The sequence below is a fragment of the Nocardioides ochotonae genome, from assembly GCF_011420305.2.
Classification (GTDB): Bacteria; Actinomycetota; Actinomycetes; order Propionibacteriales; family Nocardioidaceae; genus Nocardioides; species Nocardioides ochotonae.
This window is the reverse complement of record NZ_CP061769.1, coordinates 4,136,515-4,191,897: the sequence shown is the minus strand read 5'-3', so window position 1 is coordinate 4,191,897 and position 55,383 is coordinate 4,136,515. Positions and strand designations below refer to the sequence as shown.

General features: G+C 74.1%; 54 protein-coding genes and 1 riboswitch (2 of these 55 cut by a window edge). Of the genes, 32 read left to right on the top strand and 22 right to left on the bottom strand.

The features are described 5' to 3' along the window. Positions 1-175, top strand: the final stretch of a protein-coding gene (gene hrpB, locus HBO46_RS20125) for an ATP-dependent helicase HrpB (protein ID WP_166135023.1). The gene continues 2,366 nt to the left of window position 1, outside the view; 175 of the gene's 2,541 nt are visible here — the last part of the coding sequence; its start codon lies off the left edge, out of view; its stop codon occupies positions 173-175. Beyond that, on the top strand, positions 172-783 hold the full coding sequence (locus tag HBO46_RS20120) for a hypothetical protein (RefSeq protein WP_166135021.1): 612 nt from the start codon (positions 172-174) through the stop codon (positions 781-783). Before hrpB ends, HBO46_RS20120 begins: the two co-directional genes overlap by 4 nt. A gap of 107 nt (positions 784-890) precedes the next feature. Here HBO46_RS20120 and HBO46_RS20115 read toward each other — a convergent pair whose 3' ends face one another. The 5 genes from HBO46_RS20115 to HBO46_RS20095 form a co-directional block, all read right to left on the bottom strand. Continuing rightward, positions 891-1,205, bottom strand: a complete 315-nt coding sequence (locus HBO46_RS20115) for a DMT family transporter (protein WP_166135018.1) — start codon at positions 1,203-1,205, stop codon at positions 891-893. A 10-nt stretch (positions 1,206-1,215) separates the two neighbouring features. Further along, positions 1,216-1,281: riboswitch (guanidine-III (ykkC-III) riboswitch) on the bottom strand. A gap of 7 nt (positions 1,282-1,288) precedes the next feature. Beyond that, positions 1,289-2,248, bottom strand: coding sequence for an LLM class flavin-dependent oxidoreductase (locus tag HBO46_RS20110; RefSeq protein ID WP_166135015.1), 960 nt, complete (start codon positions 2,246-2,248; stop codon positions 1,289-1,291). Positions 2,249-2,308: 60 nt separating this feature from the next. Then, complete coding sequence (locus tag HBO46_RS20105; RefSeq protein ID WP_166135012.1) at positions 2,309-3,247, bottom strand: GNAT family N-acetyltransferase; 939 nt, start codon at positions 3,245-3,247, stop codon at positions 2,309-2,311. A gap of 75 nt (positions 3,248-3,322) precedes the next feature. Then, positions 3,323-3,931 (bottom strand): YceI family protein, encoded by a 609-nt coding sequence (locus HBO46_RS20100; protein WP_166135009.1) that lies wholly within the window; start codon positions 3,929-3,931, stop codon positions 3,323-3,325. A gap of 154 nt (positions 3,932-4,085) precedes the next feature. Further along, the gene (locus HBO46_RS20095; protein ID WP_166135006.1) at positions 4,086-4,247 is read right to left on the bottom strand and encodes a hypothetical protein; all 162 of its coding nucleotides are present in this window, start codon (positions 4,245-4,247) and stop codon (positions 4,086-4,088) included. Between the two features lie 163 nt (positions 4,248-4,410). On the opposite strand from HBO46_RS20095, the gene HBO46_RS20090 reads away from it, so the two are divergent. The 3 genes from HBO46_RS20090 to HBO46_RS20080 all read left to right on the top strand — a co-directional run bounded on the left by HBO46_RS20090 (position 4,411) and on the right by HBO46_RS20080 (position 8,419). Continuing rightward, positions 4,411-4,674, top strand: a complete 264-nt coding sequence (locus HBO46_RS20090; RefSeq protein WP_166135003.1) for a hypothetical protein — start codon at positions 4,411-4,413, stop codon at positions 4,672-4,674. 45 nt (positions 4,675-4,719) lie between these two features. Continuing rightward, positions 4,720-6,561, top strand: coding sequence for a glutamine--fructose-6-phosphate transaminase (isomerizing) (gene glmS, locus HBO46_RS20085; RefSeq protein WP_166135000.1), 1,842 nt, complete (start codon positions 4,720-4,722; stop codon positions 6,559-6,561). A 112-nt stretch (positions 6,562-6,673) separates the two neighbouring features. Then, entirely contained in the window at positions 6,674-8,419 is a 1,746-nt protein-coding gene (locus HBO46_RS20080) for a DEAD/DEAH box helicase (RefSeq protein WP_166134997.1), read from the top strand. Positions 8,420-8,485: 66 nt separating this feature from the next. On the opposite strand, the gene HBO46_RS20075 is transcribed toward HBO46_RS20080, so the two are convergent. Further along, complete coding sequence (locus tag HBO46_RS20075) at positions 8,486-8,911, bottom strand: DoxX family protein (protein WP_166134995.1); 426 nt, start codon at positions 8,909-8,911, stop codon at positions 8,486-8,488. A 185-nt stretch (positions 8,912-9,096) separates the two neighbouring features. Here HBO46_RS20075 and HBO46_RS20070 point away from each other — a divergent pair, with 185 nt between their 5' ends. The 3 genes from HBO46_RS20070 to HBO46_RS20060 all read left to right on the top strand — a co-directional run bounded on the left by HBO46_RS20070 (position 9,097) and on the right by HBO46_RS20060 (position 13,543). Further along, entirely contained in the window at positions 9,097-9,933 is an 837-nt protein-coding gene (locus HBO46_RS20070; protein ID WP_207949845.1) for an SGNH/GDSL hydrolase family protein, read from the top strand. A gap of 14 nt (positions 9,934-9,947) precedes the next feature. Continuing rightward, positions 9,948-11,870 carry a penicillin-binding transpeptidase domain-containing protein gene (locus tag HBO46_RS20065; RefSeq protein WP_224769273.1) on the top strand — a complete coding sequence of 641 codons (1,923 nt, stop codon included), beginning with the start codon at positions 9,948-9,950 and terminating at the stop codon, positions 11,868-11,870. A gap of 215 nt (positions 11,871-12,085) precedes the next feature. Further along, positions 12,086-13,543, top strand: coding sequence for an NAD-dependent succinate-semialdehyde dehydrogenase (locus tag HBO46_RS20060; RefSeq protein ID WP_166134991.1), 1,458 nt, complete (start codon positions 12,086-12,088; stop codon positions 13,541-13,543). Positions 13,544-13,627: 84 nt separating this feature from the next. Here the strand turns inward: HBO46_RS20060 and HBO46_RS20055 are convergent, their stop codons facing one another. Together HBO46_RS20055 and HBO46_RS20050 are read right to left on the bottom strand one after the other, a co-directional pair. Further along, positions 13,628-15,166, bottom strand: coding sequence for a flotillin family protein (locus HBO46_RS20055; RefSeq protein WP_224769272.1), 1,539 nt, complete (start codon positions 15,164-15,166; stop codon positions 13,628-13,630). A 44-nt stretch (positions 15,167-15,210) separates the two neighbouring features. Beyond that, positions 15,211-15,732, bottom strand: coding sequence for an NfeD family protein (locus HBO46_RS20050; protein ID WP_166134984.1), 522 nt, complete (start codon positions 15,730-15,732; stop codon positions 15,211-15,213). A gap of 90 nt (positions 15,733-15,822) precedes the next feature. On the opposite strand from HBO46_RS20050, the gene HBO46_RS20045 reads away from it, so the two are divergent. After that, a complete protein-coding gene (locus tag HBO46_RS20045; protein ID WP_166134982.1) occupies positions 15,823-16,812 on the top strand; it encodes a DUF2332 domain-containing protein in 990 nt (329 codons plus the stop codon). A gap of 105 nt (positions 16,813-16,917) precedes the next feature. Here HBO46_RS20045 and HBO46_RS20040 read toward each other — a convergent pair whose 3' ends face one another. The 4 genes from HBO46_RS20040 to HBO46_RS20025 all read right to left on the bottom strand — a co-directional run bounded on the left by HBO46_RS20040 (position 16,918) and on the right by HBO46_RS20025 (position 20,448). After that, positions 16,918-17,958 (bottom strand): helix-turn-helix transcriptional regulator, encoded by a 1,041-nt coding sequence (locus HBO46_RS20040; protein ID WP_166134979.1) that lies wholly within the window; start codon positions 17,956-17,958, stop codon positions 16,918-16,920. Positions 17,959-18,066: 108 nt separating this feature from the next. Then, positions 18,067-18,699: a maleylpyruvate isomerase N-terminal domain-containing protein gene (locus HBO46_RS20035; RefSeq protein WP_166134976.1), complete on the bottom strand. Its 633-nt coding sequence runs from the start codon at positions 18,697-18,699 to the stop codon at positions 18,067-18,069. Next, a complete protein-coding gene (locus tag HBO46_RS20030) occupies positions 18,696-19,718 on the bottom strand; it encodes a sigma-70 family RNA polymerase sigma factor (protein WP_166134974.1) in 1,023 nt (340 codons plus the stop codon). Before HBO46_RS20030 ends, HBO46_RS20035 begins: the two co-directional genes overlap by 4 nt. A gap of 82 nt (positions 19,719-19,800) precedes the next feature. Then, complete coding sequence (locus tag HBO46_RS20025; RefSeq protein ID WP_166134972.1) at positions 19,801-20,448, bottom strand: pirin family protein; 648 nt, start codon at positions 20,446-20,448, stop codon at positions 19,801-19,803. Between the two features lie 72 nt (positions 20,449-20,520). Here HBO46_RS20025 and HBO46_RS20020 point away from each other — a divergent pair, with 72 nt between their 5' ends. Continuing rightward, positions 20,521-21,873 (top strand): GH1 family beta-glucosidase, encoded by a 1,353-nt coding sequence (locus HBO46_RS20020; protein WP_224769270.1) that lies wholly within the window; start codon positions 20,521-20,523, stop codon positions 21,871-21,873. 240 nt (positions 21,874-22,113) lie between these two features. Continuing rightward, entirely contained in the window at positions 22,114-22,716 is a 603-nt protein-coding gene (locus tag HBO46_RS20015; protein ID WP_166134967.1) for a dienelactone hydrolase family protein, read from the top strand. Here the strand turns inward: HBO46_RS20015 and HBO46_RS20010 are convergent. The 6 genes from HBO46_RS20010 to HBO46_RS19985 are packed head-to-tail and all read right to left on the bottom strand — an operon-like array spanning position 22,713 to position 28,500. Further along, positions 22,713-23,375 (bottom strand): response regulator, encoded by a 663-nt coding sequence (locus HBO46_RS20010; RefSeq protein ID WP_224769269.1) that lies wholly within the window; start codon positions 23,373-23,375, stop codon positions 22,713-22,715. The two genes, HBO46_RS20015 and HBO46_RS20010, sit on opposite strands and share 4 nt — an antisense overlap. Continuing rightward, positions 23,372-24,700 carry a sensor histidine kinase gene (locus HBO46_RS20005; protein WP_166134962.1) on the bottom strand — a complete coding sequence of 443 codons (1,329 nt, stop codon included), beginning with the start codon at positions 24,698-24,700 and terminating at the stop codon, positions 23,372-23,374. Before HBO46_RS20005 ends, HBO46_RS20010 begins: the two co-directional genes overlap by 4 nt. Continuing rightward, a complete protein-coding gene (locus HBO46_RS20000; RefSeq protein WP_166134960.1) occupies positions 24,697-25,695 on the bottom strand; it encodes an acyltransferase family protein in 999 nt (332 codons plus the stop codon). Before HBO46_RS20000 ends, HBO46_RS20005 begins: the two co-directional genes overlap by 4 nt. Continuing rightward, positions 25,692-26,693 carry a D-alanine--D-alanine ligase family protein gene (locus HBO46_RS19995; RefSeq protein ID WP_166134957.1) on the bottom strand — a complete coding sequence of 334 codons (1,002 nt, stop codon included), beginning with the start codon at positions 26,691-26,693 and terminating at the stop codon, positions 25,692-25,694. Before HBO46_RS19995 ends, HBO46_RS20000 begins: the two co-directional genes overlap by 4 nt. Then, a complete protein-coding gene (alr, locus tag HBO46_RS19990; protein WP_166134954.1) occupies positions 26,690-27,862 on the bottom strand; it encodes an alanine racemase in 1,173 nt (390 codons plus the stop codon). Before alr ends, HBO46_RS19995 begins: the two co-directional genes overlap by 4 nt. Further along, a complete protein-coding gene (locus HBO46_RS19985) occupies positions 27,859-28,500 on the bottom strand; it encodes a M15 family metallopeptidase (RefSeq protein WP_166134951.1) in 642 nt (213 codons plus the stop codon). The genes alr and HBO46_RS19985 overlap by 4 nt, the downstream gene beginning before the upstream one ends. Positions 28,501-28,628: 128 nt before the next feature. Here HBO46_RS19985 and HBO46_RS19980 point away from each other — a divergent pair, with 128 nt between their 5' ends. Further along, positions 28,629-29,948 (top strand): UDP-N-acetylmuramoyl-tripeptide--D-alanyl-D-alanine ligase, encoded by a 1,320-nt coding sequence (locus tag HBO46_RS19980; protein ID WP_166134948.1) that lies wholly within the window; start codon positions 28,629-28,631, stop codon positions 29,946-29,948. Positions 29,949-30,040: 92 nt separating this feature from the next. On the opposite strand, the gene HBO46_RS19975 is transcribed toward HBO46_RS19980, so the two are convergent. After that, positions 30,041-32,071, bottom strand: coding sequence for an NADPH-dependent 2,4-dienoyl-CoA reductase (locus HBO46_RS19975; protein ID WP_166134945.1), 2,031 nt, complete (start codon positions 32,069-32,071; stop codon positions 30,041-30,043). After that, entirely contained in the window at positions 32,068-32,598 is a 531-nt protein-coding gene (locus tag HBO46_RS19970) for a PadR family transcriptional regulator (RefSeq protein WP_166134942.1), read from the bottom strand. The genes HBO46_RS19975 and HBO46_RS19970 overlap by 4 nt, the downstream gene beginning before the upstream one ends. Before the next feature lie 124 nt (positions 32,599-32,722). Between HBO46_RS19970 and HBO46_RS19965 the strand changes: the two genes are divergently transcribed. From HBO46_RS19965 to HBO46_RS19920, 10 genes are all read left to right on the top strand, one after another. Beyond that, the gene (locus tag HBO46_RS19965; RefSeq protein WP_166134939.1) at positions 32,723-33,610 is read left to right on the top strand and encodes an ABC transporter substrate-binding protein; all 888 of its coding nucleotides are present in this window, start codon (positions 32,723-32,725) and stop codon (positions 33,608-33,610) included. 47 nt (positions 33,611-33,657) lie between these two features. After that, positions 33,658-34,509, top strand: a complete 852-nt coding sequence (locus HBO46_RS19960; RefSeq protein ID WP_166134936.1) for an amino acid ABC transporter permease — start codon at positions 33,658-33,660, stop codon at positions 34,507-34,509. Continuing rightward, positions 34,506-35,246, top strand: coding sequence for an amino acid ABC transporter ATP-binding protein (locus HBO46_RS19955; RefSeq protein ID WP_166134933.1), 741 nt, complete (start codon positions 34,506-34,508; stop codon positions 35,244-35,246). The genes HBO46_RS19960 and HBO46_RS19955 overlap by 4 nt, the downstream gene beginning before the upstream one ends. Before the next feature lie 60 nt (positions 35,247-35,306). Further along, entirely contained in the window at positions 35,307-36,464 is a 1,158-nt protein-coding gene (locus HBO46_RS19950; RefSeq protein WP_166134930.1) for a CaiB/BaiF CoA transferase family protein, read from the top strand. Between the two features lie 52 nt (positions 36,465-36,516). Further along, positions 36,517-37,260: a glutamine amidotransferase gene (locus tag HBO46_RS19945; protein ID WP_166134927.1), complete on the top strand. Its 744-nt coding sequence runs from the start codon at positions 36,517-36,519 to the stop codon at positions 37,258-37,260. A gap of 101 nt (positions 37,261-37,361) precedes the next feature. Further along, positions 37,362-37,793 (top strand): pyridoxamine 5'-phosphate oxidase family protein, encoded by a 432-nt coding sequence (locus HBO46_RS19940; RefSeq protein ID WP_166134924.1) that lies wholly within the window; start codon positions 37,362-37,364, stop codon positions 37,791-37,793. Between the two features lie 41 nt (positions 37,794-37,834). Next, the gene (locus tag HBO46_RS19935) at positions 37,835-39,298 is read left to right on the top strand and encodes a flavin-containing monooxygenase (RefSeq protein WP_166134921.1); all 1,464 of its coding nucleotides are present in this window, start codon (positions 37,835-37,837) and stop codon (positions 39,296-39,298) included. A 40-nt stretch (positions 39,299-39,338) separates the two neighbouring features. Next, positions 39,339-39,530 carry a CsbD family protein gene (locus tag HBO46_RS19930; protein WP_153325443.1) on the top strand — a complete coding sequence of 64 codons (192 nt, stop codon included), beginning with the start codon at positions 39,339-39,341 and terminating at the stop codon, positions 39,528-39,530. A 328-nt stretch (positions 39,531-39,858) separates the two neighbouring features. Then, positions 39,859-41,292, top strand: a complete 1,434-nt coding sequence (locus HBO46_RS19925) for a DEAD/DEAH box helicase (protein ID WP_224769268.1) — start codon at positions 39,859-39,861, stop codon at positions 41,290-41,292. Positions 41,293-41,303: 11 nt separating this feature from the next. Next, on the top strand, positions 41,304-42,002 hold the full coding sequence (locus HBO46_RS19920; protein ID WP_166134915.1) for a type II CAAX endopeptidase family protein: 699 nt from the start codon (positions 41,304-41,306) through the stop codon (positions 42,000-42,002). Positions 42,003-42,005: 3 nt separating this feature from the next. Here HBO46_RS19920 and HBO46_RS19915 read toward each other — a convergent pair whose 3' ends face one another. Together HBO46_RS19915 and HBO46_RS19910 are read right to left on the bottom strand one after the other, a co-directional pair. After that, positions 42,006-42,896 (bottom strand): NAD(P)H-binding protein, encoded by an 891-nt coding sequence (locus tag HBO46_RS19915; RefSeq protein WP_166134912.1) that lies wholly within the window; start codon positions 42,894-42,896, stop codon positions 42,006-42,008. Between the two features lie 39 nt (positions 42,897-42,935). Further along, a complete protein-coding gene (locus HBO46_RS19910; RefSeq protein ID WP_166134909.1) occupies positions 42,936-43,715 on the bottom strand; it encodes a MerR family transcriptional regulator in 780 nt (259 codons plus the stop codon). 179 nt (positions 43,716-43,894) lie between these two features. Here HBO46_RS19910 and HBO46_RS19905 point away from each other — a divergent pair, with 179 nt between their 5' ends. From HBO46_RS19905 to HBO46_RS19860, 10 genes are all read left to right on the top strand, one after another. Further along, complete coding sequence (locus HBO46_RS19905) at positions 43,895-45,106, top strand: acetyl-CoA C-acetyltransferase (RefSeq protein ID WP_166134906.1); 1,212 nt, start codon at positions 43,895-43,897, stop codon at positions 45,104-45,106. A 33-nt stretch (positions 45,107-45,139) separates the two neighbouring features. Continuing rightward, positions 45,140-47,347: a 3-hydroxyacyl-CoA dehydrogenase NAD-binding domain-containing protein gene (locus HBO46_RS19900; RefSeq protein WP_166134904.1), complete on the top strand. Its 2,208-nt coding sequence runs from the start codon at positions 45,140-45,142 to the stop codon at positions 47,345-47,347. A 184-nt stretch (positions 47,348-47,531) separates the two neighbouring features. Beyond that, on the top strand, positions 47,532-48,221 hold the full coding sequence (locus HBO46_RS19895) for a histidine phosphatase family protein (RefSeq protein WP_166134900.1): 690 nt from the start codon (positions 47,532-47,534) through the stop codon (positions 48,219-48,221). Positions 48,222-48,397: 176 nt separating this feature from the next. Next, positions 48,398-48,988 (top strand): PadR family transcriptional regulator, encoded by a 591-nt coding sequence (locus tag HBO46_RS19890; protein WP_166134898.1) that lies wholly within the window; start codon positions 48,398-48,400, stop codon positions 48,986-48,988. Continuing rightward, positions 48,985-49,140 (top strand): hypothetical protein, encoded by a 156-nt coding sequence (locus tag HBO46_RS19885; protein WP_153325434.1) that lies wholly within the window; start codon positions 48,985-48,987, stop codon positions 49,138-49,140. The genes HBO46_RS19890 and HBO46_RS19885 overlap by 4 nt, the downstream gene beginning before the upstream one ends. Then, positions 49,137-49,856, top strand: coding sequence for an ABC transporter ATP-binding protein (locus HBO46_RS19880; RefSeq protein ID WP_166134895.1), 720 nt, complete (start codon positions 49,137-49,139; stop codon positions 49,854-49,856). Before HBO46_RS19885 ends, HBO46_RS19880 begins: the two co-directional genes overlap by 4 nt. After that, the gene (locus tag HBO46_RS19875) at positions 49,856-52,528 is read left to right on the top strand and encodes an FtsX-like permease family protein (protein ID WP_166134892.1); all 2,673 of its coding nucleotides are present in this window, start codon (positions 49,856-49,858) and stop codon (positions 52,526-52,528) included. The genes HBO46_RS19880 and HBO46_RS19875 overlap by 1 nt, the downstream gene beginning before the upstream one ends. Positions 52,529-52,581: 53 nt before the next feature. Continuing rightward, positions 52,582-53,223, top strand: a complete 642-nt coding sequence (locus tag HBO46_RS19870) for a TetR/AcrR family transcriptional regulator (protein WP_224769267.1) — start codon at positions 52,582-52,584, stop codon at positions 53,221-53,223. After that, complete coding sequence (locus HBO46_RS19865) at positions 53,220-54,047, top strand: TIGR03084 family metal-binding protein (RefSeq protein ID WP_166134889.1); 828 nt, start codon at positions 53,220-53,222, stop codon at positions 54,045-54,047. The genes HBO46_RS19870 and HBO46_RS19865 overlap by 4 nt, the downstream gene beginning before the upstream one ends. After that, positions 54,040-55,383, top strand: the 5' portion of a protein-coding gene (locus tag HBO46_RS19860) for an acyclic terpene utilization AtuA family protein (RefSeq protein WP_166134886.1). The gene runs 423 nt beyond the window's last position; only the first 1,344 of its 1,767 coding nucleotides appear in the window; the start codon lies at positions 54,040-54,042; its stop codon lies beyond the right edge, outside the window. Before HBO46_RS19865 ends, HBO46_RS19860 begins: the two co-directional genes overlap by 8 nt.

The window sequence follows — 55,383 nt, the reverse complement described above, 5'->3', positions numbered from 1 at the left end:
GTCCCCGGCCCGGCGCCCGGTCGCGGTGACCGCCGACCTGACGTCGTTCTGGGCCCAGGCCTACCCGCAGGTGCGCGGCGAGCTGCGCGGTCGCTACCCCAAGCACTCCTGGCCCGAGGACCCGCTCACCGCGCAGCCGACCGCGCGCACGGCGCGACGGGGGCAGCCCCGATGAGCCGCCGGCGCTTCGTCGGCCGGATCGCCGGGGTCGGCACCACCGGCGGCACCCGGATCGTCGTCGGGCACTGGCACGACACCCCGATGGGGGCGTTCTCGGACGCGATGGTCGAGACCGCCACCGGCCACCGGGTGCTGCTCGCGCCGCGCCCGGAGGTGGCGGACTTCATCGCGGCGACGTACTCCTTCGACGAGGTGCGGGTCGAGGCGTTCACGGTCGAGGTCACCGGGGCTGGGACCGGGTCGCGGTGGCAGGTGCGCTCGCCGAGCCTCGAGCTCGACCTCGCCGTCGGCGGGCCGACGCTGCTGGGCCGGCTGCTGGCGCTGGTGCCGCGGCGGCTGGCCACCGCCCCGGCGTGGTGCGCGCTGACCGACCCGGTGGCCCGGGTGCTGCTGCGCGGCGTACGCACCCGCGGCAGCGCCGGCGGCGGACGCCGGGAGTACTACGGCGCCACCGGGGTGCGCCGGATCCTCTCCGCGAGCGGGACCTGGCAGGGCGCGGACCTCGGCGCCCTCGCCCCGGTCGACCCGTCGCCGCGCTTCGGCTTCTCCTCCACGCCCCGGCGCCCGGCGGTGACCGACGTGGTCACCACCGTCCTCGGCTGAGCGCGCTCCGCCCGGGTCGCCCGGGCCGGGTGGCCGGGGGCGGTGTTCTTCCCAGCAATCGCGCAGTTACGCGCAACCCCCGGGACGCCCCCCCCCCCCGGCGCCACTCAGCTCACGACCTTCAGCCCGATCACGCAGCCCACGATCCCGGCGAGGAGCAGGACCTTGATCACCGAGGCCTCCTCGGCGCCGGTGGCCATCGACCACGCGACGGTGAGGGTGGCGCCGATGCCGACCCAGACGGCGTACGCCGTGCCGGTGGGGATGGTGCGCATCGCCCAGGCGAGCCCGGCCATGCTGGCGGTGACGGCGACGGCGAAGACGGCGGTCGGCGCCACGCGGGTGAACCCCTCGCTGCGGCCGAGGGCGAGCGCCCACACGGCCTCGAGGCCACCGGAGAGGACGAGCACGAGCCAGGACATGAGAGACCTCCATGGCCCGTCTTGTCGCTGGCCGGGTACGGGTCCCCTCGTCCGGGAGCCGCGCCCGCGGCTCGGCGCCGATGCTACCCGCGCACCGCCGGCAGCACCGTCTCGCAGATCAGGCGCAGGCTGGTCCAGGACGGCTCGGCCGGCAGCCCGCCGCACGCGGGGTGGCTGGTCACCAGCCGCACCTCGCGCGCCCGCACCCGCTCGACGAGGTCCTCGGGGGTGAGCACCAGGTAGACCCCCGCGGCGCGCATCTCCTCCACCGTCCGCGAGGCGTCCAGCACGTGCGAGGCAGCCGCGCCGTGCCATTCCTGGTACGACGTGGCGTCGGCGAGCAGGTGGTGGCCCCAGCGCTCCCAGAACTCCTCGGGGTCCGGGGCGCAGAAGACGTTCGCCGGTCCGCTGCGGGGCGTGGTGAGCACCATCCCGGGCTCGCGGCCGGCCTCCCGGCAGGCGGTCTCGTAGGTCTCGCGCAGCGCGGGGTCGGCGTGCTGGGGCTGGAAGTGCAGGCCGAGCCGGGCCGCGCGCCGCGCCGCGACCGGGGTGCCGCCGCCGTAGAACAGCACCGGGTGCGGGTCGGAGAACGGGCCTGGGGTGGTCACGCCCTCGCGCCACAGCCGCAGCAGCTCGACGAGGCGGGCCTCCAGGTCGGGCCCGCGGGTGGCCCAGTCGCGCCCGTGCGCGGCGTACTCGACCTCGCGGTAGCCCAGCCCGACGGTGTAGCTGACCCGCCCGCCGCTGAGGTGGTCCAGCACCGCGAGGTCCTCGGCAAGGCGCACCGGCTCGTAGAGGTTGACCAGCAGCGCGGTGACCGAGATCGGCAGCCGCCGGGTGACCGCCGCGAACGCGCTGGCGAGCAGCAGCGGGCTCGGCAGGTAGCCGTCCTCGGCGACGTGGTGCTCGGAGACCATCAGCGCGTCCAGGCCGTGGGCGTCGGCGTACGCCGCCTGCTCGACCGCGCGGGTGTAGAGCTCGTGACGCTCGGCGGGTGTGGCGCCGGGGGCGCGCAGGTCGTAGCGGGCGACGAAGCTGGCCATCGCCCCACCCAAGCAGACCGGGCCTCGCGAAGCGGGAGGTTCGCCAGGCTCAGCTCGACCTCAGAGCCCGATCGCGCGGTGCAGCCAGGTGGAAGTGACCACCATGCCGACCCGCTCGTAGAGCCCGAGCGCGCCGGTGCGGGAGTCGGTGGCCAGCTCCGAGCGGGTCGCGCCGTGCGCCCGGGCCTCGGCGAACGCGTCGACCAGCAGCGCCTGGGCGAGCCCCCGGCCGCGCTGGTCGCGACGGGTGGCGAGCCGGTCGATGTAGCCGCAGTCGCCGGCGAGCAGGACCACGGCGCAGCCCAGCAGCCGGTCCTCGGCGTCCACGACGACCCGCAGGTGCCACGGCGCGAAGCCCGGTCGCTCGGTGACCCGTGCGGTCCAGTCCGCGAAGGACTCCCGCTCCCGCGCGGCCCACTCCAGGAAGGCGTCCTCCAGCAGCGTCCAGCAGGCGCGCCGCTCGTCCTCGCGGGCGCTCCGCACCCGGTGGCCCGGCGGCAGCGGTCGCTCCGGCACCCGGGCCCCGGGCGGCAGCTGGAGCACCCAGCTGGTCCAGCGCACGCCGTAGCCCAGCGAGGCGAGCAGCCGGTCCCCGGGCGAGCCCTCGGGCACCGGCATGCCGACACGGCGAGCGCCCTGGGCGCGGGCGAGGTCCTGCATGCGGTGCGCCAGCCAGGTGCCGATGCCGCGGCCGCGGTGGTCGGGGTGGACCGCCGCGTCGCCGCGCTCGCCGTCGGCCTCGGCGTACCCCACCATCCGCTCGCCGTCGAGCACGGCGACCGAGGACGCCGCGAGGTCGTGCGAGGGCCGCTGCCAGTCGGCGACCAGGTCGGCCTCCTCGATCACGACCTCGCCCACGTCGGCCAGCTCCTGGGCGGCCATCAGCTCGAAGACCGCACGCGAGTCGGCCATGGTGAGCGGGCGACTGGTCAGCGGGACGGGCAACGGAGCGGACGGGCTGCCGCCGTCGGCCGGGCCCGGGACGGTGGTCGCGCTCATGGGACCGAGTGCAGCAGGAAATCGCCGACGGGGCCTCCGGTTTTCCGTGGAGGCCCCGTCGGGAGGAGTGCTGGGTCAGGCGTTCTTGATCGCCGAGATGTCGAACTCGAGCTTGATCTTCTCCGAGACCAGCAGGCCGCCGGTCTCGAGCGCGGCGTTCCAGGTCAGACCCCAGTCCTTGCGGTTGATGGCGGTCGCGCCCTCGAAGCCGGCACGGAGGTTGCCGAACGGGTCCTGTGCGGAGCCGGTCTCGTCGAAGGCGATGGTCAGGGACTTCGTGGTGCCGGCGATGCTCAGGTCGCCGGTGATCGCCCAGGTGTCCTCGTCGACCTTCTCCACCGCGGTGGAGACGAAGGTGATCTCGGGGTTGGCCTCGGCGTCGAAGAAGTCCGCGGAGACCAGGTGACCGTCGCGGTCGGCGCTGCCGGTGTCGATCGAGGCGGTCTTGATGGTCAGGCTCACCGAGGACGCGGCCGGGTTGGCGGCGTCGATGGTCGCGGTGCCGGCGAAGTCGCGGAAGGAGCCGCGCACGGTGGTCACCATGGCGTGGCGCGCGCTGAAGCCGATGCGGCTGTGGCTCGGGTCGATCGTGTAGGAGCCGGTGAGGTCGTCGACCGCGGTGGTCGGGGCGTCGAAGACGTCGGTGTCGATCTCGGTGGCGGGCTTGCGGCTGAAGATGCTCATGGTGGCTGCTTTCGGAGGTGGTGAGTTGAACTTTCAATCACCGTAACGCACCACGCCGCGATTCATTCCCGAGACCTCGATCCGATCCCGGTGCAGCATGCGACAGGGCCGCGACCCCTGGGGTCGCGGCCCTGTCGGCAGGTGGAGCCAGGTCTCAGGCGGCCAGGTCTGCGGCGGCCTGGGCGGCCGGCGAGGAGCTGTGGGCGGCGGGCGTCCAGCGGGCCTCGAGGCGAGCCCGGCCGTCGCGGTCCACCACGCTCACCCAGCGCATCATCGGCTGGTCGGGCGTGCTTGCGGTGCGTCGTGTGTCGGGCATCTGACACCTCCTGTTCATCTTCTGTTCACCTAGGTTACCCGATCGCGCCGCCCAGGATCGGACCAGGCACAGAAAGCGCGCCACGCGTTGGTTCCGTGTGATTTCTGCCCGATCTCGGGCAAAAATCTTGTCGAAACGGCCGTTGCGGTGCATCGTGGAGGTCGTGCCGGTTGATGTCGCCCTCGTGGCCCACATTGCGAGGACGACCGGTCTGAGCACCGCCGAGGCGCGCCGGGTCGTCGAGGACGTCGTGTCCTACTACGCCGAGCCCGTCGAGGAGCTGGTACGCCGCCGGCACGCCGAGCTGCGCGCCGCAGGCGCCCGCAACGAGCAGATCTTCGCGACGCTCGCCGCCGAGCTGGAGGCTCGCGTCGTCGCCGCGCCCGCGCTCACCGAGCGCCAGCTGCGCCGGATCGTCTACGGCTGAGCCCCCGTCCCCCATTCGTTCGTCCGTTCAGAAAGGCACGTCCCCATGTGCGGAATCGTCGGTTCCATCGGCACCCAGCAGGCGGCCCCGCTGCTGCTCGAGGGCCTGGCCAGACTCGAGCACCGGGGCTACGACTCCGCCGGGGTCGCGGTCCTGCCCCCGACCGCCGGCAGCAGCCCGCGCATCGTCAAGCGCGCCGGGCGGGTCCGCGATCTCGCCGACGCGCTGCCGAAGCGCTTCGCCGGCAAGGTCGGGATCGGCCACACCCGCTGGGCCACCCACGGTCCCGCCACCGACGCCAACGCCCACCCCCACACCGACGAGACCGGCAAGGTCGCGGTGGTGCACAACGGGATCATCGACAACGCCGCCGGGCTGCGCGCCGGCCTGGTCGACGCCGGCGTCGAGTTCACCTCCGACACCGACACCGAGGTGCTGGCCCACCTCATCGGCCGCTCCGGGGCCGACACCCTCGAGGCCAAGGTCGCCGAGGCGCTGTCGGCGGTCGAGGGCACCTACGGCATCGCGGTCCTGCACGCCGACTTCCCCGACCGGATCGTGGTGGCCCGCAACGGCAGCCCGCTGATCATCGGTGTGGGCGACAAGGAGATGCACGTCGCCTCCGACCTCGCGGCGCTGGTGCGGTACACGACCACCGTGGCCCACCTCGAGGAGGGCGAGATGGCCACGCTGACCGCCGGCGGGTTCGCGACGTACCGCCAGGACCTCACCGCCACCGCCACCCGACCCACCCACCTCGACATCGACGCCGACGCCTTCGATGCCGGCGACTGCGACTCCTACATGCTCAAGGAGATCCTCGAGCAGCCGGCCGCCTGTGAGCGGATGCTGAGCGGACGTCTCGACGACCGGTTCGGCACCGCCCACCTCGGCGGGCTCGGGCTGGACGCCCGCGAGATCCGCGCCGTACGCCGGGTCAAGCTGCTCGGCTGCGGGTCGGCGCACTACGTCGGCCAGATGGGCGCCACCCTGATCGAGGAGCTGGCCCGGATCCCGGCCGACGCCGAGGCCGCCAGCGAGTTCCGCTACCGCAATCCCGTCATCGAGCCCGACACCCTCTACGTCGCGATCAGCCAGTCCGGGGAGACCGTGGACACCCTGCTGGCGGTGCAGGAGGTACGCCGCAAGGGCGGTCGCGTGGTCGGGCTGGTCAACGTGGTCGGCAGCGCGATCGCGCGGGAGTGCGACGGCGGCATCTACCTGCACGCCGGGCCCGAGGTGGCGGTCGCCTCGACCAAGGCGCTCACCACGATGTTCCTGGGCTGCGCGCTCCTGGCGCTCCAGCTCGGTCGGGTGCGCGACCTGTCGGTCGCCGACGGTCGCCGATTGATCACCGCGCTGCAGGCGCTGCCCGCCCAGATCCAGCAGGTGCTCGACCAGGAGAAGGAGCTGATCCCGCTCGCGCAGAGGCTGGCCGAGGCCGAGAGCCTCTTCTTCGTGGGACGGGTGCGCGGCTATCCGGTCGCGCGCGAGGGCGCGCAGAAGTTCAAGGAGATCAGCTACCGCCACGCGGAGGCCTACCAGACCTCCGAGCTCAAGCACGGCCCGCTCGCGCTGATCTCGCCCGCGGTGCCGACCATCGCGATCGTGCCCCACGACGAGCTGGTCGACCGCAACGTCGGCGCCCTGCACGAGATCGCCGCCCGCGGCGGCCCGCTGGTCGTCCTCACCCACCCCGGGGTCGACCTCGGGGGACTGGAGGCCGAGGCCGACGTCGCGCGCATTGACGTGCCCCGCACCGAGCGCGAGCTGGACCCGGCGCTGCTCACCATCCCGCTCCAGCTGCTGGCCTACCACGCGGCGACGCACCTGGGCCTCGACGTCGACAAGCCCCGCAACCTGGCCAAGTCGGTCACGGTGGAGTGACGGTCCGGCCACGGTCCGTCCGGCATCGGCGAGCCGTCTTCCGCGTCAGCGTGACGAATCACTCCACACCCCGGAATCGGACCTGGGTGGCGCGGCCCACTACCGTGGACGGGTGAGCACCGAAGAAACCGTGTCAGAGACCCCGACCTTCGCAGAGCTCGGCCTCGACGACGCCGTTCTCAAGGCGCTGCGTGATGTCGGCTACGAAACCCCCTCAGCGATCCAGGCCCAGACGATCCCGCCGCTCCTCGCCGGGCGCGACGTCGTCGGCCTGGCCCAGACCGGCACCGGCAAGACCGCCGCGTTCGCGCTGCCGATCCTGTCCCGCCTGGACATCAAGCAGAAGACGCCGCAGGCGCTCGTGCTGGCCCCGACCCGTGAGCTCGCGCTCCAGGTCTGCGAGGCCTTCGAGCGCTACGCCGCCCACCTCAAGGGCGTCCACGTGCTGCCCGTGTACGGCGGCCAGGGCTACGGCGTCCAGCTCTCCGCGCTGCGTCGCGGGGTGCACATCGTCGTCGGCACGCCGGGTCGCATCATGGACCACCTCGACAAGGGCACCCTCGACCTCTCCGAGCTGCGCTTCCTCGTCCTCGACGAGGCCGACGAGATGCTCAACATGGGCTTCGCCGAGGACGTCGAGACGATCCTCGCCGGCACCCCTGCGGACAAGAACGTCGCGCTGTTCTCCGCGACGATGCCCGCGCAGATCCGCCGGATCTCCAAGAAGTACCTGAACGACCCGCAGGAGATCACCGTCAAGGCCAAGACGGGGACCGCCTCCAACATCACCCAGCGCTACCTGACGGTGAGCTACCCGCAGAAGGTCGACGCCCTCACGCGCATCCTCGAGGTCGAGAACTTCGAGGGCATGATCGTCTTCGTCCGCACCAAGAACGAGACCGAGACGCTCGCCGAGAAGCTGCGCGCCCGCGGCTTCAGCGCCGCCGCGATCAACGGTGACGTCAACCAGGCGGTGCGTGAGCGCACGGTCAACCAGCTCAAGTCGGGCAAGCTCGACATCCTGGTCGCCACCGACGTCGCCGCCCGTGGTCTCGACGTCGACCGGATCAGCCACGTCGTCAACTACGACATCCCCACCGACACCGAGTCCTACGTGCACCGCATCGGCCGCACCGGCCGTGCGGGTCGCACCGGCGACGCCATCTCCTTCATCACCCCGCGCGAGCGCTACCTGCTCAAGCACATCGAGAAGGCCACCCGCCAGCCGCTCACCCAGATGCACCTGCCGAGCGCGGAGGACGTCAACAACACGCGTCTGTCCCGCTTCGACGACCAGATCACGGCCGCGCTGGCGCAGACCGAGCGGATCGACACGTTCCGCGACATCGTGGCCCACTACGTGCGCAACCACGACGTGCCGGAGGCCGACGTGGCCGCCGCGCTCGCCGTCGTCGCCCAGGGTGACGAGCCGCTGCTGCTCGACCCGGCCGCCGAGCGCCCGATCCGCGAGCCGCGCGGCGAGGAGCGCGAGCGTCCCGAGCGCTCCGCCACCCGCGGCCAGCGCAGCTCGCGGGGCAGCGACGTCCCGCTCGCGACGTACCGCATCAGCGTCGGCAAGCGCCACAAGGTCGAGCCGCGCCAGATCGTCGGCGCGATCGCCAACGAGGGCGGCCTGCGTCGTCAGGACTTCGGCAACATTGCGATCCGTCCGGACTTCTCGCTGGTCGAGCTGCCCGCCGACCTCCCCGACGAGGTCTTCGAGGCGCTGAGCAACACCCGGATCTCCGGCAAGCTCATCGAGCTGACCAAGGACAACGGGCCGCGTCGCAGCGCCTCGCCGCGTCGCGAGGACTCCTCCGACGCCGAGCGGTACCGCAAGCCGCGTCACAAGGGCTGAGCCCACCCGCGCCGCACCCAGCAGGGCCCACCGGATCTCCGGTGGGCCCTGTTGTGCGTCCGGCCCTCAGCCGCGCGGCCGGTCCCGCCACGCGGCGGTGGACCAGAGTGCCCAGACGACGAGGAGCGGCTGGAAGAAGAGCCTGACGAAGCGCTTGCGGTCGCTGTCCAGGCCGAAGGCGTCGGTCCCCTCGACGTACTGCGCGATGTTGCCCGGGAAGATCGCGATGAAGAACGCCGCGGCGAGCAGCCCGGTCGGGATCCGGCCCCGGGTCCAGGCGACCAGCGCGGCGCCGAGGCTGATCTCGGCGATGCCCGACACCAGGACGACGGGGTCGTCGCCGACGGGGAACCAGTCGGGCACCTGGGCGCTGAACTCCTCGCGGGCGAACGTCAGGTGGCTGACGCCGGCGAAGAGGAGGATCGCGCCGAGCAGGCGGCGGGCGACGGTGCGCGGCAGCGAGGTGGGCGGCGCGTCGGTGAGGGAGGCCATGGCCCAACCTAGGCAGAGGGTGCCAAACCGGGCTGGACCGCCGGCCGGGGCCACCTCTCCTCCACCGGGGGACCCGGGACACCCGTCTCCCCAGGCCCGGCGAAGGACCCTGCCCCGAGCCGGCGGCCGGTGGTGGTCTGGGGTGGCGGCCGCGCCAGCGGCCGCCCGAGCCCCCGGAGGTCGTCGTGCCCCGCTCTCCCGCCCTGGCCCTCGGCCTGCTGCTGGCCGTCCTGATGTCCGTCCTCGCCCTTCCCCTCGCGGCCGGCCCGCCGAGCGCCTCGGCGGAGCCGGCGGGTCGCGACGCACCGCCCGTGTACGTCGCGCTCGGCGACTCCTACTCCTCCGGCGTCGGCACCCGCGACTACCTCGCGGACGGGTCGGGCTGCCTGCGCTCGACGCGCGCCTATCCGCACCGCGTCGCGGTCGCGGAGGGCTGGCGGCTGCGCTTCGAGGCGTGCGCGGGTGCCACCGTGCGGCAGGTGCGCCGCCACCAGCTCGCGGCGCTCGTCGGGGCCGACTACGTGAGCGTGGGGGTGGGCGGCAACGACGCCCGGTTCACCTCGGTGCTCACCGAGTGCGCGCTGCCGCGGTGGGTGAGCGACTGCGGCCGGGCGGTCGACGGGGCCGACGCCGTGGTCCGCGACCGGCTGCCCCGCCGCCTCGCCCGGCTGATGCGCCGCATCGAGGCCCGCGCACCGGGCGCGGTGGTGGTCGTGGTCGGCTATCCGCGGCTCTTCATGGGCGAGGACTGCAACCTCGCCACCTGGTTCTCACCCGCCGAGCAGCGCCGTCTCGCCGACACCCAGCGCGCGCTCAACGCCGCGTTGCGCACCGCGGCGAGCGCCGAGGGCTTCGGGTTCGCCGATCCCAGCGCCGCCTTCACCGGGCACGCCGTGTGTGACGACGTCGAGTGGATCAACGGGCTGTCGCGGCCGCTGCGCGAGAGCTACCACCCCAACCGGGCCGGTCACCGCGCCGGCTACACGCCGCTGGTGGGCGCCCGCCTGCGGGCCGGCGGGTGATGGATGATCACTCCATGCCTCCCCTCCGGATCCCGGCACGTGCCGGTGCTGCCGCGCTCGCCCTGGCCCTCGCCGGCTCCCTCGCCGCCTGCACCGAGGACGGCGACGACGGCCCGGACCCGCGCCCGGCCGCGGAGGAGCTGGCGCAGGCGCTGGCGGACGGCGACCTCAAGGGGCTGGAGCTGGGCGGGCCGGGCGCCGCCGAGGCCGCCACGGCGTACCCCGAGATCGTCGCGCGGCTCGGCGAGGTCGAGCCCGAGGTCACCGTCGAGGACGTCCAGCGCGACACCGGCACCGACGGCGACCCGGGGGCGACCGCGACCCTCGCCTGGAGCTGGCCGCTGGCGCCGGAGCCGTGGAGCTACACCACCGAGGTCGCCCTGGAGCGCTCCGGTGAGGGCTGGCGGCCGCTCTGGGACTCGACGGTGGTCGAGGGCTCGCTCGAGGACGATGAGCTCCTCGACGCCACCACCGTCACGCCGGCGCGGGGGGACATCCTCGGCGCCCGCGGTCTCGCCCTGGTCACCGAGCGTCCGGTGCTGCGCCTCGGTGTGGACAGGTCCCGGGTCACCCGGGCGCAGGCGGTGGCCGCGGCACGCCGGCTCGCGGCGCTGGTCGGCATCGACGCCGCGGCGTACGCCCGGCAGGTGCGCTCGGCCGGCGAGCTGGCCTTCGTGGAGGCGATCACCCTGCGCCGTGACGAGGTGCCGCCGGCGGTGGCGCGCGCCTATCCCGACATCGAGGGGGTGCTGGGCGTCCAGGACGAGCTGGCGCTGGCGCCGAGCCGTGAGTTCGCGGCACCGATCCTCGGCACGGTGGGGCCGGTGACCGCGGAGATGGTCGAGGAAGACCCCGATCGCTACCGCGCCGGCGACGTGGCCGGGATCTCCGGGCTCCAGGCGCGCTACGACGAGCAGCTGCGCGGCACGCCGGGCGTGGTGGTCGCCGCGGTCTCCGACGACCCCTCCGGCGGGGACGACGAGCGCGAGCTCTTCCGGGTCGACGCGGTCGACGGCGAGGACCTCGCGCTCACCCTCGACCTCGAGCTGCAGGCGGCGGCCGAGGCGGCGCTGTCCGACATCGGCCCGGCCAGCGCGGTGGTGGCGCTGCGCCCCAGCGACGGCGCCGTCCTCGCCGCCGCCAACGGCCCGGGCACCGACGGCTACAACGTTGCGACCTACGGCCAGTACGCCCCGGGCTCCACCTTCAAGATCGCCAGCAGCCTGGCGCTGCTGCGCGCCGGTCTCCGCCCTGACTCCCCGGTCTCGTGCCCGCCGTCGACCACCGTGGACGGCAAGCGGTTCGGCAACTACTCCGGCTATCCCGACGCCGCTCTCGGCCGGATCACGCTGCGCGAGGCGGTCGCCCAGTCGTGCAACACCGCCTTCATCGAGGCCCGCGACCGGCTGGGTGAGGACGACCTCGCCGCCGCCGCGGCCTCGCTCGGCCTCGGGGTCGACCACGACCTCGGCTTCCCGGCGTACTTCGGCAGCGTGAAGCCGCCCGCCACCGAGACGGAGGCCGCCGCCGACCTGATCGGCCAGGGCACCGTGCTGGCCTCCCCGATGGCGATGGCGGCGGTCATCGGCTCGGTGCAGGCCGGGTCGACCGTGGTCCCGCGACTGGTCGAGCAGGTCGAGGTGGAGGCGCCGCAGGATATCGCCCCGCTCACCGGCGCCGAGGCCCGGCAGCTGCGGGCGATGCTGCGAGCGGTGGTGACCGAGGGCACCGGCCGGCTGCTGGGCGACCTGCCCGGCCCGCCCGTGATCGCCAAGACCGGCACCGCGGAGTACGGCGCGAGCGGCGCGGTGGACACCCACGCCTGGATGGTGGCGGCCCAGGGCGACCTCGCCGTCGCCGTCCTCGTCGAGCGTGGGGGCTCGGGCTCCGGCACCGCCGGACCGGTCCTGCGCCGCGTCCTCAGCGCCGCGCGCTGAGGGCCCGGGAGCCCGGGAAATAAGAGGACCCCTCACCGCATGGGGTCGGCGAGGGGTCCATGTCGAGTTCAGGGTGCTCCCTCCGAAATCGACACCCGAATGTTGGCACGGCCCGCTCGTCCGTGTCAGCGGATCCCACGAGATCCCCAGAGTTTTGGGGCGTCGGTCACATCGGCGCGCGGACCGGCGTGGGTGCGGGGTGGCAGGATCGCGACATGAGCGGACTCGACCTCCTCGGACCCGACCACCGCAACCTCTTCGTCGCCGGCGGGTGGCGACCGGCGACCGGTGATCGCCGCTTCGACGTCCTCGACCCCGCCGATGCCTCGGTGCTCACCGATGTGGCCGACGCCGACCCCGCCGACGCGGTGGCCGCGCTCGATGCGGCAGTCGCCGCCCAGCACGACTGGGCCCGCACCCCGCCGCGCGAGCGCGGGGAGATCCTGCGGCGCGCCTTCGAGCTGGTGGCCGCGCGCACCGACGACTTCGCCCACCTGATGAGCCTGGAGATGGGCAAGCCGCTCGCCGAGGCGCGCGGGGAGGTGGGCTACGGCAACGAGTTCCTGCGCTGGTTCTCCGAGGAGGCGGTCCGCATCCACGGACGCTGGATGCCCGCCCCGGCCGGCGGCAGCCGGCTGCTGACCATGAAGAAGCCGGTCGGCCCCTGCCTGTTCATCACGCCGTGGAACTTCCCGCTCGCGATGGGCACCCGCAAGATCGCCCCCGCCGTCGCCGCGGGCTGCACGATGGTCGTCAAGCCGGCCCAGCAGACCCCGCTGACGATGCTGGCCCTGGCCGCGGTGCTCGAGGAGGTCGGGCTGCCGGCGGGCGTGCTCAACGTCGTGACCACCACCCGCTCGCGCGAGGTCAGCGAGACCCTCCAGGACGACCCGCGGCTGCGCAAGGTGAGCTTCACCGGGTCCACGCCGGTCGGGCGCACGCTGGTGCGCCAGTCCGCCGACCACCTGCAGCGTCTGAGCATGGAGCTCGGCGGCAACGCCCCGTTCCTGGTCTTCGAGGACGCCGACCTCGACGCGGCCGTGGACGGGGCGATGGTGGCCAAGATGCGCAACATGGGCGAGGCCTGCACCGCCGCCAACCGGTTCCTCGTGCACTCCTCGGTGGCCGCCGAGTTCGGTCGCCGCCTCGGCGAGCGGATGGCCGCGTTGCGGGTCGGCCGCGGCCAGGACGACGGGGTCGAGGTGGGCCCGCTCATCGACGAGGCGGCGGTGGCCTCGGTCGCCGGCCTGGTGGACGCTGCGGTGGCAGACGGGGCCGAGGTCGCCGGCCGCGGGAGCGTGCCCGAGGGCGCCGGCTACTTCTACCCGCCGACCGTGCTCCTCGGCGTACCGCACGACGCGGCGCTGGCGCGCGAGGAGGTCTTCGGTCCGGTCGCGCCGATCAGCACCTTCGAGACCGAGGAGGAGGCGGTGCGCCGCGCCAACGACACCGAGTACGGCCTGGCCTCCTACGTCTACACCCGCGACCTGTCCCGCACGATCCGGATGGCCGAGGCGCTCGACTTCGGGATGGTCGGGGTCAACACCGGCCTGTTGTCCAACCCGGCTGCGCCCTTCGGTGGGGTGAAGGCGAGCGGGTTCGGGCGCGAGGGCGGGTTCGAGGGGATCGAGGAGTACCTCGAGACCACCTACGTCGCGCTGCCCGCCGACTGAACGCGAGGACGGGTGGGCGGCCGTCGGCCACCCACCCGTCCTGTCGTGCGTCGTGTCGTGCGCCCTGTCGTGCGTCGGGCGCGGTCAGTCGCGCGTGGCCAGCTGGTCCTCGCCGTTGACGCCGTTGCGCGGCGCGGGGGTCGCGGAGGGCACCGCGCCCTCGACGGCACGCTTGATCAGCGCCTCGAGGTCGAGCCCGGTCGTGGTCTTCAGCATCGACATCGTCTGCACGACGTTGTCGGTGACCTGGCGCGGGAGCGCGGCCGCGCCGTCGGTGGAGACCACCGTCAGCTGGTCGATCGCGCCGATCGGGGCGGCGACCTCGCGGGCCACCTGCGGCAGCACCTCGATGAGCATCTGCAGCACCGCGGCGTCGTTGTAGTGGGCGAACGCCTCGGCGCGCTTGTCCATCGCCTCCGCCTCGGCCTGGCCGATCGCCAGGGTCGCGGCGGCCTTGGCCTCGCCCTCGGCGCGCAGCGCGTCGGCCTCCGCCGTACGACGGGCCTTCTCGGCCTCGCCGCGCTTGGCGCCCTCGATCGCCTCGGCGTCGGCCAGTGCGGCCCGGCGCGAGCGCTCGGCCTCACCGGTCAGGCGCGCCTCCTCGGCCTTGGCCTGGGCGGCGGCGATCGAGGCGGCCTTGCGGGCCTCGGCGGCGGCGATCTCGGCGCTGCGCTGGGCCTCGGCCTCCTGCTCCACGCGGTAGCGCGCGGCGTCGGCGGGCTTGCGGACCTCGGTCTCGAGCTGGCGCTCGGTCAGCGCGGCCTGCTGGACGGCGACCTTCTCCTGCTCGGCGAAGATCGCCTGGTCCCGCTCGGCCTGGGCGAGCGGCCCGGCGGCCGCCGCGGTGGCGGAGGCGGCGTCGGTCTCGGCCTTGATCTCGGCCTGCTTCAGCGCCAGCGTGCGCTGGGAGATCGCGATCTCCTCCTCGGCCTTGATCCGCGCCTGCTCGGCGGCCTGGCGGGCGTTGGCCTCGGCGATCGCCGCGGTCTGGCCGATCCGGGCGGCCTCGGGGCGGCCGAGGTCGGCGAGGTAGCTGCCGTCGTCGGTGACGTCCTGGATCTGGAAGGTGTCGAGGATCAGGCCCTGGCCGGTGAGGGAGTTCTCCGACTCGTCGGCGACGCGCTGGGCGAAGGCGCCGCGGTCGCGGATGATCTGCTCGACGGTGAGACCGCCGACGATCGAGCGCAGCGCGCCGGCGAGCACCTCCTGGGTGAACGGCTCGATGTCGGCCTGCTGGGAGAGGAAGCGCTGGGCGGCGAGCCGGATCTGGTCGGCGTTGCCGCCGACCTTGACGATCGCGACGCCCTCGACGTTGAGCTTGATGCCCTGCCCGGAGACGGCGCCGCGGATCTGCACCGAGATGCGGCGGCTGGAGAGGTCGAGGGTGCCGAGCTTCTGCACGAACGGGATGACGAACGTGCCACCGCCGAGGATGACCTTCTGCCCGGAGAGGTCGGTGGTCAGCGCGCCGGTCTCGGGGTTGATCACCGCCTTGCCCTTGCGGCCGGTGACGATGAACGCCTCGTTGGGGCCGGCCACCTTGTAGCGGCTGGTGACCAGCAGGACGAGGAGGACGACGAGGGCGATCAGGCCAACGATGGGAACGAGTGCGGAGTCTGGCACGTGGGTCCTTTCCGAGGGAGGTGTCCCGCGGCGCGGGAGAGGGATCAGTCCGGGGGGTCGAGGGGCCACACGGGCGCGACCGTGACAGCGGTGGGGGACAGCACGCCGGTCACGTGGATGGCGGTGCCCGAGGGGATCTGCTCGGTGGCGCGCGCGTTGAGGCGCAGCACGTGGCCGCCGACCAGGACCCGCACGGTGCCGAGGCCGTCGGCGGGGATCTCGGTGGTGACGGTGCCGTCGCGGCCGATGGCGTCGTCGGTCTGCAGGGTGGCGTCGCTGCCGCCGCCGCGGACCAGGTTGGTCAGCCGGGCCGCGAACCAGGCGAAGAGCACGCCCGCGCCGACGCCCACCGGCACGGCGACGGCGAGCGGGCCGTCGGCGCCGTCGACCGCCGCGGTGCCGAAGCCGAAGGCGGAGATGAACGCGCCGATCACCGCCGTCGAGAACAGGTCGCCGCCGAGGCCGCCGAGGAGTCCGTCACCCACGCCGTCGAGGACGTCGCCGAAGAGCAGGGAGACTGCGAGCAGCGCCAGCCCGACGATCCCGATGATCAGGAACGGCGTCATCTCCTGCGTCTCCCCCCGTGGCCGTCAACCGAGACAGCCGGAAGCCAAACCCTAGCCTCATCGGCGGGCTCGGTGGGCCATGATGCGGCAATGGAGCCCTTCACCGACCCGGCCGAGCAGTACGCGCTCTTCGCCTCCGACGCCGGCGACTCACCCTGCTTCAGCGCGTGGGCGGCAGCGGTCGCCGAGGACCAGGAGGTGCTGGCCTGGCTGGGCACCCTGCCGGCGATCAAGCAGCAGCCCAACCTGGTCTTCGCCGCGGCCCGGTGGCACGGCGTACCCGCACCCGGGCCGTACGACGCGCTCCGCGCGGCGCTCCTCGGCGATGAGGGGACCATCCGGGCGACGATCCTCCGGCGCTCGACCCAGACCAACGAGGCCGGGCGGATGGCGACCCTGCTGCCCGCGATCGTCTCGCTCGGGCTGACCGCGCCGATCAGCCTGCTCGAGGTCGGTGCCAGCGCGGGGCTGTGCCTCTACCCCGACCGGTGGGGCTACGCCTGGGAGACCGACGCGGGGACCGTGCTGCTCGGCGAGGAGCCGCGGCTGTCCTGTGCGGTGCGCGCCGGCAACCCGCCGCTGCCGGACCGGTTGCCGCGCGTCGCCTGGCGCGGTGGGCTGGACCTCAACCCCGGTGACGTCACCGACGAGGACGCGATGGCGTGGTTGGAGAACCTGGTCTGGCCCGAGCAGGACGAGCGCCGCGAGCGGCTGCGCCAGGCCATCAAGATCGCCCGCGCCGAGCCGCCCCACCTGGTCCGCGGGGACCTGCTCACCGGCCTGCCGGAGCTGATCGAGGTCGCCGCCTCGCACGGTCCGGTGGTGGTCATCCACAGCGCGGTGATCGCCTACCTCGAGCCCGCCGACCGCGAGCGCTTCCACGACCTGATGACCGGGCTGGTGGCCGACGGCACCTGCCACTGGGTCAGCAACGAGGGCAAGCGGGTGCTGCCCCGCGTCACCGAGACCGGCCCGGCGGTGCCCGAGGACCACTCGACGTTCGTCACCGGCGTCGACGGCCGCGCGGTTGCCTGGACTCACGGCCACGGCAGCTCGATGCGCTGGGTCGCCGGCGGCTGACGCGTGCCCCGCCGGTCGCGCGGCGGGGGCCACGATTGGTCACGGACGACAGCGATCCGCCCCGGAAAGTTGTCGTTGGGGACCAAACGACAACACCCGGGCACCTCAGACGGCGAGCCCGAACGCCGCCGGCAGCCGGGTCCGGGAGCCGATCTCCAGCTTGCGGTACACCTGCGAGAGGTGCCGCTCGACCACCTTCACCGTGACCGTCATCCGGGCGGCGATCTCGCGGTTGGTGAGACCGTCGGCGGCCAGCCGGGCGATGCGCTGCTCGGTGTGGGTCAGCATCGCGAGCGCCTCGCGGTGGTGGCGGCGCGGGGCCTCGCCGGCGCGCTGCAGCAGGTCGCGCACCCGTGCCTGGAGGGGATGCAGCTCCTCGCGGCCGGCGTACTCCTCGATCTCGCGGAGCATCTGGACGGCCCGGCGGCCCTCGGGCGTCGGGGCGGCGTGCTGGAGCAGCAGCAGCGCGGCGAGGTCGGTGTCGATCTGGGCGGCCAGCCGCGGCGCGGAGTGCGCGCCGAGCAGGGCGCGGGCCTGGTGCAGCCGCTCGGTGCGGTCGTGTCCGGGCCCGACGACGGCCAGGGTCCGCAGCGCGTGGGCGCGGGCGGTGGCCGAGTCCGAGGCGGCGGCGACATCGGCCCACTCGGTGGCCAGCCGCAGGCCCTCACGGCCGCGGCCGAGGCGGACCAGGGCGAGGGCGGCGCTGCCGCGCCAGGGCAGCAGGTGTGGTCCCTGCGGGGTGGGCCGGGTGCCGGCGAGCAGCCGTCCGCTGCGGAGCTGGTGCGCGAGGGCGTCCTCGGTGTCGCCCAGTGCGGCGGCGAGCTCGCCGCGGCTGTGGTGTGCCACCGCGGCGACGGGGTCGTCGGCGGGGTCGCCAGTGGGGTCGTCGGCGGAGGAGTCCAGCTCGGCGTCCAGGTCGCGTCCGGCGCGCATCGCCACCGCGAGCTCGCCGCGGGCGAGGCGCGCCTCGATCGTGCAGGCGGTGGCCAGCACCCGGTCGGCCCGGCCGCGGGGGGCGGTCGGCGGCTGCTCGAGCAGGCGCAGCGACTCACCGACGCGCCCGGCGTAGAGGTGGCGCAGGGCCGCCGCCACGTCGGGGTCCACGGGGGCGGCCGCCGTGGAAGGCGAGCGCTCGGGTGTGGTCATGGGTGAAGGCTAGAGACCTCTCACCCCGAGGGGTGGCGATTTCGCCCCGATTGTCCTCCCGACGACATCCGGGACGGGCGCGGTAGCGGTGGTGGCGACCGCGCCGGGTCAGCGGCCCAGGTAGCCGAGCAGCCGCTCGGCGTACGTCGGGTCGTCCGGGACGTCGCGCGGGGCGGCGAACCGGGCGGGCCGGTCGTCGGGATGGACCACCTCGTGGGCGACGGCGAGCAGCCCGCGGGCGAGGTCCTCGGGCAGTGCCCGCACCCGGGGGGAACTGGTGGAGCCGACCGGCCAACCGGTCCCTGAATCAGTCCCTGCACCAGTCGCTGAGCCACGTGATGCGGCCAGGGTGACCGCCACGTCGTGGGTGTGCACCGCGACCTCGAGCGCCGCGGTCTTGAGCAGCAGCGCGGTGTCGAGCTCGGCGTCCCCCAGCCGGACCCGCGTCGGCAGCGCGGCGGGGGTGCAGACCCACGCGCCGAGCACGGCGGTGGCCTTGCGGCGCAGGTCGTCGACCCGCTGCGAGGACCCGGCGACCGGCTGGGTGGCCACGGATCCGGAGGCGGCCTCCTCGAAGGCGTCGAGACCGTCCTCGAGATGGGCGAGCAGCCGGTCCAGGTCCCAGCCCGCGCACGGCGTCCGGCGGGACAGGTCGGCCTCGGAGACCTCGGCGAGCACGCCGCAGGCGTAGGCGAGCGATCGCTCCAGCAGCTCGACGCCCGCGTCGAGCCCGGTCCTCACCGCACGACCACGCCGAGCGGGTGGTCCCGGGGGCGATAGTCGGCGGGCAGCCGGTCGGGAAGACCGAACTTGGCGAACAGCGAGACGTCGAAGAACGCCCGCACGTGGCGCACCCGGTCGTCCTCGAGCTCGAGGACCTGGAGCTGGAACGGCACGAAGCCGAGCTCGCCGGTGCGCATGTAGAGCCCGAAGGCCGGCTGGCCGTTGGCGGAGGTGCGCAGCATCGGCATGTCGTTGAGGCCACCGGGGCAGTTGCGGGCGATCAGCGAGCCGATGCTCTCCGGGCCGACGTACCAGTTGAGGAACGGCGGCATCTCCCAGACGGCCTCGCTGGTCAGCAGGGTGACGATGGTGTCGATGTCCTTGCGCCAGAACGCGTCGACGTAGCGGTCCAGCAGCTGGTGCTGGGCGGGGGTGAGGTCCTCGTGGACCGAGTCCTCGGTCAGGCCCCGGCTCTTGACCTGTGCGTGCGCGCGCTGGAGGGCGGAGTTCACCGCCGCCGTGGTGGTGTCGAGGGCGTCGGCCACCTCGGCCGCCGACCAGCGCAGCACGTCGCGCAGGATCAGTACGGCCCGCTGACGTGCGGGGAGGTGCTGGAGCGCGGCGACGAAGGCGAGCCGGATGGAGTCGCGCTCGGTGACCAGGACCGCGGCGTCCGGGACGGGCTGCAACCAGGCGACGTCGTGGTCCTGCTCGAGGGCGTCGCCGCCCATCTGGTCGGCGGTGCCGAGGGCGGCCGGCAGGGGGCGCCGCGGCCGGCCCTCGAGGTTGGTGAGGCAGACGTTGGTGGCGATGCGGTAGAGCCAGGTGCGCACCGAGGAGCGTCCCTGGAAGTCCGCGGACGCCTTCCAGGCGCGCAGGAAGGTCTCCTGGACCAGGTCCTCGGCCTCGTGGACCGAGCCGCTCATCCGGTAGCAGTGCGCCAGCAGCTCGCGCTGGTAGCGCTCGGTGAGAGCCTGGAAGTCGTCCAGCTCGGTCGTCTGCCGTTCGGTCACCTGCGTCGCCGTCCACTCGGTCATGGGTGATCCCTTCGTCCACCAGTGTGTCCCCGAGCACCGACCGGCGTCGACGGCAATAGTCATCGGTGGCCGGAAATCGCCGCTATTCGGCAGCAGCGACCGCGGTCGGCAGGGTCCAGACGAGGAGGTCGGTGGGCACCGCGGCGGTGACCTGGTGGGCGGACTCGTCGGTGAAGACGAAGGCGTCCCCGGCCGCGAGCGGCTGGGCCAGGGAGGAGCGCAGCAGCGCGCCGGTGGCGACGTACACGTGGGTGAGCGGACCGCCGGGGATGAGCAGCTTGTCGCCGGTGTCCAGCCGGGCGGCCGAGAACGTCGCACCGGCGACCTCCGCGACCTCGACCAGGGCGCCGGCGGCCGCGTCGAGGTCGACCGGCCGCACGTCGTACGACGGCTGCTCGGGGGCGTCCTCGGGCGCGGTCAGCCACACCTGCACGAAGCGGGTCTGCGCGGCGACGGCGATCTCGGCGTGCTCGACCCCGGACCCGGTGTGCAGGACCGCGACCGACCCGGGCTCCAGGACGACCGTGCCGGTGGCACCATCGGGTCCGACGGGGCCGGTGTGCTCGAGCGCGCCGGACACCACCCAGGTGACGATCTCGAGCCCGGAGTGGCGATGGGTCTCGAAGCCCTGTCCGCGGGCCAGCAGGTGGTCGTCGTGGCAGACCATCGGGCCCAGCCGCAACCGCTCAGGGTCGTAGTGCTCCCCGAAGGAGAAGGAATGATGGGTCACCCGACCTCGGTACCGCTCGGTGAATCGGGCCGAACTGCGGCGGATCTCAGTGGTCACAGCCATGATTGTGCCGTGCCCCCCGAGCGCTCGTTCCCCGTGCTGCCGCCTGGCTTCGAGTTCGGGGTCAGCACGTCGGCCTACCAGATCGAGGGCGCCGTCGACGAGGACGGGCGCGGCCCCAGCATCTGGGACACCTTCAGCCACACCCCCGGGCGGACCCTGGGCGGCGACACCGGCGATGTCGCCTGCGACCACTACCACCGCTGGCCAGAGGACCTCGGGCTGGTGGGCCGCCTGGGCGTTCAGGGCTACCGGATGTCGCTGGCCTGGCCGCGCATCCAGCCGACCGGTGCGGGCGCGCCCGACCAGCGCGCGCTCGACCACTACGACCGGGTCATCGACGGCATCCTGGCGGCCGGTGCGGACCCGATGGTCACGCTCTACCAGTGGGACCTCCCGCAGGCGCTCGAGGACGACGGCGGCTGGCTCAACCGGGTCACCGCCGACCGGTTCGCCGACTACGCCGCGATCGTCGCGGACCGCTACGCCGACCGGGTCGCCCACTGGGTGCCGGTCAACGAGCCCAACGTCGCGGCGTACACCGGCTACGGGATCGGGACCGCCGCACCCGGCCGCGAGCTGCTCTTCGACTCCGTGGCCGCGGCACACCACATGCTGCTCGGTCACGGGCGGGCGGCGGTGGCCCTGCGCGACGCCGGCGCCGCGAGCATCGGGTGCGCCAACAACCACGCGCCCATGTGGCCGGCCACCGACGACCCGGCCGACGTCGGCGCGGGCAAGCTCTTCGACGCGTTCTGGAACGGCCTGTTCCTCGAGCCGATGCTCCTGGGCCGCTACCCCGAGGACCTGCTGCCGCTGCTCGAGCCGGAGATCGTCGAGGGCGACCTGGCGATGATCCGCCAGCCGCTCGACTTCTACGGCGTGAACTACTACAGCCCGATGAAGGTCGCGGCCGCCGACGAGGACGCGACGCTGCCCTTCGAGCTGCGCCCGCTGCTGGGCTACCCCACCACCGACAGCGGCTGGACCGTCGTCCCCTCCGCGCTGCGAGAGTGGCTGATCACCGCGCGCGCCCGCTACCGCGCCGCGCTCCCGCCGATCGTGATCACCGAGGCCGGCTGCGCCTACGACGTGCGCCCCGGCCCCGACGGCGTCATCGACGACGCGGAGCGCATCGACTACCTCGACTCCCACCTGCGCGCCGTGGCCGACGCGGTCCAGCGCGGGGTGGACGTGCGCGGCTTCTACACCTGGTCGCTGCTCGACGGCTTCGAGTGGGGCCAGGGCTACTCGTTGCGCTACGGCCTGGTCGACGTCGACCACGAGACCCAGCAGCGCACCCCCAAGGCGTCCTTCGACTGGTACGCCGCGATGATCGCCGCCCAGAGCCGGTCGGTGGGCTGAGCCGGTCGGTGGGCTGAGCCGGTCGGGTCCGGCGGGGCCCTGGGGGGCGCACATAGCTGCGCAGTTGCTGGGATTGGTACCTGTTCTGGCGCTGGGGCGGTGCTTTTCCCAGCGATTGCGCAGTGGCGCGCACCCACGGCCACCGCGCGACCTGCCACCCCGCCACCGCCGCAGCACGGCCCCCCGGCCCCCGGCCGCCAGACCCTTGCGGTCGGCGGCGCGAGGTGTCATCGTCCGAAAATGGCCGACGTACTCCTGCTCCACCACGCCTGCGGGCGCACCTCCGGGATGCGCTCCCTCGCCGACCGCCTCGGCGCTGCGGGTCACACCGTCCACCTGCCCGATCTCTACGACGGGCGGGTCTTCGACGACCTCGACGCCGGCATCGACCATGCCCGGTCGCTGGGCTTCGACGTCCTGCTCGAGCGGGGTCGCGCCAGCGCGGAGGGGCTGCCCGACGACCTGGTGGTCGCCGGTGTGTCGCTCGGCGTGATGGCCGCCCAGGCGCTCGCCCAGGGCCGGCCCGGGGTCCGCGGCGCGCTGCTGCTGGAGGCCTGCCTGCCGGCCGAGGAGCTCGGTCCCTGGCCCGCCGGCGTACCGGTGCAGGTGCACGGGATGGCCGACGACCCGTTCTTCGCCGGCGACGGGGACCTGGCCGCCGCCCGCGAGCTGGTCGCGGCCAACCCGGACCTCGCCGAGGTGTTCGTCTACCCGGGCGAGCATCACCTCTTCACCGACCCCAGCCTCGCCTCGCACGACGAGGCCGCGACCTCGCTGATGCTCGAGCGGCTCCTGGCCTTCCTGGAGCGGGTCGACGAGGGTGAGCCCGCCAGCCGGTCCTAGACCAGCCCGTGGCGGTGCGCGAAGACCACGATCTGCACCCGGTCGCGCAGCGCGAGCTTGCGCAGGATCGCGCCCACATGGGTCTTCACCGTCGACTCGCTGGCGAAGACGTGGCCGGCGATCTCGGTGTTCGACAGCCCCCGCGCCACCGCGGTGAACACCTCGCGCTCCTTGTCGGTCAGCCCGAGGTACGCCGGGGGCGGGGGCGTCGCGCTGCGGAACTGCCCGTCCAGCAGCGTCGACAGGTCGGTCGGGGCGAGCACGGCGTTGCCGGCGTGCACGGTGCGGATCGCGTCGCCGAGCTGACGCGGGGTGGTGTCCTTGAGCAGGAACCCGCTCGCGCCGTGCCGGATCGCGGTGGCCGCGCGGTCGTCGAGGTTGAACGTCGTCAGCACCACCACCCGCACCGGGCGCGAACGCCGGGCCACCCGCTCGGGGGCGAAGATCTGCCGGGTCGCCTCGACGCCGTCCATCTCCGGCATCCGGATGTCCATCAGCACCACGTCCGGCGTCAGCTGCTCGACCAGCCGCACCGCCTCGACGCCGTCGGCGGCCTGCCCGACCACCTCCATGCCCTCCTGGGCGTCGACGATGACAGACACCCCGGCGCGGAACAGCTCCTGGTCGTCGACGAGCAGCACGCGGATCGGTGCGCTCACCGGCTCAGCCCCCGCGTCGGGACCCACGCGGTCGCGGTGAAGGTCGGCCCGTCGGCCTCCTCGCGGCGGCGTACGTCGAGGCGCCCGCCGACCGCCTCGAGCCGGCGGCGCATGCCCTCCAGGCCGTGGCCGGCGCCGGGGGCCGCGGGCGGGACGGGGTCGGGGTCGGGGTCGACCGCGCCGATCAGCCGGGTGAGGTCGTCGTCGGGCACGCCGGCGGCCACCGCGATGCTGTTGCGGACCTCCAGACGCAGCTCGCCGTCCCAGTGCCGCTCGACCAGCACCGGGGTGTCGCGGCGCCCGTGCCGGATCGCGTTGGTGAGCATCTCCTGCAGCACCCGGAAGGCGACCGTCTCCAGCTCCGGCGGCATCGGGCGCGGGGTCCCGACCTCGCTGGCGCGCACGTCGTGACCGGCCGCCCGCACCCCCTCGACCAGCTCGTCGAGCCCGCCGGGGGCGGCGACCGGGGCCTGGGTGCTGGTCAGCACCTGGCGCACGTCCTGCAGCGAGCTGCGGGCCGAGGTGGCGATCGTGGACATCGTCTTCTTCAGCGCGGTGGTGTCGGCGTCGGGGAGGTACTGCGCCGACTCGGCCTGCGCCAGGATCACCGCGAGGGAGTGGCCGACGACGTCGTGGACGTCGCGGGCCAGTCGGGTCTGCTCCTCGCGCAGCCGGGCGATCTCCTCGGCCTGCTCGCGCTCGCGCACCGCCATGGCCGCCTCGTCCTCGGCGACGACCTGGGAGGCCCGCGAGTCCCGGGCCCGGGCCAGGAAGCGCAGCGCCAGCCCGGCGAGCCACGGCACGGCCAGGATCGCGAGGGCCAGCAGCCCGATCGCCACCTGCCAGGTGGCGCCGAGCGAGTAGGCCAGCTCCAGCGGGTCCCGGTAGGCGCGCAGCACGGCGTGGATCGCCCCGGAGTCGGCGAACCACGCCGCCGCGAGCACGACCACCAGCCCGCCCGCGGGGATGCTCAGCGCGCTCGCCCACACCGTCGCCGGGCGGCCCCAGCGGGCGCAGCCGAACGCGACCAGCGCCACGCTGAGCTCGACCAGCAGCAGCCGGGTCTCGGTCATCACCTGGGCGGCGCCGAGGACCCAGACCAGCACCAGCGCGATCGCCGGCGCGTGCCGGCTCAGCCCGGCGGCGAGCGCGAAGCCGAGCACGAAGACGGTGAGCCCGCCACGGCTCTCGTCGGGGTAGAGCTCGGTGCCGAGCACCTCGAGCATGCCGACGAGCACCGCGAGCGCGCCGACGGCGAGGTCCGGCGCCCAGCGCCGCCAGTCGTCGAGCGGGTGCGGTCGAGCGGGAGCGGGCGTGCTGCTCACGCAGGCACCGCCACGGGCGCCGGACGGCGGCGCTGCAGCGGCCGCTCCACGGCGTACCAGCTCAGCGCGGCAGCGGCCACGGTCAGGACGGCCGCGACCACGCCGCCGAGCTCGAGGTGCGGGCGCAGCCACAGCGTGAGCGGGTAGCTCCACAGGTAGGCGCCGTAGGAGACGGTGCCCAGCCAGACCAGCGCCCGCAGCGGGCCGGTGACCGTCCGCCAGCTTCGCCAGGCGAGCAGCAGCACCGCGGTGAGCGCAGCGATGGCCGGACCTCCTGCCAGGTAGGTGAGCGCGTGACCGCGCAATGGAACCACGGTCAGCACCCCGAGCGCGGCCACGGCGATCCCGATGAGCAGCGGCGGTACGGCGACCCCCTGCGGCCGGTGCTCGAGCAGCACCCGGCTGGCGGCCCCGATCACGAAGCACAGCGCCCACGAGGTGGGCAGCGGGTAGGCCAGGTCCGGCGCCTCGGCGAGCCACACCGTGGTCGCGACGCAGGCCACCAGGCAGGCCGCCGCCGCGCCGACGAGCAGCAGCCGCACCCGCCCGCGTGCCACCGCCAGCGACAGCAGCGCCGGCCAGAGCAGGTAGAACTGCTCCTCGGTCGCGAGCGTCCACAGGTGGAAGGTCGCGCCGCCGGGCACCAGCCCGGGCAGGTTGCCGGTCCAGGTCAGCGCGACCAGCAGGGTGCGGCCCACGTCGTCGCGCTCCCCGACCGGGTCGAGGGTCAGCGTGACCAGCAGCCACACCGCGACCACCACGGCGAGCGCGGGGACCAGCCGCCGGGCCCGGCGCCGGTAGAACCGGCCCAGCGCGACCCGGCCGGTGCGCGCGGACTCCTCCAGCAGGAGCCCGGTGATCAGGTGGCCCGAGAGCGCGAAGAACATCACCACCCCGACCACCCCGGCGCCCGGGAACACCTCCGGCAGCGCGTGGCGCAGCACCACCAGGGCCACGGCGACGCCGCGCAGCAGGTCGAGGCCGTCGATCCTCATGCCACGGCTGCGGCGGGCGCCGGCCGCGCCGCGGCGTCGCGCACCAGCCGGTCGACCAGCGCGACGTAGTCGATCCCGGCCGCGGCGAACATCTGCGGCACCTGGGAGTGCTCGGTGAAGCCGGGCATCGTGTTGACCTCGTTGAGCACCGGCCCGGCCTCGGTGAGGAAGAAGTCGATGCGGGCGACCCCGCGGCAGCCGAGGGCGGTGAACATCGCGAGCGCGGCGGACTCCAGGGCCTTCTGCTCGGTGGCGCTCAGCGGGGCGGGCACGACGAAGTCCGCGCCGCCGCCGTACTTCGCCTCGAAGTCGAAGAGCCCGTCCACCCGGATCTCCAGCGCCGGGGAGACCAGCAGCTCGCCACCGGTGGCGAGCACCGCGACGTCGACCTCGCGCCCGACCGCGACGTCCTCGACGAGCACCCGGTCGTCGAGGGCGAACGCCGCGTCCAGCGCTGCCGCCAGCTCGGCCTGCTCGCGGACCAGGGACACGCCGTGGCTGGAGCCGGCCGCGACCGGCTTGACGACCACCGGGTGGTCCACGGCGTACGCCGGCGCGCTGGCGCGGGTCAGCAGGACGCCGGGCGCGGTCGCGAGGCCGAGCGCCTCGGCGACCAGCTTGGTGGCCCACTTGTCCATCGCGAGCGCGCCCGCGCCGACGCCGGACCCGACGTAGGGGACGCCGGCCAGGTCGAGGAGCGCGGCCAGGGTGCCGTCCTCGCCGCCGGGGCCGTGGACCACCGGTACGGCGACCGCGCAGGAGCGCAGCACGTGCACGGCGCCGGCCAGCCCGAGCGGCCGCTCGCCGGCGTCGCGCCACACGCCCTCGGGGTCGATGGTGAGGCGGACGACGTCGTGACCGCCCGCGGCGAGCGCGTCGGCGACCCCGGCCGCGGAGGCGAGGGAGACGTCGTGCTCGCAGCTGGTGCCGCCGCCGATCACGGCCACCCGGCCGATCGGCGTGCGGGTCAGGACGGGGGTGCGGGCTGCGGTGCTCATCGAACGCTCCTGAGGACGGTGGTGGCCACGACCCGGTCGAGTCGCGGCCCGAAGCCGGTGAGCACCTCGTGGGGGAGGGTCCCCGACCAGGCGGCCCACTCGGCCGGGGTGGGTTCCCCGGCGTCGCCGGGGCCGAGCACGGTGGAGGTGTCGCCAAGCTCGACGGCGTCGTCGCCGAGGTCGAGGACCACCTGGTCCATCGAGACCCGGCCGACGATCGCGCGCCGCTGCCCGCGCAGCAGCACAGAGGCGCGGCCGGAGGCGGTGCGCGGCAGCCCGTCGGCGTACCCGACCGGCAGCAGCGCGAGGGTGGTCGCGCGGGGCGTGGTCCAGGTGTGGCCGTAGCCGACCGCGGTGCCGGCGCGGACCCGGCGCACCTGCACGACCGGGGCGCTCAGGGTGACCGCGGGGCGCAGTGCGGTGGTGCCGCTGGGGTCGATGCCGACCAGGCCGGCGCCGACCCGGACCAGGGTGTGATGGCTCTGCGGGTCGGTCAGGGCGGCCGCGGTCGCGGCGAGGTGGCGCAGCGCGGGCCGCAGCCCGCACGCGCGGGCCACCTGCAGGCCCCAGGCGAACCGGGTGCGCCCGGCGGCGTTGGCCGGATGGCCCGGCTCGTCGGCGCGGGCGAGGTGACCCATCAGGCCGACCACGTGCACCTGCCCGGCGCGCTCGGCGGCGCGCGCGGCGCGGCACAGCGTGGCCCAGCCGGACGGCTCGGCGCCGTCACGGGCCAGCCCGGTGTCGAGGTGCAGGTGCACGCGGGCGGGGCGGCCCGGGGTCGCGGCGCGGGCGATCGCGGCGAGGTGGGCGGTGGAGGGTACGGCGAGGTCGAGGCCGGCCCCGATCGCGCCGGCGAAGTCGGCGTCGACGCCGTTGAGCCAGCTGAGCACCGGGGCGTCGAGGCCCGCCGCACGCAGCGCCAGGCCCTCGGCGACGGTGGTGACGCCGAGGGCGGTGGCGCCGTGGGCGAGCGCGGCGCGGGCCACGGTCGTGGCGCCCATGCCGAATCCGTCGGCCTTCACGACCGCCATCAGGGCGGTGCCGCCCGGGGTGCCTCGTGCCACCCGCCCGGCGAGCACGCGGGTGTTGGCGGCGATCGCCTCGGGGTCGATGAGCAGCCGCGGCGCGGTGGTCCGCGAGGTGGTGCGCGCCAGCGGCACCGCGCTCACGCCGCTGCCCCGGCGCCGGTGGTGCGCGCCCGCTCGAGGGGCCCGTACGTCGCGGCGGGCGCGCCCGTGCGCAGCGCCCAGTAGCGGTCGCCGTGGCTCCAGTGCCACCACTCGGTGGGGTAGTTCACCAGCCCGGCGCCGCCGAGCACCCGGGCCATCAGGTCCCGGTGGGCGCGGGCGTCCGCGCCGATCCCGGCCGCCGCGGTCCAGCAGCGCCCGTCGGACTGCTCGGGGGTCGCATCGACCGGCGTGCCCAGGTCGAGCTCGTCGCCGCAGGCGTCCACGAGGGTCAGGTCGACCGCCGCGCCCGCGACGTGCGGCGCGACCGCCACCGGGCTCACGAACCGGCTGGTCAGCCGCTCCACCTCGGGGGCGTCCGCGTCGGGGTGGGCCGCGCGGACCTCCCCGGCGTACCACTCGATGATGCGGCGCTGGTCGGCGACGCGGCGGTGCCCCTCGAGCACCCGCAGCCCGATGCCGGGCGGGAGCGCGTCGCGGGCGGCGGCGAGCCGGTCGGCCAGCCCGGAGCGGACCAGGGCCCGCGCCGGCCCGAAGGACGCGTCGAGGGCGACCAGCGGCTCGCCGCACTCGTGCACCGGCACGGCGGCGACCCGGGGGTCGGAGAGCAGGATCGTCATGGCTCCACCCTCGGCGCGGGGCCCCCGGCGGCGCCTCCACCGCAGGTGCCGGGGAGATGGCCGCAGGTACCGGCATCCTGGCCGCCAGGACGAGGCGCGCGGGGGCCCGCGCGCCCGAGGCTGGAGCCATGATCGCGATCTCCCTGGCCGACCTCGCCGCCGTCGTCGGCGGCACCGTGCACGGCGACCCCGCCACCGTGGTGGACGGCGCCGCCTACCTCGACTCCCGCCGTCCCGAGCCCGGCGGACTGTTCGTGGCGATCGCCGGGGAGCACGCCGACGGGCACGCGTACGCCGCCGGGGCGCACGCCGTGCTGGGCAGCCGGCCGACCGCCGCGCCGACGGTGGTGGTCCGGGATCCGCAGGTGGCGCTGGCCCGGCTGGCGCGGCACGTGGTGGACCGGGTCGCGCCGACGACGTTCGCGATCACCGGCTCGCACGGCAAGACCACCACCAAGGACCTGCTGGCGGCGGTGCTCGGCGCGGGCTCCGGGAGCTGCGTGGCCACCGCGGGCAACCTCAACAACGAGCTCGGGGTGCCGCTCACCTGCCTGCGGGTGGTGCCGGGCACCCGGGAGCTGGTGCTGGAGATGGGTGCGCGCGGGCTCGGCCACCTGGCCTGGCTGTGCGAGGTGGCGCCGCCGCAGGTCGCGGGGGTGCTGGCCGTCGGGTCGGCGCACGTGGGGGAGTTCGGGTCGCCCGCCCTGGTGGCGGCGGCGAAGGGGGAGCTCGTCGAGGCGCTGGCGCCGAGCGGCGTCGCGGTGCTGAACGCCGACGACCCGGCGGTGGCCGCGATGGCGGGGCGGACCACGGCCCGGGTGCTCACCTTCGGGACGGCCGGGGACGTCTCCTGGCGCTCGATCGCGCTGGACGGGCGGGGCCGGCCGTCGTTCGTGCTCACCCACGAGGGGCGGCAGGCGCCGGTGCGGCTCGCGCTGAGCGGACGGCACCAGGTCGCCAACGCGGCGGCTGCCGCGGCGATGGCGCTGGCCGCGGGGCACCCCCTCGACGAGGTGGCTACCGCGCTCTCGGCCGCGCGCCCCGCGGCGGCCTCGCGCAGCACGCTGGGTGAGCGCGCCGACGGCCTGCTGGTCCTCGACGACTCCTACAACGCGAACCCCGAGTCGGTGCGCGCCGCGCTGGCCACGCTGGTGGACCTGGGCCGCGGCCGTCCGGGTCGCACGGTGGCGGTGCTGGGGGAGATGCGCGAGCTGGGCGCCGCGTCCGCCGCCGCGCACGCCGCCGTCGGTGCGGTCGCGCGCGACGCCGGCGTCGACGTGCTCCTGGCGGTCGGCGAGGCGGCCTGGCCCACGGGCGGGGAGCCGGTGGCCGACCGCGACGCCGCCCTCGCCTGGCTGCGCGCACACGTCGGCCCCGGCGACACCGTGCTGGTCAAGGGCTCCCGCGCCGTGGGCATGGACGCCGTCGCGGCGGGGTTGCTGGGCTGACCCCGACGAGCTGTAACGCGGGGTTATCGTCGCTTCACACGCCTTGTGCGAGGGGTGCAGCGACGATAACCCCGCGTTACATGGGGTGGGGGCTACAGCCCCGCCGCCACCCGCGTGCCCTGCTCGATCGCCCGCTTGGCGTCCAGCTCGGCGGCGACGTCGGCGCCGCCGATCAGGTGGACGGTGACGCCCGCGGCCACCAGCTCGTCGTGCAGCCCGCGCACCGACTCCTGGCCGGTGCAGAGCACGACGTGGTCGACGGCGAGCACGTGTGCCTCGCCGTCGCGGGTGTAGTGCAGCCCCTCGTCGTCGACGCGGTCGTAGCTGACCCCGGTGACCCGCTCGACGCCGGACTGCTTGAGCACCGCGCGGTGCGCCCAGCCCGAGGTCTTGCCCAGCCCCGCGCCGATGGGCGTGGTCTTGCGCTGGAGGAGGGTGACCTCGCGCATCGGGGTGCGCGGCTTGGGCTCGGTCAGCCCGCCGCGGTGCAGCGAGGGGTCGCCGACACCCCAGTGCGCGCGCCAGTCGTCCTCGGTCTCGCGGGGGTCGTGGGTGAGCCAGTGGCTGACGTCGACGCCGATCCCGCCGGCCCCGACGACCGCCACCCGCCGGCCGGGCACCACGCGCCCGGACAGCACGTCGGCGTACGTCACGACGCTCGGGTGCTCGACGCCCTCGAGCTCCGGGACCCGCGGCTCGACGCCGGTCGCCACCACCACCTCGTCGTACGCCGGGGCGCCGGTGTGGTCGCGGGCGGTGAGGTCGGCCAGGGTCGCGGCGACGCCGAGGCGCACCTCGACGCCGAGCACCTCCAGGCGCCGGGTGAAGTAGCGCAGCGTCTCGGCGAACTCCTCCTTGCCGGGTACCGCCATCGCGAGGCGGAACTGCCCGCCGAGCTGCGTGGAGCGCTCGAAGAGGGTGACCGCCAGGCCGCGCTCGGCGGCGGACACCGCGGCGGCGAGCCCGGCCGGGCCGGCGCCGACGACCGCCACCCGGGCACGGCGCCGGGTCGGGGCGAGGACCAGCGTCGTCTCCCGCGCGGCCCGCGGGTTGACCAGGCAGGAGGCCCGGCGGTTCGCGAAGACGTGGTCCAGGCAGGCCTGGTTGCAGGCGATGCAGGTGTTGATCTCGTCGGCGCGACCGGCGGCGGCCTTGGCCACGAACTCCGGGTCGGCCAGCAGCGGGCGGGCCATCGAGACCAGGTCGGCCTCCCCGGCGGCCAGGATCTCCTCGGCGAGCTCGGGGGTGTTGATCCGGTTCGAGGCGCACACCGGGACCCCGACCTCGGCGCGCAGCCGGGCGGTGTGGGAGCGCCAGGCGCCCCGCGGGACCTGGGTGATGATCGTCGGCACGCGCGCCTCGTGCCAGCCGATGCCGGTGTTGAGGACCGTCACGCCGGCCTCCTCGAGCAGGTGCGCGAGCTCGACGACCTCCTCCCAGGTCTGCCCGTCCTCGACGAGGTCGAGCAGCGAGATCCGGTAGACGATCGGCAGGTCGGCGCCGACCAGCTCGCGGGTGCGCCGGACGACCTCGACCGGGAAGCGCATCCGCTTGGCCGCGGTGCCGCCCCACGCGTCGGTGCGGTCGTTGGTGCGTGGGGCGAGGAACTGGTTGATCAGGTAGCCCTCGGAGCCCATGATCTCGACCGCGTCGTACCCCGCCTTGACCGCGAGCGCGGCGGTGCGCGCGAACGCCGTGGCGGTGCGGTCCACGCCCCGGGTGGAGAGCGCGCGGGGGCGGAACGGCGTGATCGGCGAGCGCCGCGTCGAGGCCGAGACGCTGAACGGGTGGTAGCCGTAGCGCCCCGCGTGCAGCACCTGGAGCGCGATCGCGCCGCCGGCGTCGTGGACCGCGCCGGTGACCTCGCGGTGCCGCATCGCCTGGAGCCGGGTGGTCAGCTCGGAGGCCAGCGGCTTGAGCCAGCCGCGCTTGTCGGGGGCGTAGCCGCCGGTGACGATCAGCCCAGCGCCGCCGCGGGCGCGCTCGGAGAGGTACGCCGCCAGCGCGGGCAGGTCGCGGACCCGGTCCTCCAGCCCGGTGTGCATCGAGCCCATCACCACCCGGTTGCGCAGGGTGAGCGGGCCGAGCGTGAGCGGCGCGAGCAGGTGCGGGTAGTGGCTCATCGGTGGGCCTCCAGGTAGTCGGTCAGCCACGCCACCCAGAACTCCTCCAGCCGGATCCCGCCGCGCAGGACGAGGTGCTGGTCGAGCTCGAGGCCGGTGAGGGCGGACGGGTCGGGGTGGTCGCGCGCCTCGAGGAAGCGGTAGTGCTCCAGACGTGCGAGGTGGTCGGCGAGGGCGTCGCGCACCACGGCCAGCACGGCGTCGCGGTCGCCGAAGGAGGCGCCACGCATCTTCACGGCCAGGTCGCTGCGCGAGGGCTCGGTGACCGACGGCTCGCCCAGCCAGGCGGCCAGCGCCGCGCGGCCGGCCGGCGACACGGCGTACACCTTGGTGGTGGGCCGGTCGGTGTGGGTCACCTCGGTGGCGGTGAGCCAGTCCTGAGCCTCCATCCGGGCCAGGGTCCGGTAGATCTGCTGGTGCGTGGCGCTCCAGAAGAACCCCAGCGAGCGCTCGAAGCGCCGGGTCAGGTCCGCGCCGGAGGCGGGCTGCTCGCTCAGCGCGACGAGCAGCGCGTGGTCCAGGGCCATGACGCCACCCTGACCCACCTATGCAACAAGGTGCAATCCCCCGCCACGCGGTTCGTCGGTGACCTGGCTCACTCGTGCACGGTCGCGGCGGGTCGCGACCGTGCCGCGGCCTACGATTCGACCCATGCGTCTGCGTCGTAGCTCCCTGGCCGTCCCCGCCGTCCTCAGCCTCGCCCTCCTCGGTGCCTGCGCCCCCGAGGACGACGGTGCGAGCGACCCGGCGGGGACCTCCTCGCCGGGCGCCGCGGCGGCCGACCCCGCCGAGTGCGCCGAGGGCGCGACGTTCATCGAGGACGGCAAGCTCACCATCGGCACCGACTCCCCGGCGTACGAGCCGTGGTTCGTCGACAACGACGCGACCAACGGTGAGGGCTTCGAGTCCGCGGTGGCCTACGAGGTCGCCGAGCGCCTCGGCTTCGACGCCGACCAGGTCGAGTGGGTGCGGGTGCGGTTCAACGCCTCCTACGCGCCGGGGCGGAAGGGCTTCGACTTCGACATCAACCAGATCTCGATCACCCCCGCGCGCGCCGAGGTCGTGGACTTCTCCGACGGCTACTACTCCGCGGCGCAGGCCGTGATCGCGCTCGAGGGCACCGACGGCGCGAAGGCGACCAGCATCTCCGACCTCCAGGGCCTCAAGCTCGGCGCCCAGACCGGCACCACCTCGCTCACCGCCATCCGCGACGTCATCGAGCCCGGCGCCGAGCCGCTGGTCTTCGAGGACACCAACGCCGCCAAGCAGGCGCTGCTCAACGGCCAGGTCGACGCGATCCTGGCCGACCTGCCGACCGCGTTCTACATCTCCAACGTCGAGATCGAGGGCTCCGAGATCATCGGGCAGTTCCAGCCCGACACCGGTGACCAGGAGGAGTTCGGCATGCTCTTCGAGAAGGGCAGCGACCTGGTCCCGTGCGTCGACGCCGCGCTCGCCGAGATGCGCGAGGACGGCACGCTCGAGCAGATCGAGACCGAGTGGCTCTCCGACGTCGTGGGCGTGCCCGAGCTGTCCTGATCGAGACGGGTCCTCCGGCGCCGCCGCACCCGTGTTGACTGTGCCCCATGACTGACACCTGGGCGCCGAGCGAGCGCGAGCTCGAGCGGCGCCGGGTGCGTCGCGCCCGCCGCCGGTCCTCGGTGCTGGTGGCGACGGCCGCGACGGTCGTCGTCTTCGCGCTCCTCGCCGTCGCGATCACCAGCACCCCCGGCTGGGACCGGGTCCGTGAGACGTTCTTCGATCTCGGGCACGCCCGGGACGTGCTGCCCGAGATCTGGGCGGTGTTCTGGAAGAACGTGCTGATCTTCCTCGCCGCCGAGCCGTTCATCCTGCTGCTCGGCCTGGCGCTCGCGCTGATCCGGGTCTCGCGCTCCGCACTGCTCATGCCGCTGCGCATCGTCGCGGTGCTGTGGACCGACGTGCTGCGCGGCGTCCCCACGGTGCTGTTGATCCTGCTGTTCGGGTTCGGCGTCCCGGCGCTGCAGCTGGAGGGGCTGACCGACAGCGGGATGTTCTGGGCGGCCGTCGCGCTGGTGCTGTCCTACTCCGCCTATGTCGCCGAGGTCTTCCGCGCGGGCATCGACTCCATCCACCCCTCCCAGCTCAACAGCGCCTCGGCGCTCGGGCTGAGCCGCGGGCAGGCGCTGCGCTTCGTGGTGGTGCCGCAGGCGGTGCGCCGGGTGGTGCCGCCGCTGCTCAACGACTTCGTCTCGCTGCAGAAGGACACTGCCCTGGTGTCCCTCGTGGGGGCCTTCGACGCGGTGGCCGCCGCGCGCGACTACACGGCGTACAACTTCAACTACACGGCGTACGTCGTGGTCGCGCTGTTCTTCGTGGTGCTCACGGTGCCGCTGGCGCGGTTCACCGACTGGCTCCAGCGGCGCTGGGTCGAGAAGGAACGGGCGGGTGCCCTATGACCGGCCCGCTGCTGGAGGTCCGCGACCTGCGCAAGACCTACGGCGAACGCCTCGTGCTCGACGGCGTCTCGCTGACCGTGAACCCCCACGACGTGGTCTGCCTGATCGGCTCCTCCGGCTCGGGCAAGTCCACGCTGCTGCGCTGCATCGACCTGCTCGAGGACATCGACGACGGGGTGATCCGCTTCGAGGGCCGCGAGATCTCCGACCCCCGCGTCGACCCGCGCGAGGTGCGCCAGCGCATGGGAATGGTCTTCCAGGCCTACAACCTCTTCCCGCACCTCAGCGTCCTGGACAACTGCACGCTCGCGCCGCGCCGGGTGCACGGCGTCTCCCGGGCCGCGGCCGAGGAGCGGGCCCGCGACCTGCTGGGCCGCTTCGGGCTCGCGGCCGAGGCCGACAAGCACCCCGACCGGCTCTCCGGCGGCCAGCAGCAGCGCGCCGCCCTGGTCCGCGCGCTGTGCACCGGGCCGAGCCTGCTGCTGCTCGACGAGATCACCGCGGCCCTGGACCCCCAGCTGGTCGGCGAGGTCCTCGGCATCGTCCGCGCCGAGGCCGCCGCCGGCACCACGATGGTGATCGCCACCCACGAGATGGCCTTCGCCCGCGAGGTCGCCACCAGCGTCTGCTTCCTCGACGGCGGCCGGATCCTCGAGCAGGGCCCGCCCGAGGAGATCTTCCAGCGCCCCCGTGAGCCCCGCACGCAGGAGTTCCTGCGGCGGGTCCTGCCGGCCTGAGTCGGGCCCGCCCGCCCGACCCCCTCCCACTGTGACAGTGGTTCTGTCATGATCGGCGCCATGACGTACCAACTGGGGCAGGGCAGCGGACCGCTGCGCGGGGTGAAGGTCGTGGAGATCGCAGGGATCGGGCCCGGCCCGCACGCCTGCATGATCCTCGCCGACCTCGGCGCCGACGTGATCCGCATCGAGCGCCCGGGCGGTCAGGCGCTGGCCGGCGGGGCCGGCAACCTGCTCAACCGCGGGCGTCCCAGCGTCGCGCTCAACCTCAAGGACCCCGAGGCCACCAAGACCGTGCTGGAGCTGGTCGCCGACGCCGACGTGCTCGTCGAGGGCATGCGCCCCGGCGTGACCGAGCGGCTCGGGCTCGGTCCCGAGGACTGCCACGCGATCAACCCGCGCCTGGTCTACGGCCGGATGACCGGGTGGGGCCAGGACGGCCCGCTCGCCCAGGCCGCCGGGCACGACATGAACTACATCGCGATCACCGGCACCCTCTACGGCCTCGGCCAGGACAAGACCCGCCCGCACTTCCCGACCAACCTGGTCGGCGACTTCGGCGGCGGCTCGACGTACCTCGTGATCGGCATCCTCGCCGCGCTCCTCGAGGCGCGGCTCTCGGGGCGCGGCCAGGTCGTCGACGCCGCGATCGTCGACGGCACCGCCCACCTCAACGCGATGGGCGCGGCGTTCCTCGCGATGGGGACCTTCACCGAGGAGCGGGCGTCGAACCTGCTCGACGGCGGGATGCCCTTCTACGACATCTACGAGACCGCCGACGGGCGCCACATGTCGGTCGGGGCGCTGGAGCCGCAGTTCTTCGACGCGTTCGTGACCCTGCTCGGCATCAAGGACCGCGCCCCCGGGCAGTTCGAGCTCGAGCGCAGCGACGAGCTGCGCCGGCTGATCACCGAGGCGTTCGCCGCCCGCACGCAGGCGGAGTGGGTCGAGGTCTTCGAGGGCAGCGACGCCTGCGTCGCCGGCATCATCCCGATCAGCGAGGCGGTCGACCACCCCCACATGGCCGCCCGCGAGGTGTTCGTGGAGAAGGACGGCTTCGTCCAGCCGCAGCCCGCGCCGCGCTTCTCGCGCACCCGCGCGAGCATCGGCACGCCCCCGCCCGCCAGCGCCGGCGAGCAGACCCGCGAGGCGCTCACCGCGTGGGGGATCGCCGACGTCGACGGGCTCCTCGAGCGCGGCGTCGCGGTGCAGGCCTGAACCGCCGCCGGCCGGGGCACTGGGAGCGGATGGACACCGACGGAGCCGACAGATGAGGCCGTTCCTGTTCCTCGGCACCCGCCCCGAGGACGACGCCGCCGACTCCGAGTACGACGCGATCCTGCGCTGCACCGGCCTGGCCGAGCGCGACGTACGACGGGTGCGGCTGGACCGTGGACCGCTCGCGGACGCGGTCGGCCACGTCGACCTCGCGGACTGGTCGGGGATCGTGCTGGGCGGCGGGCCCTACACGGTGAGCGACCCGCCGCAGCTCAAGGGACCCGACCAGCTGCGCGCCGAGATCGAGCTGCGCGAGCTGGTCGAGCGGGTCGTGGCGGCGGACGTGCCGTTCCTCGGCGCCTGCTACGGCATCGGCACCCTCGGCGGCCTGCGCGGCGGCCACGTCGACCGGGAGTACGGCGAGCCGATCGGCGCGGTGACGGTGCGGCTCACCGAGGCCGGGACGAGGGACCCGCTGCTGTCCACGATGCCGCCGGAGTTCCAGGCGTTCGTCGGGCACAAGGAGGCGGTGAGCCGGCTGCCTGAGGGCGGGGTGCTGCTGGCGTCGTCCTCGACCTGCCCGGTGCAGGCCTTCCGGCTCGGGACGCGGGTCTACGCCACCCAGTTCCACCCCGAGCTCGACGACGCGGGCCTGGTCGAGCGGATCCAGATCTACCGCGACCACGGCTACTTCGAGCCGCTCGAGGAGGCCGAGCTGATCGCCCACGCGCGTACGGCGGTGGTGACCGAGCCGCCACGGCTGCTGGCGCGCTTCGTCGAGCTGTTCGCGCGCTGAGCCTTTCCGTCCGGTCGGCCCGGGGGCCTGGGACCTCCGGCCCTGTCCGGCGTCCGTGCCGGGACCTAGGTTGGTCGCAGGCACCACGAGAAGGAGACACGATGCCCGGCGACGACGAGATCATCACCGACCTGGACACCGAAGAGTGCTGGCAGTTGCTGCGCTCCCACGAACTCGCCCGCCTGGCCTTCCGGCTGGTCGACGAGGTCCACCTGGTGCCGATCAACTACGCGGTCGACCACGACACCTTGCTGTTCCGCTCCGCCGAGGGCGAGAAGCTGCTCGGGGTGGTCATGCACGGCGAGGTCGTCCTGGAGATCGACGAGCACGACGACGAGATCGCGCGCAGCGTGATCGTGCGCGGCCAGGCCCGGCGGCTCGAGGAGGACGAGGCGCACCGCGCCGACAACATCGCGCTGCGGCCCTGGGTCGGGACACTGAAGTACAACGTCGTCGAGATCGTGCCGCGCGAGATCACCGGACGTCGCTTCGTGCTGGGCCGGCCTTGGACCCACTACCTGCCGGAGTCCTGAGGGCGGGGCGGGCCAACCGCCCGCGCCCTACGCTGCGGGGCATGAGCGCCGACCCCGCCCCCGCCCCCGCCCCCGAGCACGTCGACGTCCTGGTGATCGGTGCGGGCCTGTCCGGTCTCGGCGCGGCCGCCCAGCTGCGCGAGCACCACCCGGGACGCCGCGTGGCCGTGCTGGAGGCGCGCGCGGTCAGCGGCGGGACCTGGGACCTGTTCCGCTACCCCGGCATCCGCTCGGACTCCGACATGTTCACCTTCGGCTACCGCTGGCGGCCCTGGGTGGGCGACACCGCGCTCGCCGACGGGGACCTGATCCTCGACTACGTGCGCACCGTCGCGCGCGAGCGCGGCGTGGACCGGCTGGTGCGCTACGGCCACCGGGTCGTGGGCGCCGACTGGGACTCCGCCCGCGCGCACTGGCGCGTGGAGATCGACCGGGACGGCGAGCCGGTGACCATGACCGCCGGCTTCGTGCACTGCTGCTCGGGCTACTACGACTACGAGCGCGGCCACACCCCCGAGCTGCCCGGGATCGAACGGTTCGCGGGCCGGGTCGTGCACCCCCAGCACTGGCCCGAGGACCTCGCCTACGACGGCAGGCGGGTGGTGGTGATCGGCAGCGGGGCCACCGCGATCACGCTCGTCCCGGCGATGGCCGACACCGCCGCGCACGTGACGATGCTGCAGCGCTCCCCGACGTACGTCCTGTCCCGGCCGGGCCGCGACCCCGTCGCCAAGGCGCTGGGTCGGCTGCCGCGGCGCCTCGCCTTCCCGGTGGTGCGCTGGAAGAACATCCTCCAGGCGATGGCGTTCTACCAGCTCGCCCGTCGGCGCCCCGGCGTCGTCAAGCGGATCATCCGCTCCGGCGTCACCGCGCAGCTGCCCGCCGAGGTCGACGTCGACACCCACTTCCGCCCTGCGTACGACCCGTGGGACCAGAGGCTGTGCTTCGTGCCGGACGGCGACCTGTTCCGCGCCCTGCGCCGCGGCGACGCCTCGGTCGTGACCGGCACGATCGAGACCTTCACCGAGCACGGGATCCGGCTGGCCTCGGGGGAGGAGCTGGCCGCCGACCTCGTGGTGACCGCGACCGGGCTGCGGCTGCTGCCGTTCGGCGGCATCGCGCTCAGCGTCGACGGCGCGCCCGTCACGCTCCCCGAGACCATGGCCTACAAGGCGCTGATGCTGAGCGGGGTGCCCAACTTCGCCTACACGATCGGCTACACCAACGCCTCGTGGACGCTCAAGGCCGACCTGGTCAGCGAGTACGTCGTCCGGCTGCTGCACCACCTGGACCAGCGCGGCGCCCGCAGCGTCGTACCGGTGCGGGACCCGGAGGTCGCCGAGCGCCCGTTCATGGACTTCCAGTCCGGCTACGTCCTGCGGGCGCTGGACCGGCTGCCGCGGCAGGGCGACCGGGCGCCGTGGATGCTCAAGCAGAACTACCTCACCGACCTGCGCACGATCCGCCGGGACCCGATCGACGACGGGGTGCTCCGTTTCGCCTGAACGGGTACCAGAGGTCTCCGCAACGTTCGAGGAGGACCTGATGGGATTCACCGACAAGGCGAAGAACAAGGCCGAGGAGCTCGGCGGCAAGGGCAAGGAGAAGACCGGTGAGGCCACCGGCGACCGCGACCTCCAGGCCGAGGGCAAGGGCGACCAGGCGTCGGCCGGCGTGAAGCAGGCCGGCGAGCACGTCAAGGACGCCGCCAAGGACATCAAGGACGGCCTGAAGTAGCCGCTGTCGACACGATTGGTGCGCCGGGACGGTTTCACGCCGCCCCGGCGCGCCATTGGTGCCGACTCGCGCAACCACGAGCGCCGACTCGCGCAACCAGTCGGGCCGACTCGCGGCAGGGATGTGACTCAGCCGTCGGCGCGGGGATGCGAGAGATCACGCCCGCCACCCGTACGCTGCGAACGCGGCCCGTCCTGTCTTGCCTCGGGCCTGCTGTTCGTCCCTGTGGCTCCGTCACCGGAGCCGGACGAGCCCCTTCTTCTGGCGAGACACACCGCCACAGTGAGTGATACCTCTTTTGTCTTCCTCTTCCTTCGCCGACCTCGGCGTGCCCTCTGACCTCGTCGCCCTGCTCACCGAGCGCGGCATCACGGTCCCCTCGCCGATCCAGGCTGCGACCCTTCCCGACTCGATGGCCGGGCGCGACGTGCTCGGCCGTGGCCGCACCGGCTCCGGCAAGACCTACGCGTTCCTGCTGCCGCTGGTCACCCGCCTGCGCAGCGCCGGTCGCCGCTCGGCCGCCGGCCGCCCCCGCGCCCTGATCCTGGCCCCGACCCGCGAGCTGGTCGGCCAGATCAAGGAGGCGCTGGACCCGCTGGCCTCGGCCGCCGGTCTCACCACCCAGACCATCTTCGGCGGCGTCGGGCAGAACCCCCAGGTCGCCGGCCTGCGCCGCGGCGTGGACATCGTGCTGGCCTGCCCGGGCCGCCTCGAGGACCTGATCAGCCAGGGTCACTGCGACCTCGGCTCGATCGAGGTCACGATCCTCGACGAGGCCGACCACATGGCCGACCTCGGCTTCCTGCCGGCCGTGCGCCGCATCATGGACAAGACGCCCCGCGAGGGCCAGCGCCTGCTGTTCTCGGCGACCCTCGACAACGGCATCAACGTGCTGGTCAAGCGGTTCCTCAACCAGCCCGTGACCCACGAGGCCGACTCGGCCCAGTCGCCGGTCTCCACGATGGACCACCACGTGCTCCACCTCGCCCGCGAGCAGCGCGTCCCGGTCCTGGTGGACCTGGCCAGCGCCCCCGGCCGCACGGTGGTCTTCACCCGCACCAAGCACGGTGCCAAGGCGCTGACCCGCCAGCTGAACAAGTCCGGCGTGCCCACGGTCGAGCTGCACGGCAACCTCAGCCAGAACGCCCGCACCCGCAACATGGACGCCTTCCACGCCGGCAAGGCCAGCACCCTGGTCGCGACCGACATCGCCGCGCGCGGCATCCACGTCGACGACGTCGCCCTCGTGGTCCACGCCGACCCGCCGGCCGAGCACAAGGCCTACCTGCACCGCTCGGGCCGTACGGCGCGCGCCGGCGCGGCGGGCACCGTCATCACGCTGATGACCGACGACCAGGTCCGCGACGTGCGCGACCTGACCCGTGCGGCCGGCATCAAGCCGACGATCACCAAGATCGACGGCCCGAAGCACCCGATGCTGAACACGCTTGCTCCCGGTGACCGCACGGTCGTCATCGGCGGCCTCGAGCTCGAGGTCCCGGCGCAGGCCCCCGGCCGTCGCCCCTCGGGTGATGGCCCGTCCGGCAACGGCGGCGGTCGCAACCGTCGTCGCGGCGGTGCCGGTGGTGGCCAGGGCGGCGGACGCTCCGGTGGCCAGGGCAGCGCCCGCTCGGGCAGCAAGCCCGCCGGCACCAAGCCCGCCGGCCGCTCGGGCCGACCCGCCCGCGGTGGCAGCAGCGGTGGCGCCAGCGCCGCCGGCGGCAGCCACAGCGCGGCGAGCTTCTCCTCGGGTCGCCGCTAACCTCGAAACCCATGAGCCCGGTGCGCAGCTGGTTGCAGCGCTCCCTGTGGGAGGTCGTCCCGCGCGATCACCGCGAGACGCCCACCGCGCTGCGCCGCCGCCAGCTGGTGACGCTCGGGTTCGTGTTGATCGGCGCGGTCGTGCTCGGACTGTCGCTGCGGATCGAGCCGGGGAGTCCCTGGTTCTATCCCGCGACGTTCGGGCTCGCCGGCGTGTGGGCGCTCGGGGCGTTCTGCTCCGGGCCCCTGCACCTGGGCCGCATCGCCCGGCGTGGCGAGCTGGTCCGGCCCTGGGCGACCCCGGTCGCCCTCGGGGTCGGGCTGGCCGCCCTCTTCGTGGTCGGCGGCCTGGTCGTGCGCGAGCTGCCCTGGCTCTCGGGCCAGGTCAGCTCGGTGCTCGACTTCGCCGACCAGGGCTCGGTGCCGCTGCTCGTGGTGATCACCGCGGTCAACGGCGTCGCCGAGGAGCTGTTCTTCCGCGGCGCTGCGTACGCCGCGATCCCGCGGCACCCGGTCGCCTGGACGACGCTGGCCTACGGCGTCGCGACCCTCGCGACCGGCAACGTGATGCTGTCCTTCGCGGCCCTGCTGCTCGGCGTGGTCGTCGGGCTGGAGCGCCGCGCGTCGGGCGGCATCCTCGCGCCGATCCTCACCCACTGCACCTGGTCGCTGTCGATGCTGCTGGTGCTCCCGCTGGTCTTCGGGGCCTGAGCCTCAGCCCTCCGCGAGCGCCTGGCGCACCGCGTCGGCGTACGTCATCGGCTCCCCGGGCACGATCGAGCGGATCGCGGGGTCGGTGACCACCACCTTGTTGCCCATCGACTCGATCAGGTTGGCGGCGGTCGTGGTGTCCACGCCGGTGACCAGGGTGATCCACCACGACGAGAGCACCGGCGTACCGACCGGTGCCTGCAGGATCGGCAGCCGGCGCCCGTGCATCTCGCGCGCCGCCTGCTGGAGCATCTCCAGGTAGGTCAGCTGGTCGGCGCCGCCGATCTCCAGCACCCGCCCCACGGCCCGGTCGTTGTCGACCACGCCGGCCAGGTAGCGCACCACGTCGTCGATCGCGATCGGCTGGGTGAGCGTCGCGGCCCAGCGCGGGACGACCATCGCGGGCAGGTTCTTGACCAGCCGCCGGGTCATCTCCCAGGAGATGCCGCCGGCCCCGACCACGATCGCGGCGCGCAGCGCGGTGACCGGTACGCCGCCCTCTCCGAGCAGCTGCTCGACCTCCCGGCGCGAGCGCAGGTGCGGGGAGAGCGTCTCGTCCTCGGCGCCGAGACCGCCCAGGTAGACCAGCTGGCGCACCCCGTTGGCGGCCGCGGCGAGCCCGAAGCCTCGTGCCGCGTCGGCGTCCTTGCGCTCGAAGTCGTCGTCGTCGAGGGAGTGCACGAGATAGATCGCGACGTCCACGTCCGTCAGCGCGTCGGCCAGCGTGCCCGGGTCGTGCACGTCGCCGAAGACCGGCTCGCCGGGACCGTCGTAGGTCTCCGGGTGCCGGGTCATCGCCTTGACCCGGTGGCCGCTGTCGACGAGCGCGGGCACCAGCCGGCGCCCGACGAAGCCGGTGGCGCCCGTGACGAGCACGGTGGGGGACGGGGTCATGAGGCCACCCTAGGAACGAGCCGCAAGCGGCGCTTCCCGCTAGGAGGCCTCGCGGGGGACCTGTCCGTCGTGCGGCCCGTCGTCCGGGTCCGGGTCGGCGCGGCGGGCGCGCTCGGCGATCCGCTCGCGCTTGAGGTCGTCCATGGCCGTCTCGTAGGCGGTCACCAGGCTGGCGATCGACAGCGGCTTGAGCCGCTCGACGACCTCCTGGATCCGCTCCGGGGAGGTGCCGGCCTCCTTGTAGACCGGCCACACCATCGTGCGGAACAGCTCGTTGAGCTCGCGGGCCAGCGCCCGCCCGTGCTCGGCGTACACACCGGCGGCGGCGACCGCGGCCTCGGTGGGGAAGCCCAGGTCGAGCAGGCCGAGCCCCACGCTGAGCTGGGGCAGCGACACCTCGTAGCGCCCGCGCCGGTTGCGCACCACGATGCCCAGCGCCGACAGGGTCGCGAGGTCGTCCTCGGCGAGCGTGCGCCCGGCGCGGCGCTCCAGCTCCGACAGCGTCATCTCGTCGGGCTGGTCGGCCTGCCACGGCGCCAGCATGGTGCGGTGCAGCGCGATGTCCTCGGGGGTCGCGTCGGCCGGGATCGCCGCGACGTACTTCTCGATCGCGGCCAGGGTGAAGCCGTGGCCCTGGAGCTCCTGGACCAGCTCGAGACGGGCCACGTGGTCGGTGCCGTAGTAGCCCGAGCGGCCGCGCCGCACGGGCGGCGGCACCAGGCCCTTGGAGGTGTAGAACCGCACGTTGCGCACGCTCATGCCGATGCGCGTCGTGAGCTCATCCAGCGTGAGCAGCTCGGAAGCCTCGCTCTGGGTCATCGCCGCCCTTCCCTCCTGCTGCGCCGGGCCTGCTCCCGGGCTCACCCGCGGGGGTCGTGGTCCAGGTCACACGCGGCCAGTTGCCTGGCTGCTCTTGACCGTGACACTAATGGTGTCACAATCAAGGGACCAACCCGGGCCGAGGCCCGACCATCGACACATCTTTCGCAAGGACGGTCATGGCAGAAGCATTCGTGTACGACCACATTCGTACGCCGCGGGGCAAGGGCAAGGCGGCGGGCTCGCTGCACGAGGTCAAGCCGGTCGACCTCGTGGTCGGGCTGCTCGACGAGATCAAGGACCGCAATCCCTCCTTCGACCCCGAGCGTGTCGACGACGTCGTGCTCGGTGTCGTCTCGCCCATCGGCGACCAGGGCGGCGACATCGCGAAGACCGCGGCGCTCGCGGCCGGCTACCCCGACACCGTCGCGGGCGTCCAGCTCAACCGCTTCTGCGCCTCCGGGCTCGAGGCGGTCAACCAGGCGGCGTCCCGCGTGCGCGGCGGCTTCGAGGACCTGATCCTCGCCGGCGGCGTGGAGTCGATGAGCCGCGTCGCGATGGGCTCCGACGGTGGCGCCTGGGCCTCCGACCCGGCCACCGCGCTGAAGTCGGGCTTCGTCCCGCAGGGCATCGGTGCCGACCTGATCGCCACGCTCGGTGGCTGGAGCCGCGAGGACGTCGACGCCTACGCTGCGCAGTCCAACCACCGCGCGGCCAAGGCCTGGGCCAACGGCTACTTCGCCGACTCCGTCGTACCGGTCAAGGACATCAACGGCCTGACCGTGCTGGCCACCGACGAGCTGATCCGCCCCGACACCAGCGTGGAGAGCCTCTCCGGGCTGCGCCCGAGCTTCGCGCAGATCGGCGCGGACGCCGGCTTCGACGACGTGGCTCTGGAGAAGTACCACTGGGTGGAGCGGATCAACCACGTCCACCACGCCGGCAACTCCTCCGGCATCGTCGACGGTGCGGCCCTGGTCGCGATCGGCTCCGAGGAGGTCGGCCAGCAGCTCGGCCTGACCCCGAAGGCCCGGATCATCGCCACCGCCGTCTCCGGCGCCGACCCCACGATCATGCTCACCGGCCCGGCCCCGGCGGCGCGCAAGGCGCTCGCCAAGGCCGGTCTCGAGGTCTCCGACATCGACCTGTTCGAGATCAACGAGGCGTTCGCCGCCGTCGCGATGCGGTTCATGCGCGACATGGGCATCACCGACGAGATCACCAACGTCAACGGTGGCGCGATCGCCATGGGCCACCCGCTCGGCGCGACCGGGGCGATGATCCTCGGCACCCTCGTCGACGAGCTGCGCCGCCGCGACCTGCGCCGTGGCCTCGCCACGCTCTGCGTGGGCGGCGGCATGGGCATCGCCACCATCGTCGAGATCGTCTGACCGGCCCCTCGAACCGAAGGAACCCATACAGCGATGAGCACCACCACCACTGAGTCGGCCGTCCGCTACGAGCGCGACGCCGACGGCATCGTCACCCTGACCCTCGACGACCCCACGGCGAGCGCCAACACCATGAACGAGCTGTACAAGTCGTCGATGGCCGAGGCCATCGACCGCCTGTACGCCGAGCTGGAGGCCGACCCCGAGTCGATCACCGGCGTCGTCGTGGCCAGCGCCAAGAAGACCTTCTTCGCCGGCGGCAACCTCAAGAGCATGGTCACCGCGACCAAGGACGACGCGCAGAACGTTTTCGAGATGGCCGAGGGCATCAAGGCCGATCTGCGTCGCCTCGAGACCTTCCCGCGCCCGGTCGTCGCCGCCATCAACGGCGCCGCGCTCGGCGGCGGCTTCGAGATCTGCCTGGCCTGCAACCACCGCATCGCGGTCGACGACCCCAAGATCGCCCTCGGCCTGCCCGAGGCGACCCTCGGCCTGCTGCCCGGCGGCGGCGGCGTCACCCGGATCGTGCGCCTGCTCGGCCTGCAGTCCGGCCTGATGGAGGTGCTGCTCACCGGCGCCCAGTTCAAGCCGGCCGCCGCGAAGGAGAAGGGCCTCATCGACGAGCTCGTCGCCTCGCGCGAGGACCTGCTCCCCGCCGCGAAGGCGTGGATCGCGGCCAACCCCGAGGCCTCGCAGAACCCGTGGGACGCCAAGGGCTACAAGATGCCCGGCGGCACTCCGAAGTCCCCGGCGCTCGCCGGCTTCCTGCCGGCGTTCCCGGCGCTGCTGCGCAAGCAGACCAAGGGTGCGGTCTACCCCGCCACCCGCGCGATCCTGTCCGCCGCGGTCGAGGGCGCGCAGGTCGACTTCGACACCGCCTCGCGCATCGAGTCGCGCTACCTCACCAACCTGGTGATCAACCAGGGCGCCAAGAACATGATCCAGGCGTTCTTCTTCGACCTCCAGGCGATCAAGTCCGGCTCGCTGCGCCCGCAGGGCATCGAGCCGTGGAAGGCCACCAAGGTCGGCGTCCTCGGCGCCGGCATGATGGGCGCCGGCATCGCCTACGTCTGCGCCCGCGCCGGCATGCAGGTCGTGCTCAAGGACGTCTCGGCCGAGAACGCCGCCAAGGGCAAGGCCTACTCCGAGAAGATCAACGCCAAGGCGGTCGGCCGCGGCAAGCTCACCGAGGAGAAGAGCCAGGAGCTGCTCGACCGGATCCTGCCCACCGGGGACGCCTCCGACCTCGCCGGCTGCGACCTGGTGATCGAGGCGGTCTTCGAGGACCCCGAGCTCAAGGCGAAGGTGTTCGCCGAGGTCGCGCCGTACGTCAACGACGACGCGCTGCTGTGCTCCAACACCTCCACCCTGCCGATCAGCGAGCTCGCCACTGGCGTGGACCGCCCGGCGGACTTCATCGGCCTGCACTTCTTCTCGCCGGTCGACAAGATGCCGCTGGTGGAGATCATCCGCGGCAAGGAGACCTCCGACGTCGCGCTGGCCAAGGCCTACGACGTGGTCCAGCAGATCCGCAAGACCCCGATCGTGGTCAACGACAGCCGCGGCTTCTACACCTCGCGGGTCATCGGGTTCATGGTCAACGAGGGCATGGCGATGCTCGCCGAGGGCGTGCAGCCCTGGACCATCGAGCGGGCCACCACCCAGGCCGGCTACCCGGCCCCGGTGCTGCAGCTCTCCGACGAGCTCAACCTGGAGCTGATGTCGAAGATCGCCGCCGCGACCAAGGCCGCCGCCGAGCGCGACGGCTCGACGTACGACGCCCACCCGGGCACCGTCGTGGTGGACAGGATGATCGAGGCGGGTCGCCCCGGGCGGCTGCGCGGCAAGGGCTTCTACGACTACGACGAGTCCGGCAAGCGCGGCTCGATCTGGTCGGGGCTGGCCGAGCTGTTCCCGGTCGCCGAGGAGCAGCCCTCGATCCAGGACTGCAAGGACCGGATGCTGTTCGCGGAGGCGCTCGAGACCGCGAAGTGCTTCGAGGAGGGCGTGATCACCTCCGCTGCGGCCGCCAACATCGGCTCGATCATGGGCATCGGCTTCCCGCCCATGACCGGCGGCGCGGCGCAGTTCATGACCGGCTACGAGGGCGCCGACGGCGAGATCGGCCTGGCCGCCTTCGTGGCCCGCGCCGACGAGCTGGCCGAGAAGTACGGCGACCGCTTCCGCCCCACGGCGTACCTGCGCGAGCTCGCCGCCAGCGGCGGGTCGTTCCCGGCCTGATCGCAGCCCGCACTCCCTGACCGGCGCCGGTCCCGCATCAGCGGGGTCGGCGCCGGTTGGTGTGTCGGGGGGTGTTGTGGCGGGCTCGGCCGCGGGTTGCACGCAACTGCGCAATTGCGCGGAGAAGTACATGTGCGCAGTCGTCGACGAGGGTGGCCGCGGCGATGCTCTAGCGTGCGGGCGCATGGGTCTCCTGCTGCTGGTGCGCCACGGCCAGGCCTCCTTCGGGGCCGACGACTACGACGTGCTGTCGCCCGCGGGCTGGGAGCAGGGGCGCGCGCTGGGCGCCGACCTGGCCGCGCGCGGGATCGTGCCCACCGCGCTGCTGCGCGGCGACATGCGCCGGCACCGTGAGACGCTCGAGGCGATGCTCGAGGGAGCCGCCGGGGCCCCGGAGTGGGACCCCGCGGGTGCCGAGGTGGATGCCGGCTGGGACGAGTTCGACCACCTCGCCGTGGTCGCGGCGGACCCCGGCGTACCGCATGCGGAGCTTGACCGCCGCGCCTTCCAAGCGGCCTTCGAGCGCGCCACCGCGCGCTGGTGCGCGGGCACCCACGACGCGGAGTACGACGAGTCCTGGCCGGCGTTCCTGGGCCGCGTGCGTGGGTCCCTGGGCCGCGCGACCGCCCGCGCCGGTAGCGGCGAGGTCGTCGTCGCGGTGACCTCCGGCGGCCCGGTCGCCGCCGCCGTGGCGACGCTGGTGGGTGGCGCGGGGGACGGGGACGCGGCGCTGACCGCCCACCTCTGGTCGCGCTTCAACACCGTGGTCGTCAACTCCGGCGTCACCCGGATCGTCGTCGGCTCCACCGGCCCCCGCCTGCTGAGCTTCAACGAGCACCCCCACCTCGCCGGGGACCTGCTTACCTACCGTTGAGTCGAGACTTCTGACGGTCGAGTCGAGACTTCGTGCGGCCGGTCCGGTCCAAACCCTCGACTCGACGGTTCCAACCCTCGACTCAACGGTCCAAACCCTCGATTCAACCGAATCTCTATACGCGGTATGCATATCCGGTATACGGTCGCGGCAACCGAGACAGAAGGTGGTCCGCGATGTCGGTCAAGAACGCCCTGCTGGCCCTGCTGGAGCAGGGGCCGATGTACGGCTACCAGCTCCGCGCCGAGTTCGAACGGCGCACCGGGGCGACCTGGCCGCTCAACGTGGGGCAGGTGTACACGACCCTGACCCGGCTCGAGCGCGACGGCCTGGTGGTCGCCGCCGGCGCGGACGAGGGCGGTCACGTCCACTACGCGCTGACCGAGGCCGGGCACGAGGAGGCCCGCAGCTGGTTCACGACCCCGGTCAGTCGTAGCCAGCCCCCGCGCGACGAGCTCGCGATCAAGCTGGCGCTGGCCGTGACCGTCTCCGGCGTCGACGTCGCCGCGGTGATCCAGCAGCAGCGGGTCGCCACGATGGGCGCGCTGCAGGACTACACCCGGCTCAAGCGCACGGCCCCGGATCAGCAGGACGTCGGCGACCTGGCCTGGAGCCTGGTCCTGGACTCGCTGGTCTTCGCCGCCGAGGCCGAGATTCGGTGGCTGGACCACACCGAGGCCCGGGTGCGCCGCGCGGCGCTCGCCCGCCCGGCCGGTACGCCGCAGCCGGCGCCTGCGTCGCGGCCCGCCAAGCAGGTGCGGCGATGAGCGAGCGACTGGGCTCGGAGGCCGTGATCGCGATGCGTCGCGCCGAGCGCCACTGGCTGGAGCAGGCGCGCGACCGGTTGCGCGAGCCCGCCCAAGCGCCGGGCCGAGCCCCGGCCCCGGCCGGCGAGCGCGACGAGGAGTCCGGCCGATGAGCGTGCTGTCGCTGGAGGGGCTCACCCGCGTGCACGGCAGCGGAATCGCCGAGGTGCACGCGTTGCGCGGCATCAGTCTCGAGGTCGCTCCCGGCGAGTTGGTCGCGGTGATGGGTCCGTCCGGCTCGGGCAAGTCGACCCTGCTCACGCTGGCCGGCGGCCTGGACGAGCCGACCACCGGCACCGTCCGGGTCGAGGGCGTGGAGCTGGCCGGTCTCGGCCCCGCCTCGCGGGCCCGGCTGCGGCGCACCTCGATCGGCTACGTCTTCCAGGACTTCAACCTGATCCCGGCGCTGACCGCCGCCGAGAACGTCGCCCTGCCCCGCGAGCTGGACGGCGTACGCCGCCGGGCGGCGCGGGCCGAGGCGCTCGAGGTGCTGGCGGAGGTCGGCGTCGAGCACCTGGCCGACCGGTTCCCCGACGACATGTCCGGCGGCCAGCAGCAGCGGGTCGCGATCGCCCGCGCGCTGGTCGGCGAGCGGCGTCTGATGCTGGCCGACGAGCCGACCGGCGCCCTCGACAGCGAGGCGGGCGAGGAGATCCTGCGCCTGCTCCGCTCGCGCTGCGACGCGGGCGCCGCCGTGATGATGGTGACCCACGAGGCGCGGCACGCGGCCTGGGCGGACCGGGTGGTGTTCCTGCGCGACGGCGTGATCGTCGACGAGAGCGGCAATGCCTCGGTGGAGGGCCTGCTCGGCCCCAGGCACGTCCAGTGATGCGCGCACGGGCCGGCCGCCTCTCCGGCTGGGCGGGCGGTTGGCGCGTCGCGGTCCGGCTGGCCTGGCGCGAGTCCTGGCGCGCCAAGCGGCGCGCGGTCCTGATGGTCGTGATGATCATGCTGCCGGTCCTCGCGGTCACCGCGACCGCCGTCGTGCTCCGCACCGCCGACGTCTCCACCCGGGAGGGGCTCGATCGCCGGCTGGGAGCCGCGGACGCCCAGATCGTGGTGGAGGACGGGGTCGTCGACGTCGAGCAGGGCGTCGACCCCGACACGAGCGGCGGGTGGGCGACCAGGCCCCGCCGGGACCGCCCCACCCTCGCGCAGGTGCGCGAGGCCCTGGGCCGGGACGTGCCGGCGCTGGAGACGAGGTACTCCGAGGTGCTCGTGGCCACGCGGGACGGCGTCGTCAGCGCCGGCGCGAACGAGCTCGACGCGGCCGACCCGCTCGCGGAGGGACTCTTCGACCTGACCGCCGGTCGCTTCGCACGCTCGATCGACGAGGTCGTGATCACCGAGCCGTTGGCCGAGCGCGGCCTCGCCGTCGGGGACGAGATCGGCGTGCTCGGCCCGGACGGGGTGGAGCGGCGCGCCCTGAGCGTGGTGGGGATCGCCCACGATGCCGCGCGCGGCCCCTGGGAACAGCTCGTCGGCCTGCCCGGCTCCTTGGCGCCCGCCGCGAAGGACGCGGACGACCCGCCCCGGACCAGCACCTGGCTGGTCGGCGGCGGACCGGTCACGTGGCAGGAGGTGCGGACCCTGAACGCCCTGGGCGCCTACGTGCTCTCCCGCGCGGTGGTCGAGGACCCGCCGGCCGAGGCGCTCGCCTTCGCGACGTACGACGACGACGTGGTCCCGACGATCATCGCGCTGGTGGTGGTCATGATCCTGCTCGAGGTCGTGCTGCTGGCCGGGCCGGCGTTCGCGGTCGGGGCGCGGCGTCAGGCACGCACGATCGCCCTGGTCACGGCCGCCGGCGGGACGCCGGCGCAGGCGCGCCGGGTCGTCCTCGGCACCGCGGTCGTGGTCGGCGGGCTCTCTGCCGTCGTCGGGATCGTGGCCGGCCTGGGCCTCGCGGCCGTCACCGTGCCGCTGGTCCAGCGCTGGTCGGGGGAGCGGTTCGGCCCCTTCGACGTGCCGTGGCTGCTGCTGCTCCTCGTTGCTGGATTCGGTGTCGGCGCCGCACTGTTGGCAGCGGCGGCGCCGGCGTGGATCGCCTCCCGGCAGAACGTCGTCGCGGTGCTCGGCGGACGCCGGGGCGAGGGGCCGGCCTCCCTGCGGTTCCCGCTCCTCGGGTTGGTCCTGCTGGGCCTGGGCCTCGCCGGCGCCGCGACCGGCGGCTCGTCCGGCGGAGAGGTCCGGATCGCCGGCGCCACGATCCTGGCCGTGCTCGGCATGGCGCTGCTCGTGCCGGTGGTGGTCATGGCCGTGGCGCGGCTGGGCCGCGCCCTCCCGCTCCCGCTGCGGTACGCCGTGCGCGACGCCGCCCGGCACCGCAGCCGCACGGTCCCCGCCGTCTCCGCCGTGGCCGCGACCGTCTGTGGGGTGGTGGCGCTCGGCATCGCCACGGCCAGCGACGAGGCGGAGAATGCCGCCACCTACACGGCCGCGCTGCGCCACGGTGCGGCAGCAGTCACGGTCACCGACCCCGACACCGGGTACGCCGACCTCACCACGGACTGGGTGGCGGTGCGTGCCGCGGTCGAGCGGCAGCTCCCGGGCGTGGACCTGGACCGGATCGACGGGGTGGTGGACGAGACAGACACGGGACACCTCGAGGTGATGGTCCAGACCTCCGCCGGCAAGGGGGCCCTGGAGTCCTGGGGCGGGGCCCTGGGGGCCGCCACCCTTGTCGGCGACCGGCTGCCCGCGGCCCTGCCCGGTATCTCCGCCGCCGAGCGGGAGCGGGCCGCCCGGGCCCTCGCGGCCGGTGGCGCGGTCGGTTTCGATACCAGGGCGGTGCCCGCCGCGCGCGGCACGGTGAGGGTCGAGCGGACGCCGTACGGTCCGGGCCGCAGGCGCGAGCGTGGACGGGTGCAGGCGCCGGTCGCGGTGGTCCGGGTCGCACCTGACGTCGGGACGATCCGCTCCGTCCTCTCCCCGGAGGTCGCCGAGGAGCTCGGCCTCGACGTCGTGACCGTCGGCCTGACCGTGGCCGGGTCGGTGGACCGGGGGGCCCAGCGCGACCTCGAGGAGGCCCTGGGCACGATCGCGCCGGGCGCCCAGGTGGAGGTCGAGCGGGGTTACGAGCGGCCGGCGTCCGCGACGCTGGTGCAGGTCGGGCTGGGTGTCCTCGGCGCGGTGCTGATGCTGGCCGGCACCCTCACCGCGACCTCGCTCGCGCTGTCCGACGCCCGCGGGGACCTGGCGACCCTGGCCGCGGTCGGTGCCGCGCCGCGGCTGCGGCGCGCGGTCGCGGCGTCGTACGCCCTGGTGGTCGGCCTGGTCGGCTCGGTCCTGGGGGCGGCCGTCGGGTTCGTGCCGGGCTGGGCGGTCACCTATCCACTCACCAGCGCGGGGCGGCCGGAGGGGTCTGACCTGCCGGACCACTTCCTCGACGTGCCGTGGCTGCTGATCGGGGCGATCGTCGTCGGGCTGCCGCTGCTGACCGCCGCCTTGGTCGCTGCCACGACACGGGGTCGGTTGCCGATGGTCGCGCGCATCGACTGAGACAGAAAAAGTCAGGCTTGACTGTTTGTTGATGCCGGGCTCATGCTGGGGGCATGAGCAGCTCGTCGTCCGATCCCGCCGCCGCCCCTGCGCCCGCGCGGGTGCCGCAGGAGGAGCGGACCCGCGCCATGCGGGCCCGGCTGCTCGAGGCGACCGTGGAGTGCCTGGCGGAGCGCGGCTTCAGCCGCACCTCGACCACGCTGGTCTCCGAGCGCGCCGGGGTGAGCCGGGGCGCCCAGCTGCACCACTTCCCGACCAAGAACGCCCTGGTCGTGGCGGCGGTCGAGCACGTGGCCGACGTGCGGGCCCGCGAGCTGGAGGCGGCGGCGGCCCAGCTGCCCACCGGCCCGGAGCGCATCCGCGCGGTGCTCCAGATGCTGGCCGACCACGTGACCTCCCCGGTCTTCACCGCGGCCCTCGAGCTGTGGGTGGCGGCGCGCACCGACGAGACCCTGATGGCCGCCGTCGCCCCGCTGGAGCAGAAGGTCGGGCGCGAGCTGCACCGGCGCACCGTCGAGCTGCTCGGCGCCGACGAGTCGGTGCCGGGGGTGCGCGAGCTCGTGCAGGCCACCCTCGACCTGGTTCGCGGCCTCGGCCTCGCGGACACCCTCACCGACGACGCCCGGCGCCGCGCCGGCGTCCTGGACCGCTGGGCGCTCGTCCTCGACGAGGCCCTCGACGGGAGCGCGTCATGACGCTCCTGGGGGACCTGCTCGCCGACCTCGACGCCGAGGCCGCGGAGCTGCGCTCAGTCGTCGCCGGCCTCGACGCCGACACCTGGGCCACCCCGACCCCCGCGCCGGGCTGGAGCATCGCCACCCAGGTCGCCCACCTCGCCTGGACCGACGAGCGGGCCGCGCTCGCCGCCGCCGCGCGGACCCCCGCCGGCCGCGAGGCCTGGGACGCCGAGGTCGCCCGCGCCCTGACCGACCCCGCGTCGTACGTCGACGACGGCGCCCACGAGCTCGCCCGCCTCGACCCGACGGAGCTGCTGGCCCACTGGGACGCCGCCCGCGCGGCGCTCGGCGAGGCGCTGTGTGCGCACCCGTCGAGCGAGCGGATGCCGTGGTACGGCCCGCCGATGACGCCCGCCTCGATGGCCACCGCCCGGCTGATGGAGACCTGGGCGCACGGCCTCGACGTCCACGACGCGCTCGGCGCCCGCCCGGCGCCGACCGACCGCATCCGCCACGTCGCCCACCTCGGCGTCCGCACCCGCGACCACGCGTTCACCGTCCGCGGGGAGACCCCGCCGGCCGAGCCGTTCCGGGTGCAGCTCGAGGGCCCGTCCGGCGCGATGTGGACCTGGGGCCCGGCCGACGCCGCCCAGCGCGTGAGCGGCCCGGCGTACGACTTCTGCCTGCTCAGCACCCAGCGCGCCCACCGCGACGACACGGCGCTGGTCGCCACCGGGCCCGACGCACAGCGCTGGCTCGAGATCGCCCAGGCCTTCGCCGGCCCGCCCGGCCCCGGTCGCGAGCCGGCCGGCTGCGCCGACGCGAGGAGCCCCCATGGCTGAGGTCCTGCGCGTCGGCAACTGCTCCGGCTTCTACGGCGACCGGCTCTCCGCGATGCGCGAGATGGTCGAGGGCACCGTCGAGGGCCGCCACCTCGACGTCCTCACCGGCGACTACCTCGCCGAGCTCACCATGCTGATCCTCGGCAAGGACCGGCGCCGCGACCCCGCGCTCGGCTACGCCCGCACCTTCGTGCGCCAGCTCGAGGAGAGCCTCGGCGCCGCCCTCGAGCGCGGCGTCCGCATCGTCAGCAACGCCGGCGGCCTCAATCCCGCCGGGCTCGCCGACCGGGTCCGCGAGGTGGCCCGCGGCCTCGGCCTCGACGTCGCGGTCGCGCACGTCGAGGGCGACGACCTGACCGGCGGCCGGTTCGACTCCCTCGGCCCGGAGGGCGCGCTCAGCGCCAACGCCTACCTCGGCGGCTTCGGCATCGCGGCCGCCCTGCGCGGCGGCGCCGACGTGGTCCTCACCGGCCGGGTCACCGACGCCTCGCTGGTCCTCGGCCCCGCGGTCGCCCACCACGGCTGGGCGCCGGACGCGTACGACGAGCTGGCCGGCGCCGTCGTCGCGGGCCACGTGCTGGAGTGCGGCACCCAGGCCACCGGCGGCAACTTCTCCGGCTTCCGCCGGCTCTTCGAGGACGGCCGCGACCCTGCGCTGCCGCTCGGCTTCCCGCTCGCGGAGATCGCCGCGGACGGCAGCAGCGTCATCACCAAGCCCGACGGCACCGGCGGCGGGGTCACCGTCGACACCGTCACCGCCCAGCTGGTCTATGAGATCCAGTCCGCCCGCTACCTCGGCCCCGACGTCACCGCCCGCCTCGACACGGTCCGCCTCGAGCAGGTCGGCCGCGACCGGGTCGCGATCACCGGCACCCGCGGCGACGCGCCACCCGCCGCGCTCAAGGTCGGCGTCAACGAGCTCGGCGGGCACCGCAACAGCGTCGAGTTCGTGCTCACCGGCCTCGACGTCGAGGCCAAGGCCGACTGGGTGCGCGAGCAGCTCACCCCGCGCCTGCGCGCCGCCGAGGTCTCCTGGTCCGGCGCCCGCAGCGCCCAGCCCGGCGCCGACACCGAGGAGGCCGCCTCCACGCTGCTGCGCTGCACGGTGCTCGACCCCGAGCCCGGACCGGTCGGCAAGGAGTTCACCGCGGCCTGCGTCGAGCTCGGCCTGGCCTCCTACCCCGGCTTCAGCCTCACCGCGCCCCCCGGCCCGCCCACGGCGTACGGCGTGCACCGCGCGGCGTACGTCGAACGGGCCGCCGCGGCGCACACCGTCGTGCACGCCGACGGGCGCCGCGAACCGGTGCCGGACCCGCCGTCCTTCGGCCCGGGGGCC

Excerpts from the sequence above, each read along its gene's own strand:
- HBO46_RS19940 (WP_166134924.1), top strand. The coding sequence starts at position 37,362 with ATGCCCGGCGACGACGAGATCATCACCGACCTGGACACCGAAGAGTGC.
- HBO46_RS19975 (WP_166134945.1), bottom strand. The coding sequence starts at position 32,071 with ATGAGCCACTACCCGCACCTGCTCGCGCCGCTCACGCTCGGCCCGCTC.
- HBO46_RS20000 (WP_166134960.1), bottom strand. The coding sequence starts at position 25,695 with ATGAGGATCGACGGCCTCGACCTGCTGCGCGGCGTCGCCGTGGCCCTG.
- HBO46_RS19930 (WP_153325443.1), top strand. The coding sequence starts at position 39,339 with ATGGGATTCACCGACAAGGCGAAGAACAAGGCCGAGGAGCTCGGCGGC.
- HBO46_RS19955 (WP_166134933.1), top strand. The coding sequence starts at position 34,506 with ATGACCGGCCCGCTGCTGGAGGTCCGCGACCTGCGCAAGACCTACGGC.
- HBO46_RS19870 (WP_224769267.1), top strand. The coding sequence starts at position 52,582 with ATGAGCAGCTCGTCGTCCGATCCCGCCGCCGCCCCTGCGCCCGCGCGG.
- HBO46_RS19950 (WP_166134930.1), top strand. The coding sequence starts at position 35,307 with ATGACGTACCAACTGGGGCAGGGCAGCGGACCGCTGCGCGGGGTGAAG.
- HBO46_RS20115 (WP_166135018.1), bottom strand. The coding sequence starts at position 1,205 with ATGTCCTGGCTCGTGCTCGTCCTCTCCGGTGGCCTCGAGGCCGTGTGG.
- HBO46_RS19980 (WP_166134948.1), top strand. The coding sequence starts at position 28,629 with ATGATCGCGATCTCCCTGGCCGACCTCGCCGCCGTCGTCGGCGGCACC.
- glmS (WP_166135000.1), top strand. The coding sequence starts at position 4,720 with ATGTGCGGAATCGTCGGTTCCATCGGCACCCAGCAGGCGGCCCCGCTG.
- HBO46_RS19910 (WP_166134909.1), bottom strand. The coding sequence starts at position 43,715 with ATGACCCAGAGCGAGGCTTCCGAGCTGCTCACGCTGGATGAGCTCACG.
- HBO46_RS20030 (WP_166134974.1), bottom strand. The coding sequence starts at position 19,718 with ATGACCGAGTGGACGGCGACGCAGGTGACCGAACGGCAGACGACCGAG.
- HBO46_RS20095 (WP_166135006.1), bottom strand. The coding sequence starts at position 4,247 with ATGCCCGACACACGACGCACCGCAAGCACGCCCGACCAGCCGATGATG.
- HBO46_RS19915 (WP_166134912.1), bottom strand. The coding sequence starts at position 42,896 with ATGACCCCGTCCCCCACCGTGCTCGTCACGGGCGCCACCGGCTTCGTC.
- HBO46_RS20015 (WP_166134967.1), top strand. The coding sequence starts at position 22,114 with ATGGCCGACGTACTCCTGCTCCACCACGCCTGCGGGCGCACCTCCGGG.
- HBO46_RS19965 (WP_166134939.1), top strand. The coding sequence starts at position 32,723 with ATGCGTCTGCGTCGTAGCTCCCTGGCCGTCCCCGCCGTCCTCAGCCTC.
- HBO46_RS19875 (WP_166134892.1), top strand. The coding sequence starts at position 49,856 with ATGCGCGCACGGGCCGGCCGCCTCTCCGGCTGGGCGGGCGGTTGGCGC.
- HBO46_RS19945 (WP_166134927.1), top strand. The coding sequence starts at position 36,517 with ATGAGGCCGTTCCTGTTCCTCGGCACCCGCCCCGAGGACGACGCCGCC.
- HBO46_RS20105 (WP_166135012.1), bottom strand. The coding sequence starts at position 3,247 with ATGAGCGCGACCACCGTCCCGGGCCCGGCCGACGGCGGCAGCCCGTCC.
- HBO46_RS19995 (WP_166134957.1), bottom strand. The coding sequence starts at position 26,693 with ATGAGCACCGCAGCCCGCACCCCCGTCCTGACCCGCACGCCGATCGGC.
- HBO46_RS19885 (WP_153325434.1), top strand. The coding sequence starts at position 48,985 with ATGAGCGAGCGACTGGGCTCGGAGGCCGTGATCGCGATGCGTCGCGCC.
- HBO46_RS19890 (WP_166134898.1), top strand. The coding sequence starts at position 48,398 with ATGTCGGTCAAGAACGCCCTGCTGGCCCTGCTGGAGCAGGGGCCGATG.
- HBO46_RS19935 (WP_166134921.1), top strand. The coding sequence starts at position 37,835 with ATGAGCGCCGACCCCGCCCCCGCCCCCGCCCCCGAGCACGTCGACGTC.
- HBO46_RS19920 (WP_166134915.1), top strand. The coding sequence starts at position 41,304 with ATGAGCCCGGTGCGCAGCTGGTTGCAGCGCTCCCTGTGGGAGGTCGTC.
- HBO46_RS20045 (WP_166134982.1), top strand. The coding sequence starts at position 15,823 with ATGGAGCCCTTCACCGACCCGGCCGAGCAGTACGCGCTCTTCGCCTCC.
- HBO46_RS20100 (WP_166135009.1), bottom strand. The coding sequence starts at position 3,931 with ATGAGCATCTTCAGCCGCAAGCCCGCCACCGAGATCGACACCGACGTC.
- HBO46_RS19880 (WP_166134895.1), top strand. The coding sequence starts at position 49,137 with ATGAGCGTGCTGTCGCTGGAGGGGCTCACCCGCGTGCACGGCAGCGGA.
- HBO46_RS19895 (WP_166134900.1), top strand. The coding sequence starts at position 47,532 with ATGGGTCTCCTGCTGCTGGTGCGCCACGGCCAGGCCTCCTTCGGGGCC.
- HBO46_RS20060 (WP_166134991.1), top strand. The coding sequence starts at position 12,086 with ATGAGCGGACTCGACCTCCTCGGACCCGACCACCGCAACCTCTTCGTC.
- HBO46_RS20075 (WP_166134995.1), bottom strand. The coding sequence starts at position 8,911 with ATGGCCTCCCTCACCGACGCGCCGCCCACCTCGCTGCCGCGCACCGTC.
- HBO46_RS19960 (WP_166134936.1), top strand. The coding sequence starts at position 33,658 with ATGACTGACACCTGGGCGCCGAGCGAGCGCGAGCTCGAGCGGCGCCGG.
- HBO46_RS19985 (WP_166134951.1), bottom strand. The coding sequence starts at position 28,500 with ATGACGATCCTGCTCTCCGACCCCCGGGTCGCCGCCGTGCCGGTGCAC.
- HBO46_RS19900 (WP_166134904.1), top strand. The coding sequence starts at position 45,140 with ATGAGCACCACCACCACTGAGTCGGCCGTCCGCTACGAGCGCGACGCC.
- HBO46_RS20110 (WP_166135015.1), bottom strand. The coding sequence starts at position 2,248 with ATGGCCAGCTTCGTCGCCCGCTACGACCTGCGCGCCCCCGGCGCCACA.
- HBO46_RS20050 (WP_166134984.1), bottom strand. The coding sequence starts at position 15,732 with ATGACGCCGTTCCTGATCATCGGGATCGTCGGGCTGGCGCTGCTCGCA.
- HBO46_RS20065 (WP_224769273.1), top strand. The coding sequence starts at position 9,948 with ATGCCTCCCCTCCGGATCCCGGCACGTGCCGGTGCTGCCGCGCTCGCC.
- HBO46_RS19905 (WP_166134906.1), top strand. The coding sequence starts at position 43,895 with ATGGCAGAAGCATTCGTGTACGACCACATTCGTACGCCGCGGGGCAAG.
- HBO46_RS20040 (WP_166134979.1), bottom strand. The coding sequence starts at position 17,958 with ATGACCACACCCGAGCGCTCGCCTTCCACGGCGGCCGCCCCCGTGGAC.
- HBO46_RS19865 (WP_166134889.1), top strand. The coding sequence starts at position 53,220 with ATGACGCTCCTGGGGGACCTGCTCGCCGACCTCGACGCCGAGGCCGCG.
- HBO46_RS20120 (WP_166135021.1), top strand. The coding sequence starts at position 172 with ATGAGCCGCCGGCGCTTCGTCGGCCGGATCGCCGGGGTCGGCACCACC.
- HBO46_RS19970 (WP_166134942.1), bottom strand. The coding sequence starts at position 32,598 with ATGGCCCTGGACCACGCGCTGCTCGTCGCGCTGAGCGAGCAGCCCGCC.